Raw genomic sequence first — 57,671 nt, 5'->3', positions numbered from 1 at the left:
CTTGCCCTTTATGCCTTATTTCAAAGTATAGGCCAGGCTCGCTCTGTCCACCTGAACGTCCGACTAAAGCAATCGCTTCACCGCTTTTTACCATCTCACCAGGGCTTTTTAGTAGGGTTTGAGCGTGACCGTAAAGACTCATATAACCTTTACCGTGATCGATGACCATAACAAGACCAAAACCGCGTAACCAGTCGGCATAAATGACTTTACCACCTGAAACGGCTCGAATATTTTGCCCTTCTGGTGCAGACAACATAGTGCCTTTCCACACGACTTGACCGGAGCGTTGGCTACCAAAGCTAGCACTCACACGACCTTTTGTCGGCCATTTAAGTTTGCCACTTTGTTTACCAAAGCCTTCCATCGAGGGATTATCTTTCATGGCACGCAGCGCTTGTTCAACGACGCGCTTTAAGCTGGCCTCTTCAATTTGCAACTGCTCAAGCTCTGCACCCTTAGAATTTAAGGTGCGTTGCAGCTCTTTGATGGTCAGTTGACGCTGATCTTGCTCTTGGCTCAAACGTTTAGCTTGTACTTGTTGTTCGGCCACGAGTTTCGTTAATTGCTTTTGCTTACTCGTTTGCGACACCTTGATCTCATCTAGCTCGGTCAAGGTTTGTTTTAATTCGTTGATCGACTTCATCCGCGCTTTATTGAGGTATTGGTAATAAGCCAACATACGCTCGATAGTGGCGGGACTTTGCTGATTAAGCATCATCTTAGTGTAATCGTGATTACCGGCAAGATAGGCACTCGACAGCTGTTTCGACAGTGTTTGTTGTTGAGTCACCTTAAGCGTTTCTAACTCATCTTGACGTTGTTTTAGCTCGGCAAGTTTAGTGTCGATTTGCGCTAAGCTATTTTTGGTGCTGTTGACTTTTTTGGCAGCTGACGCAATCGCTTCTTCATCGCTACGCAGCAATGACAGCAGTTTTTCTCTTTGTTTACTGGTGGTTTTTAATGCGCTTTGTTGTTGATTTATTTGCGTTTGGATTGATTTTAACTCGGACTTACGCTTCTCCAAATCAGAAGCGTGTGCCGAGAAAGATAACATCATAAAGCCAGCAATAATGCTGGCTTTAACAAGGAGTCGAGTGCTCACTAGGTAACGGTTACTCTTTTATGTGGATTAAGGGTTTGCCCGTCATCTCAGCTGGAATGGCTTCGCCGATCAAGGTCAAGATGGTAGGTGCAACATCGCTGAGTTTACCACCTTCATCTATGGTCGCATCGCGTCCAACAAAGACGAAAGGCACGAGTTCACTGGTGTGGGCTGTGTGAGCCTGACCTGTGGTTTCGTCGGTCATTTGCTCGGCATTGCCGTGGTCGGCGGTAATAATACATTCTCCGCCCACTTTCGCCAGCGCATCAACCACACGGCCGATACAAGCGTCGACAGCTTCACAAGCTTTAACGGCGGCATCGAAATTACCTGTGTGGCCAACCATGTCACCATTGGGGTAGTTACAGATGATCACGTCGTACTTGGTTGATTCAATTGCTGCGACTAACTTGTCAGTCAGCTCAGCTGAACTCATCTCAGGCTGTAGATCGTAAGTTGCCACTTTAGGCGAGTTGATTAGGATGCGATCTTCTCCCTCGAATGGCTCTTCTTTACCGCCGTTAAAGAAGAAAGTCACATGGGCGTATTTCTCAGTTTCAGAGATACGCAGCTGAGTACGACCTTGTTTCTGCAGCACTTCACCTAAGGTATTCACTAAGTTTTCAGATGGATAAGCGATAGGTGCTGTGATGTCGCCAGCATACTCAGTCAAAGTGACGAAGTGCATTTTCGGCATAACAGCGCGTTCGAAACCATCGAAGTCTGGGTGAATAAAGCTACGGGTGATTTGACGGGCGCGGTCAGCACGGAAGTTCATAAAAATCAGGGCATCGCCGTCTTTTAAGGTCGCAACTTGACCGTTGGCATCTGTGATCGCCGATGAAGAAACGAATTCGTCGTTTTCGTTACGTTCGTAAGCCGCTTCCAATGCTGTAACGGCATTGTCGTATTGGAATTTTGGCTTGCCTTGGGTGATTAAATCGTAGGCTTGCGACACGCGATCCCAACGATTATCCCTGTCCATAGCAAAGTAACGACCAATAATCGATGCGATACGGCCATGGCCTAATGTAGTAAACAGATCATCAAAATGACTCAGGCTACCCTTAGCGCTACGCGGTGGCGTATCGCGGCCGTCGAGGAAAGCGTGCAGATAAACCTGAGTAGCACCGCGCGCAACGGCCATACGGCACATAGCTTCGATATGCTCTTCATGGCTGTGGACGCCACCGGGGGAAAGCAATCCCATAATGTGCACTGCTCCGCCAGCTTTGATGGCTGAGTCTACCGCATCACATAGCGCAGGATTTTTTTCAAACTCATGATCTGCAATGGCTTTACTGATACGAGTGAGTTCTTGATAAACCACACGGCCAGAGCCTAAGTTAATATGGCCAACTTCAGAATTTCCCATCTGGCCATCAGGTAAGCCAACATCTAAGCCAGAACCTGAAATCAAACTATGGGGATATTTAGCGTTGAGACGGTCGAGTACCGGAGTCTTGGCGTGGAAAATCGCATTATTATGCGTGTTTTCACGGTAGCCCCAGCCATCGAGGATCAACAACGCGAGCGGACGTTTAGCTGTCGTCATAGTGATACCTTTAAGTTTTATAGAAGCGATAGAAATCTGAAATTGGTCAAATATTACTACGTTAGCGGGGTATGAAAAAGCGCTTTACCCCGATTAAGGTCATCGAATCACTAATTCGCCCGATTCTGTGAGTGGCTTGTGACAAGTACAGAGTCAATTGCACTAAAAGTGCGATCTCGAACTGTGACTAAACTGCTGCATTCTGCCAAGGCAATCGGTATACTCTGTGCCCTTATCGAATTTTCGCCATTTATGCGGGCAATCATCATGCAAGAATATATCGAATTTTTTAAAGCTCACTCAATGCTCAGTCTGGCTTGGGTGGGATTATTTGTTGTGCTTGTCGCGAGTATCATCAAATCGAGCATGTCAAAAATCAAAAGTATTTCTCATCAAGAATTAACGATTATGGTGAATAGACAGGATGCTAAAGTGGTTGATGTGCGCTCGAACGACGAGTTCCGCAAGGGCCATATTGTTGATGCACTTAACGTTACGCTCGCCGATATTAAAAATAATCAGATATCAGCCCTTGAAAAGTATAAAGCCAGTCCCATTATATTGGTATGCAATGCTGGCATGACCTCGTCTCAAGCCGCTCAGCTTTTGAGTAAGCAAGGTTTTGAAAACCTGTACAACTTGAAAGGTGGTATGGGTGAATGGCAGGCAGCAAATATGCCTGTTTCAAAAAGCAAAAGATAAGTTGTCGGCGGCAGTTATGATTTAAGCTGCACTCAATCCACAGGATAGTGCAGTAATAAAGTCATCATTGTTTGGCATACTGATCCTACGGTCGCTAAGGGCTTAATGTAAGTTTTTAGACTGGTTCGATCGATACCCGAATATGGGTACAAGTTGGGATGATACTGAGATCTGATATAGGCCTTGAGTAACATAAGCCCCGAGCCAATTTACGTTCAAATAGTAATTGGCTTTCAAATAATAATTGGCTTTCAACGAAAAGCCGATACAACATTGATAGGATAGGTAGGAAATTATGGCTGAAGTAGCAAACAACGAACAACAAGCCCCACAATTCAACATCCAACGTGTTTACACTAAAGATGTGTCTTTCGAAACGCCTAACAGCCCAGCGGTATTCCAAAAAGAATGGAACCCAGAAGTTAAGTTAGATTTAGACACGCGCAGCGCTAAATTAGCTGATGATGTGTATGAAGTTGTCCTGTCTTTAACTGTGACTGCACAAAACGGTGGCGATACCGCTTTCCTATGTGAAGTACAACAAGCCGGTATCTTCTCTATCACTGGTCTGACTGAGCCACAATTGGCCCATTCATTAGGTGCATACTGCCCTAACATCCTATTCCCATATGCTCGTGAAACCGTGGGCAGCTTAGTTGGTCGTGGTACTTTCCCACAACTGAACTTAGCACCTGTTAACTTCGACGCGCTGTTTGCCCAATACGTGCAACAACGTCAAGCTGCTGCGACTGCACCAGCTGCCGAAGAAGCTAACGCTTAATTACATGAAAAACTCTGCCGATATCACGGTATTAGGGGCGGGCTCTTATGGCTCCGCCCTTGCCATTTCTTTAGCCAGCAACGGTCATAAGACCTTGTTATGGGGACACGATCCTGTCCACATGCAAACGCTCGCTCAAGACAAGTGCAACCAAGCTTTTTTGCCTGGTATTGCGTTTCCTGATTGTTTACAGATCGAAGCCGATTTAGCCAAAGCCTTAGCCGCCAGCAACAATGTGTTAGTGGTGGTGCCAAGCCATGTGTTTGGTACTGTGCTTGAGCAAGCTAAACCGTTACTCCGTAGCGATGCGCGCATCGTATGGGCAACGAAAGGGCTCGAACCTGAAACCGGACGTTTGCTGCAAGATGTGGCCCGTGATGTGTTAGGTGAGCAATATCCGCTGGCGGTGTTATCTGGGCCGACCTTCGCGAAAGAACTCGCCATGGGTTTACCTACGGCCATTTCGGTCGCGGGCACTTGTCCTAAATTCACCAACGATCTCGTCGAGCTGTTACACAGCCCTAAACGTTTGCGGGTTTACGCCAATGACGACTTTACCGGACTGCAACTGGGCGGCGCGGTAAAGAACGTGATCGCGATTGGCGCGGGCATGTCCGACGGTATCGGCTTTGGTGCTAATGCCAGAACAGCCTTGATTACCCGTGGTTTAGTCGAATTGACGCGTTTAGGCGAAGCCTTAGGTGCCAACGCGGCCACTTTTATGGGCATGGCGGGGTTAGGCGACTTAGTGTTGACCTGTACCGACAACCAATCCCGTAACCGTCGTTTCGGTTTAGCCTTAGGTAAAGGCTGTGATGTGATGACAGCACAGGCTGAAATTGGCCAAGTGGTTGAAGGTTATCGCAATACCAAAGAAGTGTTTACGCTTGCGAAACGCCTCGGGGTTGAAATGCCGATCACTGAGCAGATTTACCAAGTATTGTATCAAGGCAAAGCGCCGGTCGATGCTGCTAAAGAGCTGCTCAGCAGAGAAAAGAAATCAGAAACGCCTACGCAATAAACCGCGAGCCGTGATGATGCTGTAATGCCGAATAAAGGAAAGGGTGCTAAAATAGCGCCCTTTTTTATGCACGGAAGTATTTATCCCCGGTCGCCAGGGATGGTGAAAGAGGGGATTTGTGTCTAGCATTTGAGCTTATCTTTGCTCCGTTTAGCTGTTGCATGACTTGCTTGCTAAAGGTTCGCAAGTCATCAAATTGCCCGTTGGCAGCCAATACCAATCAATTTATCTGTGTGGAGTAAGAGCGTGAAACATCATGATGTCATTATTATCGGAGCCGGCGCCGCGGGATTGATGTGTGCAGCGACCGCAGGTTACCGAGGCCGTGATGTACTCGTACTCGACAATGCCAAGCAAGCTGGGCGTAAAATCCTCATCAGCGGCGGCGGGCGTTGTAACTTTACCAACCTTAAAGTCGAGCCCGCTAACTTCCTCTGTGGCAATCCTCACTTTGTTAAATCGGCACTCGCGCGTTATCCGTCGCAGCAGTTTATTGAAATGGTCGAGCGTCACGGCATTGAATACCACGAACGTGATCACGGCCAACTGTTTTGCAATGACTCGGCCAAAGAGATAGTCACTATGCTATTGACCGAGTGTGAATGGGCGGGCGTGACGATTAAGCTGCGCACCGATATTCTGGCCGTTAAAAAGACCGAGGCAGGGCGCTTTGAGCTCAACACCTCTAACGGCGAACTGAGCTGCGACTCACTGGTTATCGCCACGGGCGGTTTATCCATGCCTAAACTCGGCGCCACGCCTTACGGTTATCAACTGGCCGAGCAGTTTGGCCTCAAAGTATTGCCAACTCACGCGGGTCTGGTGCCTTTTACATGGCACAGTGAAGATAAAATTCGTTTCGAACCTTTGTCGGGTATAGCGGTTCCGAGCCGCATTACCGCCAAAGATGGCACTGCGTTCAGCGAAGCCTTACTCTTTACCCACCGCGGCTTATCTGGCCCTGCCATTTTGCAGATTTCCAACTATTGGAAAGCGGGCGAAACCATAGAAATCGATCTTTTGCCGAATATGGATTTGGCGCAATTGCTTGAGCAGCAGCTCGCCGCACATCCAAAACAAAGCCTGCGCAATACCATCAGCCAATGGTTACCTAAACGGCTGGTCGAAGTGCTATTCGATGAAGCCCTGTTGAATAAAGCGTTAAATCAGCTAGTGCACGCCGAGCGCGCAACACTGGTGGATGATATACACCACTGGACAGTATTGATGAACGGCACCGAAGGCTACCGCACCGCCGAAGTGACGTTAGGCGGTATTGATAGTAATGAATTGTCATCTAAAACCATGGAAGCCAGTAAAGTCGCAGGACTCTACTTTATCGGTGAAGTCATGGACGTAAGTGGTTGGTTAGGTGGGTTTAATTTTCAATGGGCCTGGGCATCTGGCGTCGCCGCAGGGCAAGCGGTTTAGCTCATAGCCTGCATAAGAGTGATGAAATTAAAACGAAGACAATCTTTTGAGATAAAACGAATAATTAGTGTAACTGCATGATAGTTAAACTAAAAGATAGTCTTCGTTGTTAATGCGAATTTGTGGTTAGTTTTTCTTAGGTTCACCTGGCAATAACGATAAATCTAATTCAGATAAAAACGCATTATGTTTTTTCAACGCAGCCTCTATTGATTTCTCTATAACAACCAGTTTTTGTTGTTCTTCCACAAGAACAATTTTTACCGCATCTTTTGCCGTACTGACGTAACGAGAAATATTGAGATTGAAATCGTTTTTCTCAATCTCTGCCATCGACACGCGGCGCGAATAACGCTCTTCTTCACTGCGGTATTGATATGTTTCAACGATTTTCTTAATGTCGTTAGGTTCATCACCTGTGCCTTCGCGTAACCTATTCTGGCGTTTACCTTTTTCATAATGTTCGCTGGCATTAATAAACAATACATCGTCGTACTTTTTGCATTTCTTCAGCACTATTATGCAAACGGGGATACCCGTAGAGAAAAACAAGTTTGCAGGCAAACCAATGACAGTATCTATGTGGCCATCGTTGAGTAATTTAGTGCGTATACGTTGCTCTGCGCCGCCTCTAAATAGTACGCCATGGGGCAAAATAATCGCCATGGTGCCTTCATCACTTAAAAAGTGAAAACCGTGCAGTAAAAAAGCAAAATCTGCGGCGGATTTTGGCGCTAACCCATGGCTTTTGAAGCGGAAATCTTCACCCTGTGCTTCACTCGGATCCCAGCGATAACTAAATGGCGGATTAGCCACTACTGCATCGCATTTAAGTTTTTTAGCAGGGTTCCTCTCACTGAGTATGTCCCAGTCGTTTAACAAGGTATCACCGTGGTGGATGTCAAACTCTGTGTCTTTTACCCCATGCAATAACATATTCATGCGGGCAAGGTTAAAGGTGGTGATGTTTTTTTCTTGGCCGTAAATTTTACCGACACTGCCGCCCGCATCGACAATATGCTTACGCACATTGAGTAATAACGAGCCAGAACCGCAGGCAAAGTCTAATACCTTGTCGAGTTTTTTCTTTTTGCCCGTTTTGGGCTCTTGGCTGTCGAGGGTGACAATTTCGGACAAAATAGTCGAAATAGGCTGTGGGGTATAAAACTCACCGGCCTTTTTTCCTGAGCCTGCGGCAAATTCACCGATGAGATATTCATAGGCATCGCCCAAAATATCGCTATTGGTAGAAAACTCGGCAATACCTTCGGAGATTTTTTGAATGATAGTGCAGAGCTTTTTATTACGATCAGTGGGGGTTTTGCCTAACTTTTCAGAGTTTAAATTAATTTCAGAGAATAAGCCTTTAAAGCTGCTATCAAAGCTTTGCTCTTCAATGTATTTAAAACCGGCCTCTAAGGTTTGCAGTAATTCGCCGCTTTGCATGCGTGCCAGTTCGGCAATGCTGGTCCACAAATGGCGCGGCTCAATCACATAATGCAGTTTGCGGCGCATCTGTTTTTCAAACTCGGCCACATCCTCGCTATTGGCTGTGTACCATAGCGCGAGTGGCGCCGTTTTATCGTCTTTAGCCAGTGCAGGGTAATCACTGCCGAGCTCTTTTTGCGCCGCCGTTTCGTAGTTGTCTGATAAATAGCGTAAAAATAAAAACGACAACATATAGTCGCGAAAGTCATCGGCGTTCATCGCACCGCGAAGGCTGTCGGCTATATCCCACAGGGTTTTGCCTAAATCTTTGAGCTGTTCTTGGGTCATGTTAATTGATCTCTTCGAGTTGTTCGGCTTGCGCTTGCTGTACAGTTGGTGCTTGGTATATTGAAGGCTTTTGTTGTATTAAAAGCTCAGGAAACAGTGCAGGGTCAAAACGGTAGTTTTTCATAAAATTGCGTAATATGCGGCGAAAATGACCTTTATTTTCATCGGTCATTTCCATTGGCTCAAATAGCGAATAATTGCCGTGACTTAAAATATTAATCATACGCGCATGTAATATGCCTTCAGGATCATCTTTTTCTTGAGCAATACAGGCTGAAAAGTTTTTGAAGCCATGAAAAGTAGCCGTTTTTTCTAGTATACTGCGCAAAATATTAAAGTGATAAGTAAATAAATCACCGGATTGGGCCGCTTTATGCAGTTGTTCTAACAGAGCTACATGGTGAAAAAATGGTGTGCTATTGGTGTAGCGCAGCTTATAGCGTTGCGCTTCCTTATCGTAACTTAAAAAATAAGGTTGAAGCTTTTTCTTCTCATTGAGCTCATTCCATATCACATTAAAAAATAAAGTATGGTGGGATGAAATTACCGCTTTAATGCTGTTATTTTTCAGCAACTGTGCAAGGTGGCTTGCCACTGCAATAGCATTATTATCATCCAGTGATGAAATGGGATCATCAATATATAAATATTTAACCCAGCTGTAAGTTACTTGCTTATCTGCCGCTAATTGAGCAATGGCGAGGAAGAAGCACCAGATAAAAATATTCTCTTCACCGCGGGATACTTTTATATGCTCAATGTTTTCAGTTTTATCATCAATTAATACTTCGCGGATAAAATTCACATGGCCTTTTTTATAATTAATTAAAAAATTGAAATCACCGTAGCGTTGAACCAATGGTCTAATTTGGTTTTCTAAATCTAAGTCTTCATCTTTTAATGCATCAAAAAAGCTGGAGGTTTTATTGAGTGTTAACACCCGTGTAGCATCGTCTTTTAGGTCGTTGTCCCAGTTAAATAAATCTTCGGTAAAAGCATTAAAATACAAGGTATCGCGCTTACCTTCCTTTTTACCTTGTTCTTTAAATGCCATGGATAAACGGGTCTTACCCGTGCCGTTATAGGCAAATAATAAGGTTTGCTTAACCGTTTTTGGATTTGTATTGGTCTGTGGTATGCCGTTTTCTAGCACATGGCGTAAATGTGCTGCCACTTCATCGAGCGTGGAAAAGGTTAATTCACTCATGCGCTCACCTCTACTTTGGCATTCTGCATCGCTCTATCTTCTGCATCTATGCTGTCGCCACCAAACGTCGGAAATAGTTGCTGCATTAAACCTTTTTTATGTGCTTTAAGGGCTTCAATTTTTTGGCTTTGCGCGGTGATAAGCTCGTCGATGCTGGATAGGCATGAGGCGATTTTTTGTTGTTCGGTAGGTAATGAAATTAGAATGCTTTGCGCATATAAATCTCTTAATGAAATAAATGGCTGGTCACTGCCAATGGATTTGCTAATTACAAATTCCTTAATAAATTGACGACAGATATGGAATGCGAAATCCACAGTAAGAGATTTGTCTATAACTTCTAATTTTCCAACTCGTTGATACAATATTGATGGCTCATCATCTTTTAGTATTCTGGCAATTTTTAGTTCGTCGTTCGTAACTGGGCGATTTAATGCGAGAACGATATCGCCATTTCGTAAGACCAATTCTGGATATTCAGTTGCGTATGTTTCAGGAAGAAATATTGTATTCTCATTCCATTTTGTCTCGCCGTATCCAACGTTTTCAATTTGCAGTAGTCGAATGCCTTTTTTTGAGTACTCAGAAGCTTTGAAGCCTTTTCCTGAATTTATCTTTATGACTTTTCCAAAAGTTACTTCCTCCCAATCCCCTGCATCCTGAAACTCAGGAAATCTAAACTTAGGAACAGTTTCACCTTCGGCAGGGAAAAGTTGCTGCATCAGGCCTTTTTTATGGGCTTTTAAAGCGTCCAGTTTTTGGTTGTGTGCGCTCAACAGCTCGTCGAGGGACGAAAGGCAATCGGCAATTTTTTGTTGTTCTTCAACGTTTGGCGGGATCGGGATTGAAAATGAGCGTATCTGAGCGAAATTAAGCCCCTCTCTATTGCCTCCTGCCTGAAAGCTATCTATTTGAAGCTGCCCATTTGGAGATAGGATAAATTGGCAGAGATAAACAGGGTGAAGTTCTTTGAGTTTTGTTCTGATAATACAGACATGCTGATTTACGTTACCACCGGTGACGCGCTGATCCGCAATGGCAGATCGGCCTATTGATGCACCTGTAATATTCAGAAGGACGTCATTTTTTTTAATTTCAGTACCTGAAAAAGATTGATGTACCTCTTCCTCAATAAAAGCAATATTTTCAAGGATCAAACTGCCCCATCCAATATTCTGACTTCGGACAAATGGTACTCCTGCTGATTTATAATTCTTATCCCCACCTTTGGGTGTGATACCACTTCCCACTTTTTTAGTTTTACTACCCAGCTCATTAAAACACCAATCACCATCATTTTTAAACTCAGGAAATCTCAAATCTGGCACTAAGCCTTTTTCCGTTGGTTTATTCATTGTCTTCTCCTTGCCTTGGCGCGGGTTCAGCCATCTGCTGACTGGCTAATTCGTCTTGCGCTGGCAGGTCTTGTAATAGCTGATGCAGCTTGGCTTGCAACAGCTGTTTGTCGGGCAGTTGGCATTGGTACTGAGCCACCAGTGTGGGGGATAAGTTACGCGATAGGGCATATTCGACCACTTCGTCGTCTTTGTCGCGGCACAGTAATACGCCAATGCTGGGGTTTTCGTGGGGCTTTTTCACGTCGCGGTCGAGGGCTTCGAGGTAAAAGTCGAGCTGGCCTAAATGCTGCGGGCTAAATTTACCGATTTTTAGCTCAAAGGCGACCAGTGCGGCGAGGCCTCGGTGAAAAAATAACAAGTCGATGTAAAAGTCTTGGTTGCCCACTTGTAGGCGGTATTCTTCGCCAATAAAAATAAAGTCTTTACCGAGCTCTAAAATAAAGGTTTTTAGGTTTTTTATAATGGCGTGTTGCAGGTCGCTTTCGCTGTGGCTGCTGGGCAGGCCTAAAAACTCTAAGGTGTAGCAGTCTTTAAAGATGCTTGGGCTAGTTGGGTGCGATTGTCTCAGCACTGCTGAGAGTTTTGGTTGAACGGTCAAGCTGCGCTCAAAATGGGCTGCGTTTATGTGGCGCTCTAGCTCGCGGCTGCTGAGCTTTTCATTTTGTACTAGGGTTAAATAATATTCGCGCTCAAGGCTGCTTTTGCAACGCGAAAAGATAATGGTGTTGTGAGTCCAAGGTAACACTCTCACCAGTGATGCGATTTTTGTATCGTTTTGATAAGTCTCGTAAAACTGCTTCATTCGCCAGAGGTTTTTATCGCTAAAACCTTTAATGTCTGAGTCTTGGCTAGCAATGTAGGCTGCGAGTTGCTTAACCACGCCTTTGCCCCAGCTTTGTGAGGCGACTTTTTCGCTAATGGTTTGACCTACCGACCAATACAGCTCAATTAACGCGGTATTTACCTGAGCAAACACTTGCTGGCGGGTTTGCTGAATATGCGCGAGCAGATGGGCAAAGGTTTGCTCGTTTGGCTGTTCAGTGAGTATTGTTGGGGTATTTAGCGGCTCTTTTGGCTTATTCATAGGCAGCAAGCCCTGATATTTCGCGCCCTTGGGCGAGTTTATGTAAATAGGGGATTAAGTCTTCCATTAGTGCAAGCTCTTTTTGGGTGCGCGCTTTCCAACCTAAGTCTAGCGGGGCAAGTAAGTCACTTAACTGCTCACCATCAAAAATCATGTGCTGCATTATGCCATCAACAAAGTCTTGCAAGCTTTGGGGCGTAAGGCCGTGGGTGAGTGCTAATTGGTTTAATTCGCTGGCGGCTTTAGCCGCTTTAAATTTTTGAAAGCCAATTTTAATTTGCTCAACATTTAATGCGACACCTGTGGGCAGGTTTTCGATGTAGGCGATGATATCGTCGCGGTCTTCCATTAAATTGGCCTGTGAGCTGATTAAATCCATTAGCTCTTGGCGAGTCATTTTATGCTTGCTGGCACCTTGGCCTGCTGCTTGAGTAGATTGGGCGATTAACCCCATGATGTAGTCGTAATCAATTAAGGCTGAGGCAAATAAGACAAACTCAAATTCGAGCTGTTCAATGCTTGCGTCTAACTCAGGATTATTTTGGTCTTGCTTGCGTTTTAAGCCTTTGGCGGTTTCGAGGTAAGCGCCTTTAAAGCCTCGCAGGTTGTCGATAGGCATGGCGGCTTCAACGGTTTGCAGCTGTTGATCGTCGAGTTCAGTATATTGCTCTATTTGCGTTTTGAGCTTTTGCACTTCTTTAAAGTGGTTAATAAACTCGGCTTTGGCGGTGTCGCCGTTTAAGTTAGCAACGTCCGACGGCGTGCAATCTAACCCTTTACTTTGCATAAAGGTTTGCAAGTCTGTAATTGCTTGCTGGTATTTTGCAACGACGACGGGGGCTGGCTCTACGAGCCAAATCTCTTTGGCGCGATCTTTATCTGCACCCGAGAATAGTTTAATTGCTTGGTTCACTTGTGTTTCTTGGCCGCGAAAGTCAAGAATGTTGCCCCAAGGTTTGCTGTCGTTGAGTACACGGTTGGTGCGCGAAAACGCTTGTATTAAACTATGATATTTAAGGTTTTTATCGACATATAAGGTATTGAGGTATTTAGAGTCAAACCCCGTGAGCAGCATATCGACCACGATAACGATGTCGATTTTGTTTTTATGTGGGTAGTCGGCATTACTGTATTTTTGGTCTTTAATGCGCTGCTGTACGTCTTGGTAGTACAAGTCAAATTCATTAATGTTGTGGTTGGTGCCAAATTGCTGGTTATAGCTTTTTATAATGGCAATCAGCGCAGCCTTTTTTTGCTCAGGCTCTTGTTGGTTGTCGAGCTGCTCTTGCGGTAAGTCTTCTTGCAGTTGTTTTATGTCTTTGACGTTTTTATCTGCGTTGTAGGCTTGAGTTTCATCGCTATTTTTTGATGGCTGCGCGGGTGGAGAAAACACACAGGCAATATTAAGCGGAATATAGCTTTCATCTTGGGCTTGCTTTTGTGCCTGTTGTATTTTGAATTGCTCAAAATAATGTATCGCGTCATTAATTTTAGCGGTAGCGAGCACGGCGTTAAAACGGCGCTGATTGGTGGCGGCATCATGTTTGGCTAAAATTTCTTTTACCACGGCTTCTGGCGGTGGCGTGACGGTGTCCACTTTACTGTCGCCGTCTGAATTTTTGTTGTTTTTACCAAAATAATCAATGTGAAAACTCAGTACGTTTTTATCTTCAATGGCGTTAGTAATAGTGTATGGATGCAGTTCTTTTTCAAATATGTCTTTGGTAGTTTTAAATGAACCTACCGTACCGTCGATTTGAGTGTAATTAGAGTTTTCATCAAAAATGGGAGTGCCGGTAAAGCCAAATAGCTGTGATTTTGGAAAGAAGTTTTTAATCGCTTTATGGTTATCGCCAAACTGAGAACGATGACATTCGTCAAAAATAAACACGACACGTTTATTGCGCAGTGGCTCTAAACGTTCTTTAAAGGTTTGTTGGCCATCTTTGATTTTGCTAAGGTTGCGCTTGCTGTTTTCATCCAGTGCTAGGCCAAGCTTTTGGATGGTGGTGACGATGACTTTGTCGGCGTAGTCTTCTGACAGCATCCGGCGCACTAAGGTTTCGGTATTGGTGTTTTCTTCTACGCAGCCGTCTTGAAATTTGTTAAATTCTTCACGGGTTTGGCGGTCGAGATCTTTACGGTCAACCACAAACAAACACTTATCAACCTCGGGGTTGTCTTTGAGTAAGGTCGAGGCTTTAAAGGAGGTTAAAGTTTTGCCTGAGCCAGTGGTATGCCAAATATAGCCGTTGCCACGATTGTCGTGAATACAATCAACAATCGCTTGCACCGCATAAATTTGGTACGGACGCATCATCAGCAGTTTTTGTTCGGATTGCACTAATACCATGTAGCGGCTGATCATTTCTCCTAACGTGCATTTAGCTAAAAAATAGTCAGAGAAGTCGTGAAGATGGGCAATTTTTCTGTTGTTTTCATTGGCTAATTGATAGATCGGCAAAAAGCGTTCATCGGCATTAAAACTGAAATGCTCGTTACGGTTATTGGCAAAGTAATAGGTTTGGTTTTCATTGCTGACAATAAAGAGCTGCATAAAGCACATTAGAGTATTGCCGTAGCCGTTACCTGCATCGTTTTTATAGGTAACGATTTGCTCCATAGCGCGGCGAGTTACAATAGTGTGATTTTTTAACTCTATTTGCACCACAGGCACACCGTTGATCAGCAAGATCACGTCGAAGCGATGGTTGCTGTCATCATGGTTAATGCGAAGCTGGTTGATCACTTCAAATTCGTTTTTACACCAGTCTTTGATATTAACTAAGGTGTAATGTAAAGGCGTACCATCTTCACGCTGAAAATAGCCGCGCTCTCGCAGGGTTTTAGCGGCGCTGAATACATCACTGGTGATAATTTCTTGCAGTAGGCGCTTGAACTCGTTGTCGGTTAAGTTTACCCGGTTTAAGGCTTCGAATTTTTCACGGAAATTTTGTTCAAGTGCGGCCTTATTGCGAATATCTGCACGGTAGCTGTATTTGAGATCTTCAAGCTTGGCGATTAACTCGTTTTCAATTTGTTGTTCTTTTTTCATTTATATCATCCAGTTTGAAATCTTAAACTCACTTCACACAATAACCCAAAATTTCAATGCCTAGACAGGTATGGTTATCTGATGTTTGATAGCGTCTATTATCCACTTTAATACAGTCTTATCGCTACCAATCAATCGCTAATTACCGTGTTTAGTTCGACTTTCCAACGTTTTACCCTTTTTAGGCAATGAGTTTTCACTAGGATAGTGATACCGCTCATCCACAGAATAGTGGCTCAAAGCGAGATTTTGAATGTATGCATTGCTCATAAAAACTATTGACAATAGGTGCTTACATTGCTTTTGGGTTACACATTGTCGATTGTTTTGATGTTTCAGTCATCACCTGTGAAGTGATATGTGACATGTTTAGTGAATTATTGATTGTGAATTTATTTTTTAAGGGATGCTCATTTATCTCAGCTTCTGTTCCTGTGATTTTTACAAAATATTTCTGTCATATCGTTAGAGCACTTAATCAACCAATCGCCAGTTTAGTTTCTGCGTAGCGCAGTTTCTTGGTCCTTGGGCTGGCGAGGAAGTAGGCGAGTACGAGTGGGCCGAGGCGACCCATGAACATTATAAAAATGATGATGGCTTGGCCTAGAGTAGTTAAGTTGCCTGTTAAACCTCGGGACAAACCGACTGTGCCCAGTGCCGATACGGCCTCAAAGACGATATCAATTAACGGTGCGTTTTCACTTAATACCAGTGCGAAGATGGCTAGCCAAGTGACGCCAATGGAGATCATGGTTAGTGCCAAGGCTTTGCTGACAGTGTCTTTGGGGATCTCGCGCTTAAATACATAAATAGCTTCATCGCGGCGTAAATAGCCATAAGTTGCCAAGATGAGCACCATAAAGGTGACGACTTTAATACCGCTGGCGGTACTTAGTGAGCCGCCGCCAATAAACATCAATACCAGCATGAGTAGCGTTGTACCATCTTCGAGTTGGTCAATTGCTAGTGTATTAAAGCCTGCGGTGCGCGGTGTAACGGCTTGAAACCATGAGGCTAACCATTTACCGAGTTCGCTTAAGGGCGCCAAGGTATTGGGGTTGTTGTACTCAATAAAGTAAATCGCAATCACTGCGACGGCGTTGATAATCATAGTGCCTGTGATCATCATGCGGCTGTAAACGCTGAGTTTTGACCAACGCTTGTTGCGCTTGAGGTCGATCCACACCGAGAATCCAAGGCCACCTATGATGAGCAGGCCGGTGATGGTGAGATTAATGACAGGATCGGCAACATAGGGCATTAGGCTGTCGGCACTGAGGGCAAAACCTGCATTGTTAAAAGCGCTGATGGTGTAGAAAAAACCGTGGAATAAGCTGGTTTGCCAACCGAGTTCCTGACTCCAGTACACGGAAAGAATGGCCATGCCTACGGCTTCAACCAGCAGAGAAAACACTAACACTGATTTTGCCGTTGACACTAGAGTCGATGTATCTGTTTGATTAAAAGCCTCTTTTGCGACTGTTTGGTGTAAAAAACCAATTCTACCGCCAATGGCGATCAAGGTGACAATGGCGAAGGTCATCAGCCCAAGTCCACCGCATTGGATTAACAGCGCTATGACGATTTGCCCAAAGGGCGTAAAAACAGTGCCAGTATCTACAACGACAAGTCCTGTCACTGTTACAGCCGAGGTGGCCGTGAACAGACTTTGTAGCCACGTAATAGACGATTCGGTTGCTATCGGCAGTTTGAGTAAGCAAGTGCCTAAGATGATCAACAATGCAAAGCTCACGCTTAGGATAAAGGGCGGTGCGCCTAACAACTTTTTACTCGATTTGGGTTTATGCTCAATCGCCATGATGGAGGGATGCCATTGAACCAAATTACACCAACCTTGGCGCTAGGTATTTGAGCTCAGTACGGCTACCGCAGAGCAGTAAGGCGTCATTCGTTTGCAGGATAAATTGACTATCAATTTTGCTGAAAACCGTCAGATCCCGCTTAACCATAATGGCAGCGACTTTGCCTTTAGGATTGCGTATCACATTGCTTTTTGCATCATCTTTAACATCATCCTGTGCAGCGCCGAGTAGTTGGCTGACAGTAGTTTGATCAAGGTGAGGCTTGATATGGATTTCGACCACATAGAGACCATCACCAATCGGCAGGAAATTGTTCACCATAGGATAGTTGAGTGACTGGGCGACACGTATGCCCATTTCTTCCTCTGGATGTATGATGCGGGCGACGCCGAGTTTAGAGACGATAGTGTGATGGGCTTTAGTGCTGGCCTTGACCCAAATGACTTCTACACCTAGATTTTTCAGTGCCAAGGTGCACAGCAAACTTGATTGCATATCTTCGCCAATTGCGACCAGTACGGCTTCACTGTTTGCGAGATCTAGCTCACGTAGTGCGGCTTCGTCGGAACAATCACAAATAACCGCTTCGGTTAGGTCTTCTACGTATTTTTCCACCATTTTAGGGTCACTATCCACGCCAGTGACCGTGTGGCCTAAGTGGATCAATTCTAGGCTAGCGGCGACACCAAATCGCCCTAAGCCAATAACGGTAAAATGTGCCATTAAAATATCCTTTGCTAATTTATAACAGATGCTTATCTATTGTTTGTTAAGCGATAACCTAGGCCCGCTTCTGTCTTAATGAGCTGCTGCTCGCTGCTGTCATTGAGTTTTTTACGTAACTGACTGACTAAGATCCGCAGATAATGACTGTCTTCTTGATGGGTTTTACCCCAAATATCCCGCAGTAATTCAGTTTGTTTAACGAGCTGACCAGGGTGAGACATTAAGGTCTCCATCAGGGCAAACTCCTTTTTGGTTAAGGCTATTTCTTGCTGATCGAGCCAAAGCTGGTGGGTACTTTTTTGCAACTTAAGTGCGCCAAACTGCAGTAAATCACTTAATGGCGGTTCATCGACTAAATCGCGGACTAAAACCTTGATGCGAGCGATTAACTCCCTGATCCCAAATGGCTTGCTGAGATAGTCATTGGCGCCAGCTTCCAAAAGACGAATTTTTTCTTCCTCTTGATCGCGGGCGGTTAAGATAAGCACAGGCACTTTGTCACTCTGACGTAGGGTTTGCAGCAAGCTGATGCCATCACCATCGGGTAGGCCAAGATCGAGCACTAACACGTGTGGCTGCTGCGCATGATATTGCGCTAGGGCTGACGCAATCGAGGCGGCGCCATGATATTCGAATCCTTCCGCTTCTAACGATATCCGCATAAAAGTGTGGATTTGCGCTTCGTCATCGACGACCAGCACCTTATAAGCCATTTATTCCTCTCCCTTTTTTATCGGCAATGCGATACGAATAAGGCTGCCATGAGCGACAGGTTCGGCGCTGATCTGGCCACCATGGGCGGTAATTATGCCCTTAGCAACAGCAAGCCCAAGGCCCGAGCCGCTATCGGTTGAGGGATGCTGGCGATAAAAGAGTTCAAAAATTGCCTGCGCCTGAGCGGGTTCTATGCCAAGACCCTCATCTTGGATATCTAACAGTAACGCATCGCCCTGCTGATACGCTTTTACTATGACTTGCTTATCAGAAGGCGAATAGCGCAGCGCATTATCCAATACATTAAAAATAGCTTGCTCAATCAATGAACTGCAGATCATCAGTGACGGTAGATCGGCGTCACTCTTGATGATAATACGCGGCTGCGTGGCTGGAAAACGGGCAATAGCTTGGTGCAATACATTCATTATGGCGTCTTCACTCAAGCTAAACTTGAGTGCGCCGTGTTGTAACTTAGTGGCTTGCAGCAGGTTTTCGATATATTGGTGCAGGCGATGGCTTTCGGCGGCCGCGCTATCAATCAGCTCATCCTTTTGGTCTGGGCTGAGCTTAGGCATGTATTCCTTTAAGGTGGTGAGCGTGCCAATGATAGTGGCGAGTGGGGTGCGTAAATCGTGGGAAACCGACAGCAAAATACTGTTGCGTAACTGAGCTTGTTCGAGAGCATCTTGCTGACGTCGATAGTGTTCGGCTAATTTGCTGGTGGTGAGGGCGACAAGCAGAAACACACTGAGATTGAGAATGTCCTCAAGATTAAACATCTGGAGTGAATAACGTGGTGTGGTAAATAGAAAATTAAAGCTGGTCGCCTCAAATACTGCCGCAAAATAGGCCAAGTTAGCGTTGCATTGTAGGGCTACGGCCACTACGGCCAATTGTAAAATCAGCAGTACGGCGATAGTCGAGTTTGAAAAGTGATCGATAAAGGCGCTGCTGAAAATGGCCGTCACTAGCACTATGAAGGTAAATAAAGTCGGGTGCGAACGCCAGTATTGTGTCATGGGAGCCGCTATGGATGAAGTCATGAATAGAAAGACGCATATAAAGAAAGTGCCTGTACTTTAGCAAAGGCATTTTAAGATAGCGCGTAAAAATGTCGTAAAATTTGTAACCTTGTGAGTGGCTTAGCTTGCACTTAGCTTAGGCAAATCGAGCTTGTTCACATCACACTTTGGGTAAATGATAAGGCTTACCGCATACACTCATGTTGTAAGCCTTAACCCTGGCACAGGCCATTACGTATGATGTCAAAGCGCCTATCCAACCCCTAACCCTGAGTCATTGACCCGCCCGTCATTGATCTAAGCATCACCAAGGTATTGGTGGGGGCACTAAGCGTTTGCCACTATAGCCAGTAACGGCGGCGAAGCGGGGATCTTCGGCTTCCCAATCTGCCTGTGCTTTGACTATTTCATCTTTGCTATGGCCAACAAAGTTCCACCAAATGCTGACAGGATCAGCCAATGGCGCGCCGCCAATCAGCAGTATGCGACAACCCGCTTCGAGTTTTATGGTGATGGTTTCGCGTAGCATGCCAAGGTAGGCGAGGTGGTTATTATCGAAACTTTCATCCTCGATTTGGAAGCGGCCTTCCAGTGGCATGAGGGCATATTCGAAACTAGGGTCGAGATTCAGAGTGAGTTCAGCGTCATGGGCGGCAAACAGATCTATGGCAACGATAGGTGAGAAGTGTAATGTGGGCGCCTGTTTATGATGCCAACTGCCAATCAGTAGGGTGAATTCGATATTCGCTTCGAGCCAAGTCGGCAGCTCTGGGTAGTGATCGAATCTCGGAGTGGTATCTTTGTGTTCTAGTGGTAAGGCAATCCATAGTTGGGCTGCGTGCATAGTGTGATGACCCGCTATCGACTCTTCGGTGTGGGCTATGCCGTGTCCGGCTGTCATCAGGTTAACTTGTTTTGGGCGGATCACTTGGGCACTGCCTAGGCTGTCCCTGTGCATGATTTCGCCTTCGAGCATCCAAGTAAAGGTTTGCAATCCAATGTGTGGATGTTGGCCGACGTTTAACTGCGGGCCGTCGGTGATTGGGCCAATATGGTCGAGAAAGCACCAAGGGCCGATAAGGCGGCGCTCTTTTTGGGGAATAGCCCGTGCGACAGGTATGCCGCCGACATCACTGATTTTTGGGGCAATCCGTTGAGCTTGAATGCGGCCATTTTCAATAGGACATTCCTTAGGGCCACCATAAAACTGTGCTTGTAGTTCACTCATGTTCGCTCCTTATTCCATTACTAGGGCATGCTCAGTTCAGTTTGGCTCGGTTCAGTGCAGCTTAGTGTGAACCTAGAATCTCGCATGAGGGTGATCTCATCTTGCATTCGAGCCGAAGGTTTTAGCTTCGGGTATTCCGGTCGATTTTGCAAATCTGTGCTGTCATATGGCTGGACAATGGAGCTGTTAAAATCGCCCTTCGATAACTCTGTTAACCCATTTCAAACGTGAATGTGTGACTGAGCCCGCGTGAATGGGACTTTTATCTGTCCTTTACTTTAGCAAGCCTGTATTTATGTGGGCATTAGCGTTTGATGTTTTACTCGAGCCTAAATACGAGTGTTTGACAAGTTTGGGGCTCGGTGATTTTTATCATCCATGTCTTACGTTGGATCTGCAAAATCGAGTCTATCTTTTATGGGAGCTTGTGTTGGCGGCAAAGCCTGTCTTCACCCTAATCCATTCAGCGTACAGGCTTAACACTCATAAATATATCATTGGTAAATATAACGTTGGGCTGTGATTCAGCGTGATAGCTCAAGGAGAAAGCGTGCTCGAAAATCAAATGATGTTACTGGCGGTATTTGAACGGGCGGCCTTGATGCTGATGACCTTGTTCTTTTTAACCCGCACTCGACCGTTTCAGCGTTTATTCCAAAAGCGTAATCATACCCCCGCAGAGTTAGTTTCTGTGGCGGCGATATTTTGCTTATTTGCGGTATTTAGTACTTATACCGGCATTGAGGTTGAAGGCGCGTTGGTCAACGTGCGGATTATCGCAATTATTTCTGGCGGGATTCTATTTGGCCCTTGGGTTGGTATTCCTGCGGGCGTGCTGTCGGGGCTGCATCGATATTTGATTGATATGGATGGCGATACCTCTATTCCGTGTTTAATCGCTAGCATTATTGCCGGCCTTATGGCGACGTGGATTTATTACAAATGTCCCAAATCTAAGTTGTGGATTTATGGCATTGTGGCGGGCATGTTGTGCGAAACGCTGACCATGTTGTTGATTTGGTTGCTGACAGAGCCACACGAGGTGGGCGTTGAGATTGTGAGTCATATTGCCTATCCCATGATTGCGGGCACTGTGTGTATCGGACTGATTATCAAGCTAGTGCAAGACCTCGACGATGAGAAAGAGTTGATTGCCGCTAAGCAGGCTAAGCTCGCGCTGGATATTGCCAATAAAACCTTACCCTTTTTCCGCAAGATTGATCGCCATGCCTTAGAGCAAGTTTGCGCTGTGATCCGCAATGAAATCCATGCCGATGCTGTGGCGATTACCGATACTCGCGATGTATTAGCCTATATGGGCGTTGGCAAAGATTACTACGAGGTCGATGGTCATCAAGCGATTAGCGAAATGACTCAAAGGGCGATAGAGCAAGATCAAAACATTATTAACAATGACTTACGCCAATATCATTTATCGGATTTTCATTCGGTCATCATAATCCCGCTGCGCGAAAACGGCACTGTGAGTGGCACGCTGAAGATTTACTATCGCAATACCTATCGTATCACTAGCTCGTTGCGGGAGATGGCTGTGGGTTTGTCGCAGCTAATTTCGACTCAGATGGAAGTGTCGCGTATCGAGCAACTGCAAGAGATGACCCGCAAGGCGGAGTTTACGGCGTTGCAGAGCAAGATTAACCCGCACTTTTTGTTTAATGCCCTCAATGCGATCTCTTCTTTGATCCGTATTCGGCCACAGCAGGCGCGACAGTTGATTGCTAATCTGGCCGATTATCTGCGCTATAACTTGGCTAAAGGCGATGAGCTGATTGATATCCAAGAAGAAGTGAAACAAGTCCGTGATTATGTGGCGATTGAGCAGGCGCGCTTTGGCGACAAGCTTGAAGTGATCTTCGATGTCGACGATGTGCATTTTTGTGTACCTTGCCTCTTGTTACAGCCGCTGGTGGAAAACGCCATTTTGCACGGCATTCAGCCGCGCAGTGCACCGGGTAGAGTGACGATAGAAGTGAAAAAACTCGATGCAGGTATTCGCGTCGCTGTGCGCGATACTGGCTATGGGATCCGCCAAGAGGTGATTGATGGCGTAGCTGCTGGCCGTGTAGAAAGTAGCAGTATTGGGCTGATGAATGTGCACCAGAGAGTGAAGTTATTGTACGGCGAAGGTTTGCAGCTTAAACGGCTCGAACCGGGGACTGAAGTCAGTTTTTACTTACCGGAAAATGAGGCGCAAGTATGTTAAAAGCCATCATAGTTGAAGATGAATATCTCGCCCGTGAGGAGCTAGAGTATTTAGTGAAGAGCCACAGTGAGATAGACATAGTGGCTAGCTTCGAGGATGGCTTAGAGGCCTTTAAATATTTGCAGGATCACGAGGTCGATGTGGTGTTTTTGGATATCCAAATACCGTCCATCGATGGCCTTTTGTTGGCGAAGAATCTGCATAAATCGACCCATCCTCCCCATGTGGTGTTTGTTACTGCCTATAAAGAATTTGCAGTAGAAGCGTTTGAGCTCGAAGCCTTCGATTATATTCTCAAGCCCTACAATGAACCGCGGATCATCAGCTTATTGCAGAAGATTGAACAGGTGGGACGACAAGCACCAAAGCCGCAACATGAGGCCGCGAGCAACACCAGTCGAACCGTGAATTTAGTTAAAGGTGAGCGGATTATCGTTACGCCCTGCGAGCAAATTTATTATGCCGAGGCCGATGAAAAACTCACCTATGTGTACACCCGCACCGACCGTTATGTGATGCAGATGACCATCAGTGAGTTTGTGAGTCGTTTGCCTGCTGAAGGCTTTTTCCGCTGTCACCGTTCCTATTGCGTCAATATCAACAAGATCCGCGAAATCGTGCCTTGGTTCAATAGTACTTACCTGATTAGGTTGCATGATTTGTCGTTCGAGGTGCCCGTTAGCCGTAGTAATATTAAGGCTTTTCGACAGCTGATGAGGCTGTAATTGTCATTCATTCCTGCAGATCTGTATTTCATGCCTTAATTGATCGGCGCGAATCGCATCTCTCTTATAGTGGACTCAATTCCTGATCCCCTAAAGCGAGATGCATCATGACTAAAGAGATGAACCGTACTCGGTACCTGACCTTAGTTGGTACTATTATCACCCAGTTTGCACTCGGCTCAGTTTACACTTGGAGCCTGTTCAATGCGCAGTTGGCCGTTAAACTCGACGAACCCGTCAGCCAAGTGGCGTTTGTATTTGGTTTGCTGAGTTTGTCTTTGGCCGTGGCATCTTCCATGGCGGGCAAATTACAGGAACGCTTTGGCGTACGTAATGTCACCTTAGGCGCAGGCCTGTTACTCGGCGTTGGATTCTTACTCACTGCCCAAGCCAGTAACTTGATGATGCTTTACCTGTGCGCAGGGATTTTAGTGGGCTTTGCCGATGGCACTGGCTACTTGATGACCTTGTCTAACTGCGTGAAGTGGTTCCCTGAACGCAAAGGGCTGATTTCGGCGTTAGCGATTGGTGCTTATGGTCTAGGTAGCCTCGGATTTAAATACATTAACGTGCTGTTACTCGAAAACACTGGCCTTGAAACCACCTTCCAACTGTGGGGGCTGATCGCCATGGCGTTGGTCTTGTGTGGCGGTATGTTGATGAAAGATGCGCCTGCACAATCAGCCGCAAGTCAGCAAGCCGAAAGTCGCGACTTCACCCTCGCTGAAGCCATGCGTAAGCCGCAATACTGGATGCTGGCGCTGATGTTCCTGTCGGCCTGTATGAGTGGTTTGTATGTGATTGGTGTGGCTAAAGATATCGGTGAGAAGATGGTCGACTTGCCTGTACTGGTCGCCGCCAATGCTGTTGCTGTGATTGCTATGGCGAACCTCAGTGGTCGTTTAGTGCTGGGTATTCTGTCGGACAAAATCCCCCGCATTCGGGTTATTTCACTGGCGCAGATCATCACTTTAGTCGGTATGGTGTTACTGTTGTTCATTCCTTTGAATGCTAACCTGTTCTTCGTTGCGGTTGCCTGCGTTGCCTTTAGTTTTGGCGGTACTATCACTGTTTATCCATCATTGGTGAGCGACTTCTTCGGCCTGAATAACCTGACTAAAAACTATGGCGTTATCTACTTAGGTTTCGGTATCGGCAGTATTATCGGTTCGATTGTCGCCTCGTTATTTGGTGGGTTTATTGCAACCTTTAACGTGATTTTAGTGCTACTGGTGGTGGCGTTAGTCATGTCATTAACCATTCGTATGCCAGAGCCCAAAACCCCTGCGTCAGCTAAGAAAGCGACTAAGAGTACGCCTCGCTTAGTGAATATGACGGCCGAATCTGCATAGGCGTAAGCTAAGCTTTTCCTCTTTAGCTAAAAGCTAACATAAAAAATCCGCAGCCAAATGGCTGCGGATTTTTTACTTTTTATCCCGTGTTTTATGGGCGAGGTTGTTACTCATTTAAGGCTCACTGACTTATCTATGTGATTGCACTTTTGATGTTAGCTCAGTGCTGCCTCTTTTTTATCACACCAACAACAGGTAACTTGATAGCCATAAAGCGTTATTCAGGATGTGTTGATGTTAACGGACCCTCTTTTTTGGTTGGTGGCGATACCCGCAGTCTTGATTACTGGGATTTCTAAATCCGGTTTTGCGGGTGGCGTGGGCGGCTTAACTGTCCCACTATTGGCGCTGGTCATTAGCCCTGCTACAGCGGCGGCAGTCATGTTACCACTGCTGATTTATATGGATTTTTTAAGTGTACGTTCCTGGTGGGGGCAACATAATCCGCGTCATTTATGGATACTATTGCCCGCGGCGGTTGTGGGAATTTTTATCGCTTATCTGTTGTTCGATCGATTAAACGAAGATTACTTACGGGTGATTCTAGGCTGTGTGTCCCTCGGTTTTGGTTTGTATGGTTTGATCCTTGGGGATAAAACTCAAGCATCACCTTCACCTCTGGTTGGGCGCTTGTGTGGCTTAACCGCCGGCTTTACGAGCTTTGTTGCCCATGCGGGCGGCCGCCACTCAACGCTTATTTGTTGCCGTTGCGCTTAGCCAAGGCAGAGTTTTTAGCCACTGCCGTGGTGTTTTTTGCTGTGGTGAATCTGGTTAAACTTGTTCCTTACAGTTTGCTTGGGCAGATTAACCAAGAGAATATTATCGTTTCTCTGTTATTGGTGCCGCTTGCATGGTTAGGGGTAAAGTTAGGTTTGTTCATTCAAGATAAAATTGACGATAGGTTATTTAAACGCATCATCTTGATTTTAATGGTGCTGGTGGGTGTGCGTTTATTGTGGACGGCGTTATAGTTTTAAGCTTTAGGTTATATTAGTCTGCTAGAGTGCGCGGGTGTTGGGGCGTTTTGATCCCCAGCCGCCCTGAATTTACCTGATAAAAACTCAAAATTACGTTACTGTGAAATCTGCCTGCAATGAGTTTGAAGCTATGAAACGATTACTGATAGTTATCTTAGCCTTAGGCCTTGGCGCTTGTGCTAGCGCGCCAGAACCTAAGCCTGTGGTAAAGCAAATTGAACCCGCCACGGTTTGGAATGATAGCAATATCTCCGAACTGCATTCTGAGTGGCGCGGTGTGCCCTATCGTTTAGGCGGTGGCACTAAGCGGGGCATAGATTGCTCGGCCTTTGTGTCGGTCGCCTATCAGAAGATGTTGGGTATGACACTGCCGCGCACGGTTGAAGAACAGCAAGCCCTAGGGAAACCTGTGCCGAGAAATCAACTGCGCAAGGGCGACTTGGTATTTTTCAAGACAGGTTGGAGCACACACCATGTCGGCATTTATGTGGGAGACGATAATTTTCTCCATGTTTCCACTAGCCAAGGGGTGAAGATTTCGAGCCTGCATAACAGTTATTGGGCGTCTAAGTATTGGAATGCACGGCGAATTTAGCACATCTTCTTTATGCACTTTCTTTTTGCACTTGGGCTGATGAGTTAGCGGAGACAATATGTCCTTAGAGCCTGCGTTATCCCAGAGTGACCCTTTACCTACTTCTGTTTTTCTCGCCATTTTCTCGGCTGTATTCTTGCCCATGTTTTTGGCGGCAGTCGATCAAACCTTACTCGCGACGGCGACGCCAGCCATAGTTGAAGATCTTGGCGGCCTGCGCCAAGCCTCGTGGATCACTATCGGTTATATGCTGGCGATGGCCGCTTCTGTGCCGATTTATGGCTGGTTAGGGGATAACTTCGGTCGCGCGAAAATCCTGATGATCGCCATAGTGATTTTTGCACTGGGTTCCATCGTTTCGGCGAGTGCGGGCACTATGGATCACATGATCGCCGGACGTATTTTGCAGGGCATGGGCGGTGGCGGCTTGATGAGTTTGTCTCAATCTTTGATTGGCGAGTTAGTCCCCATTCGGCAGCGGGCGCGTTTCCAAGGGTATTTTGCCGCTATGTTTACCCTAGCGAGTGTTGGCGGCCCTGTCATTGGCGGTATTGTGGTGCACGCCTATTCGTGGCATTGGCTATTTTGGGCGAATATTCCACTGGCCATGCTGGCGGTATGGCGACTCAATGGGCTGCATAAGCGCAGCGTTAAACCCGTACGCCAAGGCAAGTTTGATTTAGTGGGCGTGGTATTGTTTCCGACCATTATCACCGCACTCTTATATTGGTTATCTGTGGCGGGGCAAGAGTTTGCTTGGCTTTCTGCGACTAGCTTAGGCTTTGCCGTCTTTGTGGTGTTCGGCATTCTAGGTCTGCTGTTGTGGGAACGGCGATTGGCGAGCCCGTTTCTGCCGTTAGATTTACTGGCGAAGAAGGCCGTTTATATGCCACTGCTGACGGCGGCGCTGTTTGCGGCCTGTTTGTTTGCGATGATCTTCTTCCTGCCGATTTATCTGCAAGTGGGTTTACACACCAATCCCGCCAAAACCGGTTTGCTGCTCTTGCCTATGACCTTCGGTATTGTCACTGGCTCTACGATTGCGGGCCGACTGTTAAGTAAAGATGTCGCGCCTAAGTGGTTGCCGACCTTTGGTATGGGTTTAGCTTTCATCGGCTTGTTATTGATTAGCTTTGTGCCGCCTAATGCCAATGTGATTGGCGGCTTAGGTGTGTTGGTCGGGATAGGGTTAGGGACTGTGATGCCAAGCGTGCAGCTCGTAGTGCAGAGCGTGTCGGGCAAGGCGCGACTCAGCCAGATCACGGCCATGGTGTCACTGTGTCGTTCTATGGGCGCTGCTATTGGTACTGCGCTGTTTAGCGTGCTGCTTTATAGTTTGTTGCCACTCACGGGTTCTGAACTTGGCATCGCTGCGATTAAAACATTGCCGACAGAGGTGGTGCATCAAGCCTTCCAGTACGGATTTATGGCCGCTGCGGGTGTGGCATTGTGTGCCGCGATAGTCGGTTTTTTATCCCCTGCAACGGTATTAAAAGATCACGATAGCGAAACTGCGCATTAAGCCTAGATTTGCAGGTGCACGACCCATTTAAGCCGTGTACTATTTGCGCTGAGCCGTATTTTTGTGGCCTTATTCGATTCCAGGACATAAGCATGACAACAACAAAACACTGGACCCTAAAGAGCATAGCCAACGAGTTGGGTGTCTCTAATGCCACTGTTTCTAACGCGTTTAATCGCCCCGACCAATTATCGGAAAAACGTCGTAACGACATTTTAGCTGCCTGCACTAAGTTGGGATATTTCGGACCAAATAAAGCGGCTCAATCCCTACGTAAGGGCAAGTTTGATACTGTCGCCTTGGTATTGTCGGACAGCGTGGAATACATGGTGTCCGATCCCGTCGCCAGTAAATTTATGAAGGGCGTAGCCTCTGTCTTGGAGCAAGAAAAACTCAATTTGCTGCTGTTTTCGGGCAGCTCAGACAGTGTGAATGCGGTAGCCGACTTTGTGGATGGTTTTATTTGTTATGGTCGCCCGCGCAATGCCCTGTTAGCCGAGCAGTTAAAGCAGGTAAAGAAAAAGGTCGTCACGGTCGATTTTGATATCCACCGCAATGCATCAGTGAGCATAGACAATAAGTTAGCCGCCTATGAAGTGGCGAAACTGGCATTGCAATCGCCCGCAGACAATGTCGCCATTTTAGGGTTACGTTTGCTCGATACCCACTTAACTTGCCGCGTTTATGATTTGAATTTGTTAGAAATCGATACCTCTGTTGCCCATCAAAGATTACAGGGTTACTTGCAAGCGATTGAAGAAGTGGGCGTTTTACTGGGGCCGGACCGCATTTGGAATATCCCCGAGAGCAATGCCGACTATGCGGCGATAGCGGCAAAAGAAGCGCTGAACTCGACTCCGCGGCCGAATGTATTTTTATGTATGAGTGACTTAATCGCCTTGAGTGTGCTCGGTGAGGCGCAGGCCATGGGGCTGAGTGTTCCCGAAGATGTGCGAGTCGTGGGCTTTGATGGCATAGATGAAGGCACACGTTCAAATCCGCCGTTAACGACCGTCTATCAATACTCTGAGCAGAAGGGCCGAAAAGCGGCGCAAATGTTTGTCAGTGATGCCGTGCATGCGGAAGTTTTGGGCTATGAATTACGCCTCGGTAAGAGCTGCTAATCGCTACATCTTTTAACTAAAAAAGGCGCATTCAATGCGCCTTTTTGCTATCTAAAAACTATGTCGCTTAGCTTGAACTTAAACCTAAGCTCAAGCCCGAACAGGAACGCAAGCTTATGCTTGAGCCAGCAGTCTTGATAACGACACTTGTGTCTCTTTACCTTGCTTATCTAAAAGGATGATTTGGCCATCTTTATTGGCAAAGTCGAGGGTGAGGCTCGCCTGCGAATCGGCCGCTGTCCAAGACAAGGTTAATGTGCGTTCTGCCGATGCCATTGTAAAGCGGCCATCGAAGGCTGAGCTGCTATTGCGCAGTTTAATCAGCTTCGTTAGCGCCTTAACGACAGGTTTGTGCATGGCTTGCTGCACTTTTTCACGATTCAAATAAGGGCGATTAATATCGCGGCCGACGTGAGTCCGGTTAAGCAGCGCCATATCGTTCGGGATTGCCAGCAGACCCGCGTAATACACCTGCGGAATCCCTGGTGCGAAAAACTGAATCGCCCGCGCCATCAAATAATCGAGGTCATTCTGGCCGAGTGCATCGTAATAGGTGCAGTTGATTTGATACAAATCGACGTTGCTGGCGGCCGCGCCTGTGGCCTGTAGACTCTCGCCCTTGCTATTGCCATGTATGGTTTCAACCAAATTATCGATTTGATTTTCGGTCAATAATCCGCGCAAGCCATCCATAGGGCCGACGTCGATAATGCCGATACCGTCGTGGGTGTCGAGTACGGTAATGCAGTTGCGTGGCGCCATTTCCAGCCAATGGGTCAAGGCTTGGCAATCTTGGCTAAACAGCGTGTGCAAGATGAGCGGTGGCAGGGCGAAGTCGTACACCATGTCGACCCGCTTGGCGATCTCGACCTGAGTCATGTGGTGCGAATGAATTTCGGCCAGCGTTGTCATACCTAACGCATTGGCTTGCTGGGCTAACTTATCCACAAACTCGAAGGACTCTTCAATCATAAAGCAGCTAGTGCCGGGCTTTTTAATCGCATAGCCCGCCGCATCTAAGCGGATCAGATTCACTTTACTGTGGTCGAAACGCGCCAGCACTCGGTTTAAATAATCTTTACCTGCGGTGGAATGAACGTCGATATCGATTTGATTGCGGGTAAAGGTGGTCCAAAACTCTTCGGTCGAGCCATCGGCTAAGGTGTAAGTGCTAAAACAACTTCCCGGACGTGGGCGATAGATAGCGGCTTGATCTTGCTCGCTTAATCCATCAGGGAATACCTTGTCTTTGGTTAAAAATAAATCCCAGTAAGCCGATTGCTTACCGTGCTTGAGTACGTCTTTAAATTCGGGTGACTCGGCGGACATATGATTAACGATAAGGTCTGCCATGATGTCGTAATCATCACCAATGCGTTTAACGTCATCCCAATTGCCTAAGCGTGAATCGACTTGTACATGGTCTATCGGATCGAAGCCCGCATCACTGCCGTCAATGGGAAAATAGAAAGGCAAAAGATGCACGCCGCCGAATAGACCTTGCAACTCGTCATCGAGTAGTGCTTTGAGCTCCTTGAGCCCGGCATTGGTAATTCTGTCGACATAGGTGATCAGTTGCACTTGGTTTTTCATACTTTGCCCACGCTTGAGTTGTCTTTTTAGAGTAAAGGTTTATGGCAATCCTTTAATTGATTGCACAACTAAACTTAATCGATTAAGTTGTATATTTAACCAATATGAAACATTATTCAAGTGGTTTGTTGGATTTTTGAGTTAGTCTCAAGTTTTGGGGGAGGCTGGCTCACTGCTGTACACAAAAGCCGAAACCTTTTCAGCATGCTGTCACTGAGCTGCTGAGAGCGAGTAGGTATAATAACGATAAGGTGAAATGGTATGGTAAGTGATTCAAAAGGTTGCGATAACCGCAATCATACCCGTATTCGGGTACTCACATATTTAATGTTTTTCATGTTCGCTATGACCTCTGATGCCGTGGGCGTCATTATTCCTGAGTTGATATCCCAGTTTGGTTTGTCCATGTCGCAGGCCAGTGCCTTCCATTATATGCCGATGATTTTTATCGCGGTGAGTGGACTGTTTTTAGGCTTCTTGGCGGATAAGATAGGGCGTAAGTTAACCATTCTATTGGGGTTATTGTTATTCGCGCTCGCCTGCTTCATGTTCGCGCTGGGGGAATCGTTTTACTATTTCTTGTTCCTACTCGCCTTTGTCGGCACGGCGATTGGCGTCTTTAAAACCGGCGCGCTGGGGCTTATTGGCGATATCTCGACTTCCTCAAAACAGCATTCGAGCACTATGAATACGGTAGAGGGCTACTTTGGTGTCGGTGCCATGATAGGGCCGGCCATCGTTAGTTATTTACTGATCAGCGGCGTCTCTTGGAAGTATCTGTATTTTGGCGCGGGTTGCTTCTGTTTAGTACTGTGTTGGTTAGCTTATCGGGCGGATTATCCGCAAATCAAACGTTCCTCGACGGATGCCATTAACCTTGCCAGCACCTTTAAGATGATGAAAAACCCTTATGCATTAGGGTTCTCGCTTGCGATAGGTTTATACGTTGCCACCGAAGTGGCGATTTACGTGTGGATGCCGACCTTGCTGCAAAGCTATCAAGGTGATTACACCACACTGGCCGCTTATGCCTTGACGATCTTTTTTACCCTGCGTGCGGGTGGGCGCTTTTTAGGTGGCTGGGTGCTCGATCGCTTCCCATGGCAGCAAGTGATGTTCTGGTTTAGCTTCGCGATAAGTGCTTGTTATCTTGGTTCTATGATCTACGGCATTGAAGCGGCAGTCGTCTTGTTGCCCTTGTCTGGGCTGTTTATGTCCATGATGTATCCCACGCTTAATTCTAAGGGGATTAGCTGTTTCCCCGTGGATCAGCACGGCTCTGTGGCTGGGGTGATTCTGTTTTTTACTGCCGTGTCCGCCGCCGTTGGGCCCTTGTTGATGGGGTTAGTGGGCGATATTTTCGGTCATGTTAAATATGGCTTCTACCTCGCCACTGGTTTTGCCATTTTGTTGTGCCTTCTGAGCGGATTTAATCTCGTTAAAGATCCTGCCCGTCATTTGTTAACTTTCGATGCGCACTAATTTGGGCTGTGACAGAAAATATTTTTCTGTCACATTTATTCAATTAATCAATATGTTGATATGTTACACCCAGAGTGCGAACCAAAATTGTGCAAAAAACACACTTGCTTTTTGTTATTAAGTTGCTAACTTGTTAACTTAATCGATTAAGTTGATTCGAGGTTCAGTTCAATATGACCTTGAGCAATCACTAAGATGGTTCTTCGATTAATCACAATTCGGTAGATGTAGCTATGGGGAGATAGGGCTGCATCTCAAATATGGGTGGGGACATAAAAATGATAAAAAGCACATCACAGAAATTCTTGTTAAGTACATTGGCCGTGTTGGTGAGTTCTCACCTTTGGGCAGCCGACGCACCACAACAGGAAGAAGCCAAGAAAGACGCGTTAGGTTTAGAAAGAATTACCGTGACTGGTGTTGCCCGTGGCACTCGTGTTATGGATTCGAGTGTGTCAGTCAGCAGTGTGTCACTGGCTGAGCTTGAAGTGAGTACGCCGCGTTCATCGGCCGAAGCATTCCGTATTATTCCGGGGATGAAGGTCGAGTCTACTGGCGGTGAAGGTAACGCTAACATAGCTGTGCGTGGTTTACCTGTGGCGTCTGGTGGTGCTAAGTTCCTGCAAATTCAAGAAGATGGTTTGCCAATCCTACAGTTTGGCGATATCGCCTTTGGTAACGCAGACATCTTTTTACGCTTAGATTCAACAGTGCAAACCATTGAATCTATCCGTGGTGGCTCGGCATCGACTGCGGCCAGTAATGCGCCCGGCGGCATTATCAATGTGATCAGTAAAACGGGCACCTCGGATTCGGGCAGTGTTGCTACTACTTTAGGGCTGGATTACGACACTTTCCGTACCGACTTTGAATACGGCACTAGCATCAACGACAGCCTGCGTTTCCATGTGGGCGGTTTTGTGCGTACGGGTGAAGGCCCACGCGACGCTGGCTATAACGCAAACAAAGGCGGCCAGATCAAAGCTAACTTAACCAAAGAATTTGATAAAGGTTATGTTCGTCTGTATTTCAAACATTTAGACGATAAAAGCATTGGTTACTTACCTATGCCTATGTACTCGGATGGCAGTTCAATCCCAGGTTTTGATGCGAAATCCGATGCGATTCAATCCGCGTATTTCCAGTCAACTTTGAGCTTAGGTGCCGATGGCGAACGTCGCCGTGGCGATATGCGCGATGGCATGAATCCAGTGGTCGATTCTGTCGGCTTAGAGGCATCCTTCGATTTAGGTAACGATTGGCAGGTTGAAAACCGTTTCCGTTTCTCCGATGTGAGCGGTAACTTTATCGCGCCATTTCCTGCCGAAGTGGCAAACGGTAGCGATATCGCGACCAGTATTGCTGGCACTGGCGCTAAGTTGATTTACGCCAATGGACCTAATTCTGGTAATCAGATGGACGGTTTAGCCATGCGTATCAACACCTTTGATGTGCAGATGAATGATTTTGGCTCAATCGTAAATGACTTCAAATTGACTAAAACCTTCGACGATACCAGCGTGACCTTAGGTTATTACAATGCGGTGCAAAACATCAGCATGACCTGGATGTGGAACTCTTATCTGATGGAAGTAAAAGGCGATAATGCCGCGCTATTAGATGTGGTTGCCGCCGATGGTACTGCGTATTCTGACAATGGCCTCTATGGTTATGGCGTACCTTACTGGGGAAATTGTTGCCAACGTAATTACGATACCGACTACACCATTAAAGCGCCTTACCTCGCGTTAGCCTCGAGTTTTGGTGACTTATCGCTCGATGCCAGTGTGCGTTATGACAGTGGTGATGCGAGCGGTAACTACGCCGGTAGCGTGCAATCGCAAGTAGATATGAATCTCGATGGGGTGATTTCAATCCCTGAGCAGAGCGTGTCTTCCATCGACAATGCGAACCCTCAGCCAGTGAATTACGATTGGAGCTATACGTCTTACTCATTAGGTGCTAACTATCAATTTGCCAGTGACTTAGCTGCCTTCGGTCGCTTGAGCCACGGTGGCCGCGCCAATGCCGACCGTCTGTTATTTGGTAAAGTGCGTGCCGATGGTTCAGTTGCGAAGGAAGATGCGGTTGATATCGTTGACCAGTACGAGTTAGGTGTTAAGTACCGTTACGATGATTTGTCTGTGTTTGCGACGGCGTTCTACTCTGAAACCGAAGAGCAAAACTTTGAAGCCACCAGCCAACGTTTCTTCGACCGTAAGTACAAAGCCAAAGGTATCGAAATCGAGTCGGCCTATTTTATCGGTGACTTCGACTTTAGAGGCAACCTGACCTGGACCGATGCTGAGATTGCCAAAGATGCATTGACGCCAGAAGTGGTGGGTAACATCCCAAGAAGACAGGCTGATTTTATCTACTCTTTGATGGGCCGTTACAACTTTGACCAAGGTTCAGTGGGCGTTAACTTAATCGGTACCACGGATTCTTATGCTCAAGATAATAACGACTTAAGTTTCGACGGCTACAACCAAGTGAATGCCTTTGCAACTTACAATCTGACCGAAGCCATGAGTGTGTCTTTAAACGTCAACAACTTGTTTAATGTCACAGGTATTACTGAAGCGGAAGAAGGCTCAATCCCTGATAACAATATCATCCGTGCCCGTACCATAAATGGCCGCACCACGAGTGCGACGCTTAAATACGAGTTCTAAGCGGATCTTGCTACAGAAACTGTTTTTACAGAAAAAATGCTAAGCCCAAAACAGCCCATGAAAGTGGGCTTTTTGCCTGCTACAGAATGCAGAATATAGAATACAAAGTTGGAGTGGAAATGACGGTATTACTCAGTTTTGGTGAGGTGTTAGTAGACTTGCTGCCAACCGATGCCACAGGCAAACATCATCAGCCGATTGCCGGTGGCGCGCCCGCCAATGTGGCTGTGGGTTACGCGAAACTCGGCGGTCAGAGTTATTTTGCCGGTGGCATCAGCGCCGACCATTACGGTGTCATGTTAAAGCAAGCCTTAGCGGAGCAGGGTGTGGCAACCGATTATTTGGCCGAAGTGCCGGGCGCTGCTACCGCGACTGTGCTGGTCAATTTAGATGAACAGGGTGAACGCACCTTTGAGTTTAACCGCACTGGCACTGCCGATATGCGCTACAGCAATCAGCATTTCGACAGTATTCCATGGCAGGGTATTGATATCTTTCACCTTTGCTCTAATACCTTTACTGAAACTGCCATCTTTAACACTAGCCTTTATGGCGCGCGTTGTGCCAATGCGTTCGCGACCTTAGTGAGTTTCGATGTGAACCTGCGTTTATCCCTGTGGCAGGACACGTCCTTGCTAGCCGAGCGGGTTGAGCTGTGTTTTCGCTACACCCAAGTGCTGAAAATGAGCCGCGAAGAAGCGGACTACTTAGCGTTAGCGCGGGATAAGAGTTTTGAAGATTATCTGCAGTTTTGCCTCGCCCAAGGGGTTGAGGTGATTTTGGTCACCGATGGTGCCAATCCAGTGCAATGCATCACAGGGCAGCAAAGGTTTAGCGTACCCGTCCCCAAAATCTCAGCCGTCGATACTACGGCGGCAGGCGACAGTTTTATCTCAGGTTTTCTGTTCGCCTTAGGCTTAGGGCTCGAACATGATCTTGAATCCGATTTAGGAAATGTAGGCTTGAAACAAAGGCTAGAAAGCAAAGCGCATTTAGAAGCGGCGGTGGTATTTGCAACTCGCTGCGGCGCGATTACCTGCGGGCAAAAAGGCGCGTTTCCCTCTTTGCCCACACTGGCTCAGGTGAGCTCATTTTTGCTTTAGATCTGAGCCGATATTTGTCTCTTCTCCTTGGCATAAATTGCACATATATTTCAATGTAATGTACTAAATCTATTTTTTATGCTGAAAATATCGCTAAAGCAGATGAATATTAAAAATATACTGCTATAGTATAACTATTATTTTTTTTCATCATAAAAAGTCTGCGTTAGTGATAGTTGTTACTGTGTAATACCTGTGGTGAAACGTAGCACTTTGAGGTGGTACTTATGTCTGATATGAAAAACGTAGAAAGTGATACCCAAATAAATCAGATGCTTAACATGAGAAACCAGCTAGCTGTGCAGATGGCTGCGTTAGATCGTGAATTGCAAATACTGCTTCTTAAACAAAAGCGTGATGGATTTCAGCCGCTAACGCAACAGACAGTACAAGAGATGGTGGCCGAACATATGGGGCAGCTAAAAGTGAAGGAGCTAACCTTATTTGCCGATATTGCGCCAGCTACTTACTACAAAATTATGAGTAAGCTTGAGTCGGTAAAAATTGGCACCCTAAAGACACTACTCAATACCATTGGGTTAGATTTATTTATTGGTAAGAAAGCACCGGACGTTAGTGTTCAAATTAGCTCTTCGAATGAGGCTAAGTCATGAGAGCTAATCGAATTGGTTATGTCTACAGTAACAACCGATTTGCCGGTGAACTGCTAGAGTACGACACGCTAGAGGGGTATGAGTACAGCTTCACCTATGCGGCCTCGTATATTGCCTCAGGCCTGCCGCAGATTGGCTATAAGCTGCCAATCACCTATGAGCCATACCGCCGAAACTATTTGCCGCCATTTTTTGCTAACCTGATGAGTGAAGGTTGGGTGAGGCGTCATCAAGCGAGAATCGCGAGATTAGATCAAGATGACAAGTTTGGCTTATTACTGGGAAATGGTGCCGAGCTTATTGGTCCCGTCAGTGTGCTGACTGAGTATCGTGGTGATGATATCTCGCCCGCGATAGAATTGATCTCTGTTCCGATGAAAAGCCTTAAAGGTTACCAGATTGATTTTCCTCGCAGTGAGTTTAACGAAGTGGCCATGGAATCCTTAGGTGGCGTATCTATCTCTGGTGTTCAACCTAAAATGTTTCTAACCTATGTTGAAGGCAAACCCAAAACACTGACCAACGCCGTCGGCATGGGACCATACATAGTTAAACCTTCTCCCAACGACTTTCCAGAGTTGGCGGAGAACGAATTTATGGTTATGCAGTTGTGTAAGGCAGTTGGTTTCAATGTTGCTGAACATCACTTAGTTCCCTTTAGTTGCGGGCAACTGGCCTATGTGACTGCACGGTTTGATCTGGATAGAGAGACTGGTAGAAAGCGTGAATTTATCGAAGATCTGGCATCTGCGCTAAATGTTGCGCCGGGGAATAAGAGTAGCGATACATTGTCCTATGAAAGAGCGATTAAAGAAGCGTATCAATTGAGTGGTGGCCATGTGCAATTGCTCAAAGATGGCTTTCTGCAGGTCCTAATGGCCTATATCGTTGGCAACAATGATTTGCATTTGAAAAATATTTCCCTTAGCCGTGCTAGTGACAGTAACAGGGCCTCTGGGTACACCCCCATCTATGACATGGTCTCAGTTGCTCCCTACAAGCAATACGATAATTCGGGTGAGTTAAGTATTTGGTTACTTGAGTCAGAGGTGGAAAGAGGATTCAGTACATCATCATATGAGCATTATGGTTACTATACTGGCCATGATTTTAGTGCCTTTGCTGAAGCGATTGGGTTGGGTGAACGAGCAGGAAAAGTATTGATGAATGACCTTGGCAAAAAAGTGGCAAAAGCTCGGGAGAAGGTTATTGAGAATGCCCCCGGTAGTGAACAGCTTAAGCAAATAATTAGTGATAGGATAACGGCCAGATTAAGCACTCTGACTCGGCCAACGCTTTGATAATAACTTGCTGCAATTGGCTAAGTTGAAAGTGTTTGTTTTTCAATATTACCCTTTGTGCTCATTGCATCTCCTCTATACATACAAATGCTACGCATATAGCGCGAACCTCATCACGTTCTAGTCGCTCCATTGGCTAGGCATTTGTGCTATTTTAGCTGCGGCTTATAGTCGCAGGAGCATCGGTTTCTCCTCTGCTTATGGTCGATATAGTTTTATTTCAACTTGATTGGGGATTTCCTATGAGCAAAGCAAAAATCGGTATTGTGACGGTCAGTGATCGCGCCAGCGCGGGAATTTATGAAGATATCTCAGGCAAGGCGATTATAGACACGCTCAACGACTATCTCACCAGCGAGTGGGAGCCGATTTATCAAGTGATCCCCGATGAGCGGGATGTGATTGAAGCGACGCTGATCAAAATGGCTGACGAGCAAGATTGCTGTTTGATTGTCACTACGGGCGGCACTGGCCCAGCGAAACGCGATGTCACCCCAGAAGCGACAGAAGCCGTCTGCGATCGCATGATGCCAGGCTTTGGCGAGTTGATGCGCGCTGAGTCATTAAAATTTGTGCCTACCGCCATTTTGTCTCGTCAAACCGCAGGGTTACGTGGCGATTCATTGATTGTGAATTTGCCCGGCAAACCAAAATCGATTCGCGAATGTTTAGATGCCGTGTTCCCTGCCATTCCTTACTGTATCGATTTGATGGAAGGCCCGTATTTAGAGTGTAACGAAGCCGTGATCAAGCCATTTAGGCCTAAGGCTAAGTGATCTTGCTATCAAGCCTGTAAAAACAAAGCCACTGAAAATCAAGTGGCTTTGTTGTTTGAGGAGCTTAGAGTTCATAACTGATTAATCTGCTGCTTTAGCTCGTACTCTGGCTCTATCACTATTTTTTCAAGCACTTGTACTCGCTCAATTAGTGCTTAGTTTTGTAGGCTGAGTTGAGTCACTTTGTCCCCAAGTTTATCAATCGAAGCGCCCTATAAACCGAAGATCACTTTTTCACTCTTGAGCGACCTTTCCATGCCAAAGGCGAGCAATACCGCAATGGCGAGTGTGCCTAAGGTCGAAACCAGTAACTGCAACATGGGCAAGTCTTTACCTTTGATAAAGTCCATTAATGCCTGTTGCTGACCCGAGACGGGCAACCACTGCAGCATATCTGGCGCTATGTTGTAACTGGCGGCCATCGACAGGGCTAAGGGTACAAACAGCACCATAGTCAGATAGGACTGGGCTTCCTTAAAGGTTTTCGCCATAAAAGACACAAACAGTTGCAGACAAGCGGCCATTAACGCGACGGGGATGCCGACTACTAACATCAGTGCCATAAATTCTGTGGTGATGTTGACGCTAAAGCCTAACTCCTGCCAAGGCACAAAGGCGTAGGCGATTTTAGACACCAGCAAGATCAACACTAAACCGAGCAAAGCGAACAGGCTTACCGCAATAATTTTTGACAGCACTAATTGGCGAGTGGTCAGCGGATGGCTCAGTAGCAGGGCCAAGGAGTTGCGTTCGCGCTCACCGGCACTGGTGTCGATAGCTAGGTTCATGCCCGAGATAAATACCGAGTAAATCATAGTGAAAATGGCGATACCTAAGATCATCCCACCCTTAGAGTCTGTGGTGGCTTTGTCTTGCACATTCACCTTGAGTGGCTGCACCACGCGCGGGTCGATACCGCGGGCAATTAAACGTAAACTGCCCATTTCAGCGCTGTAGGCCTGCAGTTGTTTCTCGAGTCTACGAATCGAGTTCTGCAGTTTCTCCTCTGAATTATCGGCCACGATAGTGATCTCAGCGCTTTTGCCTTGGTTCATTTGCGCGGCATAGTCGGTGCTGATTATCAGCTCTATGGCTTTAAGGTCTTTGGCGTCAGAGCCATCGGCTGCGCCTTGAGTGATGCCTTTATTCGATAAAAATCTTACTAAATCCGGTGCTTTATCGGGATTTTTAATGGTGATTTTCAAATCATCGGGGCTGCTTAGCTGGCCAATTAACACCATAAATAGGCCGCACATGATCAGCGGCGTACCTATGGCGTAGTAGAGACCCGCCATCACAGAGCGCTTATCGCGGGCGGCATCGATGAGTTCTTTACGAACCATAGCGATTATTTTATTCATGCTGTCATTCCCTTAACCATGTTCTTAAATGCCACGCTTTTATATATCAAGGTCTTAAAGGTTAAAACCTGCGGGCGTAATCTTTGCTGAGTTATCATGCCGCTATCCCTTCATCCGTGCCGATAAGTTGAATAAAGGCTTCTTCGAGCGAGTCTTTGCCTGTTTGAATGCAAAGCTCTGTTGGGCTACCAATGGCGACGACTCTGCCTTGGGCCATAACGATCACTTGGTCACACAGTGCGGCGACCTCCTGCATCACATGGCTCGAGAACAGCACGCAATGTCCTTGATTTTTAAGATCGATAAGAATGTCACGCAGTAGGCGAGTGCTCATCACATCCAGCCCACGGGTCGGCTCGTCGAGGATAATATTGCTCGGGCTGTGGACGATTGCCTGTGCGAGGGCGGTTTTCATTCTTTGTCCTTGGGAAAAGCCTTTGCAGCGGCGATCGCTAATGTCTTCGAGGCGCAATTTCGCAATCACTTGGCTGGTGGCCTCTTTGGCCTCCTTGGATGATAAGCCGCTCAGCTCGGCAAAATAGCGAATGTATTCCCGTGGTGTTAAGCGTTCATACAGACCAAAAGGGTCGGGGAATAGCCCGAGTTGCTGCTTAGCGCCAATAGGGTCGATGGCGACATCTATGCCTTCGATTTCAGCCTTGCCGTTATCGGGTTTCAGCAGGCCAAAGATAGTGCGTAAACATGTCGTTTTACCTGCCCCGTTCGGGCCGAGTAATCCTGTGATTTGGCCGTTTTGTGCGACGAAACTTAAGTCATTCAGCGCCTGCACGTCACCGATGCGCTTGGAAAGATGGGATACTTTAATCATGGCTTATTCCTTAGCTCCAGTGCTGGCGTGATCATCTGTTGTCGTGGTTTTTGTGCTGGTCGCATTAAGCGGTTCTACCGAGCTGGCATTTAAATAAAAGCTGCGGCGCACATCTTTGTTCAAACATTCGCCGTCGAGATCGTTGACTGAGCCTGAGCGAACGAGATCGGCAATCAGGTTATTGGCGCAGGATTGATAGGCCACACCGTGGGTCGCATAAGGAGCGACAAAGTGCTTGGCATTGGTGAGTTTTTCCATGGCTAACTCGCCCCAGCTTGGTGGGGTGGCGGGGTCGATTTCGCCGGATAACAACAAGGTCGGAATGTTGCTGTTGATGGGCTCGCTAAAGCTGTTATCGACCGCAGGCACTTTCCATACTGAACAAGTCGCCTCTAAGCCTTCGAGCATGGTTCTGCCCATAAAGGATTTTTTGGCCTGCTCGCGCATGGTTGTGGTAATGCGGTGCATATCTTCGCCACAGACCACAGATGCGTGCATGCCCATCGCCATGCCAGCATTGTCGATAGTGAGGGCATATAGGCCGAGTATGGGTTGGAAGTTGTTTTTCGATGCTTGATGAATCGCATGGGGCAAGAGGGCGCGCACATTGGCTTGATACAGCGCCATGCGGATCGAGCCAGAGAATTTACCGCGCGTCATGGTTAACATGGTTTTTTCGCCCGTGACGGGATCGTAAACGTTTTCCATCACAGGGCCTGTGGCGAGCTTAGCGTCGACTCGCTCAAAGTCCGCTTTTAACTCGGGGAATTGACTGTTACAGGCGGCGGTTGCTTGGCAATCCTTAAACAATAAGTCGAAGCCACGATCAATCGCAGAGCCAATTTCTAATACGCTTTGCTGCATGGGCACTATGCCGTCTAAGGTCACTGTGGCTAAGTGCTCTGGATATAAACGCATGTAAAGTTGCGCCATACGAGTGCCGTAGGAGATGCCGTAAATATGCAGTTTTTTATAGCCTAAGTGCGCACGTACGGCTTCGAAGTCTTTAATCGCATTGAGGCTACCGTATTGAGTCACGTCGGCATCAATTTTGGCTAAGCATTTTTGCGTTTCGGATAAGGTATCGACATTATCGTCATCGAAGGACAGTGGAGATTGAGCACCTTCATCGCAGGCCAGCACATTCGAACGGCCTGTGCCCCTTTGATCGATCAGTAAAATATCACGCTGTTGGCGGACTTTGCTCAGCATGGCATCGAAACCTGCCGCGTTCTCTATGGCCGATTGTCCTGGGCCGCCGGCAATCGCTAGCAAGGCTTCTTCATGGTTGGCATTTTTCACCGCAGGCAAAACAACGTAATGTACTTGGATCTGTTTGCCATCGGGTTTGTTAGGGTTTTCTGGCACAGTCACAAAACCGCAGTTTAGGCGATCAGAAACGCCTTCCACATAACAAGTGTCGGTCTTATTCGCGATATCTGCCGTCGCTTGTGTCTCTTGGCTTTTCACATCACTCGCCCACGTCGCCGTACTTGCCATTGCCAGTATGAGGGCGCTCATTCTCAAAGTACGCGTGCGCCATGTGGCACTAGTCGCACCATGGCGTGGCTGAGTTGGCACAAGGCGTTGAACTGTGTTGCTTAACTTCCTGTGTGTCATGCTATCTATCATGCGCGCTTTCCTTTTTGCATTTCAGGACGAGTTGTAAATTTAGATACAAAATATCGGTATATTAATGTGTTAACAAGGTGTGAGCGGGCAGTGCTGGGCGTTTTTCATGTCAACCTAAGTTGTTGTGAACCTATTTACAAGCACTGAAACGAACAAGTTGTGTTTTTTGGGGATAAGAAAAACTCTGGCAAGGCGATGTCATTAGCAGATAAAAGCCTATTTACAGCGTGATTTGGGCGACATTTGCACAACATTAGAGCAAAAACTCTTAGTTTTTATTTGGCCTTCAGGTAGAATGCTGCAAAAGCGGTACACTTGTAAGCTAAAAAGGTGAGTCTCTTATGTCTCTCGATCAATATCATGTTATTCGACTACTACAGCAGCAGAGCGAGTCTTTAAAAGACGCAGTAGCGCTGGAAGGTTTTGAAATGGCCGCTCCTTGGTATCAGGTGAGTTGGCAAGCCTTCGACCAAATCAGCAGTAAAATTGCACAAGTGTTGATCGAACTTGGCGTACAAGTGCAAGACCGTTGCGTTATTCTGGCGCAAAACTGCCCGCAGTGGACTTGTGCCGATGTCGGCACTCTCAAAACTCGCGCCGTTGTGGTGCCAATTTATCCCACCAGTACCGTCGAACAGGCGAGCTTTATCGTAAACGACGCCACCGCTAAAGTGATTTTTGTTGACGATGCTAAGCAATACGCCATGGCGTGTGAGTTGCAAGCCTTATGCCCAAGCCTAGAGCATGTGATTGTATTCGATGCCAGCGTGACACTCGCTGCCGATAAGGCCAATCAGCATTGGCATCTAGATACCCTACTGGCGGGTGACACTCAGTTAAACATTGAGCAAGAAGCCGAGCTTAATCAGCGTTTACACGCTGCAAATTTTGATGATTTACTGACCTTAATTTATACCTCCGGCACGACGGGCGATCCTAAGGGCGTGATGCTGGATTACCGTAATATGGCGTCTACCATACGCCAGCACGATCAAAAACTGGCCTTCCATTCTGGCGATGTGTCTTTGGCATTTTTGCCCTTGAGCCATGTATTTGAGCGCAGTTGGAGTTTCTACGTCTTGTGCCGTGGCGGCCATAACGTCTATCTGCAAAATACCCAAAGAGTGAAAGAGGCGATTAGCGCCGTGCGTCCACATACCTTGTGTGTGGTGCCGCGTTTCCTCGAAAAAGTGTATAGCGCCGTACAAGATAAAGTTGCCAAATCAGCCGACGGTCGTAAGAAGTTGTTTGCTTGGGCGATGCGAGTTGGCCAACGTCAGTTCGAAGTTGGCCAAGGTCGTGCTAAGGGGGGATTGTGGTTGTCGCTGCAATGGCGTTTGGCGCACAAGCTGGTGTATAGCAAGCTGCAAGCCGTGCTCGGTGGCCGTTTGAAGTTTATGCCTTGCGGTGGCGCAGCCTTAGATGTGAATGTCGGTAGTTTCTTCCATGCGATTAATATTCCAGTACTTTGTGGGTACGGTATGACAGAAACTAACGCGACTGTGACCTGCAATACCTTAGGTAATCGAGTGCCAGGTTCCAATGGACAACCTTTGCTGGAAACCGAAATTAAGTTAGGTAAGGACGATGAGATTTTAGTCCGCGGCGCCACTGTGATGCGCGGCTATTACAATCGTCCTGAAGATACCGCCGCTGCGTTTGAAGATGGTTGGTTAAAAACCGGTGATGCAGGGCGTTTCGATGCGAACGGCAATTTATTTATTACCGATCGTATTAAAGAATTGATGAAGACCTCCAACGGTAAATATATCGCGCCGCAAAGGGTTGAGGGCGCCGTGGGCTGTTGTCCTTTTATCGAGCAAGTGGCGATTATTGCCGATGCGCGTAATTATGTGACCGCTTTGATTGTGCCTGCGTTTGAGTCACTTGAAGCGTGGGCGAAGGACAAAGGGCTGAAGTATGAGTCACCTTTAGAATTGCTGCGCCATAGTCATGTGGTTGAGCATTTTGAGCAACGCTTAAAGCAGTTACAGCATGAGTTGGCCAGTTTTGAACAGATTAAAAAGTTCACTCTGTTGCCTGAAGCGTTTTCGATGGAAGCGGGTTTAATCACCCCAACGCTCAAGCTGCGCCGCAAGATGATTTACCATAAATACGCCCATGAAATAAATGCTATGTACAACAACTAATTGTTAAGTTGTTGTTGCTAAAGGCCGTAGAAGCGGCCTTTTTTTTATCTACTACTTCCTGAAGTGCTTTTCTTCGCTTAAAATTCGCCCCGTTTACTGGTGCGCATGAGGCGCGAGGCGTCGGTATAAAAGGTGTAGTTAAATGGAACTTTCGATTCGTAGTTTATTCGCTGCAGTGAGTGCGGTGTTGTTATCTTCTTTAACTGTCATTCCTGCAGCTGGCGCTGAGGATTACGACAAAATCGTCCATGGCCCAGTGGACTTGCCTAACGGGCAATGGCTCAATTTCTATCAAAAAGATCATAAAGTGTGGGGCGAAATGCTCTATGGCGATGCGCCCGGCGTGCGTCTTGATGATTATGGTTCTGCTGAAGTGGTTGCGGTTTTTTACCTCGATTTTGATAAAGGTGGCACCAAAGAAGTGGTTGTCATGCTTAAAGATGCCGATGGTCAGCATTTACGGGGCTATGGTTTTGAAGGAGATGATCTTACAAAACTCCCCCGTCTACAGGTTGTGCTCGATGAAGTGGCACCAACCTTAACCTCGTTTACCGTGGGTAGCGTTCGTAAAGTACTAAGCCAAATTCCGCCGCAACAATACCGTATGACCTATGATGTTGACGCGATTGAAGATCCCGCTATTAAAGCGGTTGTCGATGGTTCTACTAAGCTCAAGCCGACCTTAGTGGGTTATCGTAATTCCGAAGGTTCACCCGTCGATGTGAAGACCGCCGTCGAATATAAATTACGTTATCCACTGACTCGTAAAGATAAAGATGCCCAAGGGATTGAGCGCCAATATAGCTTAGTGACCACCTTTGATCGCAGTGGTTATAGCGAAGAAGACGGCAGTTTTGTATTGGTGAGCGTGGCCTTTGAGGCCGATGACTTTGATTGGCTTAAAAGTGGTGGTGCCGTGATCCCTAAAACAGGCCCATCCTATGATTTTATGAGTATGGGCATGGGGAGCACTTGGGCAGGGCTTGCCAGTGAAAGTCATTATGCCCAAGGTGTGCTCGATGGCCCGTATGCAGCCTACGATGGTCGCAATGGTAGCGTGGTTTACTCTGGTAACTACAAACAGGGCAAAAAAGTCGGTAAGTGGATGGAGACAGAGAACCAAGCCATTTATTGGGAAGGCGAATATCTTGACGGTAAAAAGCAAGGTAAATGGATTGCACAGTCGATGTTCGATGAGGCCGATAACTTTGGTTTTGCCCATTACAATCAGGATGTGCTCGACGGCCCCTACGAAGTCTATGAGCCCGATTATGACTCCAGTGCAGAAGGCGATAAGCGATTAGTGGCAAAAGGTATTTATCTTAATGGCGTAAAAGATGGCGAGTGGCTTGAGGCTGATGGCAGCAAAGGCCAATATCAAAAGGGTGTCAAACAAGGTCCTTGGGTCGATAAAGTGACGAGCGGACATTTCCGTGATCAAGTTGGTGAAGGTGCCTATCTTGCAGGAAAACGCACTGGCCCTTGGGTATTTAAAGCCGAAGATGGGACTCGTACCGAAGTGAGCTATGTCAATGGCTTACGTCAAGGAGAGTCTAAATCATTCGACAAAAATAATCTGATGTTTAATACCCGCCATTATGAGCAGGGTCGCCTTAATGGTCAGAGTATTTGGTATTCAAGTCCGAATGTCGTGGTGGATATCGCTAACTACCGCCAAGGAGAGTTGGATGGCCAGCAAATGCGCTTTAATCCCCAGAACGGTGAGCTGACTGAACTAACGAGTTATAAATTCAATGAAGCGGTGACGATTAAGCCTTCGCACGATGAATGTATTATGCGTGAGAATCCCTACTCAGATGATTGTGAAGGGGTGATTAATGGTAAAAATGAAGCAATTTCATCGATAAAACACGGTGAGCAGCGCGAATATCATAGCAGCGGCTCCTTGTATAAATTGGCTTATTACACCAATGGCGCTGTAGATAAAGAATATCAGTTTGATTCCAATGGCCGTTTATTAAATTTAAAAACGTACAAAGCGGGTAAGGAATACGGCCCAAGTATCAGTTATTCCACTGATGGTGGTTACTCACTCTCCCGATATGGTCACCAAGTGAATAACCGTGTCTCTGGCCCCCATTACAGTTTCTATCCTAATGGCCAATTAAGAAGCCTGTGGAACTACTGCCAGCAAGAAGGCGAAACCTGGAACGGTGAACCTTATTTCTGGGATAACGCCATTGCGCGCTGCGGTATACAGCGCGAGTACTTTGATAATGGTGCCGTGAGTTGTATTGAAGACCTCGATAGCAATTATGCCGTGGATAAAGTGTGTTACGACATGAATGGCAAGATAGCGAATGAAATGCTGCGTATCGATGAACAGCATGTGATCCACAAGCGCTACATTAACGGTGTCATCTATTCCGAAGAGCCGGGTTTTGCCGATTACTCACATATCACTAAGGGCCGTAAGATTTATCACTTAGAGAACCCAAAAACTCATGGAGTGTATAAGTCTTATAAAAATGGCAAGTTAGAATACGAGAAAATGTATGATATGGGTAAGGCTGGATGCCTTAAAAAGTACGATGCTAACGGCAAGCAAACCCCAGAAACGGCGAGTTGTCAGTTTTAAAATGCTAGGTTTGGGCTAGTGGCTAGAACCTGTTTGGCTTAGGATAATGGATGAGTTTGGTGGTTGGTTTCATTGCGATAATCACCACGCTCTTCCATTCATAAAATAATAAAAAGGAAGTTTGCATGTCAGCCACAGAATACAGTCTCGAAATCAATCCAAGATTTACTGAAACTGACGGCCTAGGTCATATCAACAACACTGTTATCCCCGTATGGTGCGAAGCGGCGCGCACGCCAATCTTTGAGATTTTTAATCCTGAGCTGGATTTACATCAGTGGAACTTAATCGTAGCGGGGTTTACCGTGGCATTTATCGCGCCGACTTACTATGGCAAGAGTGTCACAGTAAAAACCTATGTCAGCCGTATCGGTAATAGCAGCTTCGAGCTGACCCAAACCTGTTGGCAAGCGGGCAATAAAACCGCCGAAGTGAAAACTACCTTAGTGCACTACGATTACAGCAGTGAAAAAAGCCGCCCGATTCCTGAAGATATCCGCGAAATGCTCGCGAATCTGAGTGGTGAAAGCGCTTAGTCTGCTTACTCTTTCGGTCAGCGTAATTGCAATTGCGCTGCTGAAGGGTTAATTTGTCGACCCGCTAACTGTGATGCAGATCACTTGTCTGTATCGCTTAATTTTTATCGGTTCGGATTAACCATGAGATTCTATTTTACCCGCATGCGATCGAAGGACATTTGTCCACCAAGACAGCCACTTAAAAAGATTGTGTGGTCATGGATTGGGGCTTTCTGTGGCATTTACTTGGTCGCGAGTCTCGCAAATTATATGAGTGAAAACCTCGTCGACACTATGTTTGTCATTGGCTCGTTTGGTGCGTCGGCTGTGCTGGTCTACGGTGCACCGCTAGCGGAGTTTTCTCAGCCGCGTAACTTGATTGGTGGCAGTGTGTTATCGGCCTTAATTGGGGTCGCAGTGTACCAAGTGTGTGGCGATTATGTGGTGCTGGCCAGCGCCTTAGCGGTATCCCTGTCTATCGCATTCATGTACCTGACTCGGACTCTTCATCCTCCGGGCGGCGCAACGGCATTGATTGCCGTGATTGGCGGTGAAAACGTGCATCAACTCGGCTTTCTTTACGCGTTAATGCCAGTGTTCCTCGGCTCAGTATTACTCTTACTGGTCGCGCTGGTGGTCAATAACCTTTCCACCGATCCCAAGCGCCATTACCCTGTTTATTGGATTTAGCGAACTCGTTCTTAAATCTGCTTATTTCAAAAACTTCTGCACATACCAGCAGCTGGCTTGGATAGTAAAGTCTTGGCCTTTAGCCCACTTTAAGCCGTGGCGCACTAAGCGTTCGGCAAGGCCTTTACCGCGCAGTTCGTTGGGGACAAAGGTGCGGCTAAAATCGATATCCTTGCCTGATAATCGGTATTCCAACACGGCTTCATAGCCGTCGACAGGTATAATAAAACGCTGTCTATCCTGTTGATGTTCAATGGCTATCTCGATATTTTCGTTATCTGACATACATGCTTCCCTCAAGGTATGGCCTAAAGTGTGATGGCAATTCGTTATCGATTTGAATAGCTTAAGCGACTTCGTGCTGTTTGAGAATCGCCAGCAGTTCTGCCGGTAACTCGGCTTTTTTGCCCGTTTTAAAGTTAAACATTACGGCGACTGAAGTGCCTAAGGTGGTTACTGCCTGCTGCTGTTTACTAAAAGCCTGATAATGCATGGTAAATCTATCGCTGTGAATATCGCTAATACTGACACTCACCAATAAAGTATCGGGGAAAGTCACTGGGCGTTTATAGCGAGCCTGATTTTCGCTGATTACGGGGCCAATACCTGATTTATACAGGGTATCTAGCGGGAAGAGACGATTGAAAAAGTCGATACGTGCCGTTTCAAAATAGCGGAAATACACCACATTATTAACATGTTGTAGGGCATCCATTTCACCCCATGCAACGGGGATTTGGGTAACGATAGGGTGCTGTGCGAGAAACTTTTCCATTGCCTGTTCTTGTACACCTTCTTGCAACTGTTGTTTAAATCCCATGATAAAAATCCCAAGTTAAAACGCTCGTTTAAGCGGCCAGACTAGCAGCATAAGATTGCTGCGACAAGTCTTGGCCTAAGCTGATACTGTGGCTGATAATGGCAAGCAATGCAGATATGAGTAATGTCTTTAAAGGGTTAGGTTGAGCTATGTATATTGGACAAGCGGCAAAGCAAACAGGGCTGTCGATAAAAGCGATTCGCTTGTATGAGGAGTGGGGGCTTATCGACACTCCCGCACGTCAGGGGCGTTATCGTATTTATAGTGCGGCGGATATTAGGCTGTTGTTGCTGATCAAAGAGGCCAAAGCCCTCGGTATTAAGCTTGTCCAACTAAAAGATTTACTCGAACAAGGCGATAAGCATGCTCAGTTAGCCACAGTGCAGGCTTTTTTGTTGGGTATTAAAGCGGATTTTTTACGCCAGATAAGTGAGTTAGAACATAAAGTCACTCAGTTAGATGCCTGTATTGATGGGCTCACCTCCTGTGAGTCGCAGCTGTTACCTTAGGTCTTGACTCTCCCCTTAGGGGCAGAGTTTATGCTATTTGCCACATTGACTGTTATGGCGTTTCATCGTGGCAAAAAAGATTTTAGTGATCTGTGGTAATCCTAAGGCGCAGAGTTTTTGTGAGCATCTGGCTGAAACCTATGTCCAAGCGGCGGCAGATAAACACTCAGTTAGAATCGTCAAACTAGCTGAGCTGAATTTTGACCCGAATCTGACCTACGGTTATCGTCAACCTCAGCCACTCGAAGCCGATTTGCTAGCGTTTCAAGCGAATATCCAGTGGGCGGAGCATGTGGTGATTATCACACCGATTTGGTGGGGCGGTATTCCTGCTAAGTTTAAAGGCTTAATCGATAGGACATTTTTATCTGGATTTGCATTTCAATATGAGAAAGGTAAATTGATACCCGCTAAGTTGCTGCGCCATAAAACTTCGCGAATTATCATGACTATGGACACGCCGCCTTGGTATTACAAGTGGTTTCAAGGCGCTCCCGCGCTGAAACAGCTTGATACCGCCACCTTAGTTTTTAGTGGTTTTAAGCGGGCTAAGTCCAATATGTTGGGGCCAGTGATGAGTGCTAAGGAGCCGCAATTGCAACAATGGCGGGCGTTGGTGCAGCGGCTGGGGAATTTAGGTTTATAGAATCTAGCGAAACAAGGAGTGGGTGTGATTAAACAAGTGGGCAATACTCTTATTCAGCCAAAACACAGAGCGTCCTGCCATTGCGGTGCCGTGGTATTGGAGTTGTCATTGCCTAATGGCATCGAAAATCCACGCCGTTGCGATTGCTCTATCTGTCGTCGTAAGGGCGCAATGGTTGGCTCTGTGCCGCTGGCGGGGATTAAGATCCTCAAGGGTGGGGATGCGCTAAAACTCTATGAATTCAATACCAAAACTGCCAAACACTACTTCTGCTCTATCTGCGGTATTTATACCCATCACCAGCGACGTTCCAATCCCCATGAGTATGGTTACAACATTGGTTGCCTCGAAGGGGTTAATCCATTCGATCTCGAAAATGTGCCCACGAATGATGGCGTTAACCATCCTGCGGATCGTTAGATTATGAATATAGGTCAGTTTGCAACACTCACAGGACTGTCGGCGCATACGCTCAGATATTACGAGAAAATTGGCCTACTGCAGTCTGTCGTTCGAAATGGCAGCGGGCATCGTGATTATGCTGCGAAAGAAGCGGAATGGATTGGGTTTATCAATCGCTTAAAAGAAACGGGCATGCCGTTAAAGCAGATATTGACCTATGCCGAGTTGCGCGTCCAAGGCGATGCAACCGCTGGCCAGCGACAGCAGTTGCTCGAGCAACATGCAACACAATTGGCTGAGTGTATTCGCCAAGAGCAGGAGCATTTGGCTGCCCTTAAGCAAAAAATTCACTATTACCAAACTCATTTTAGTGGCTAAGCTCAGTCGCTAACATTTGTGGTCAAATGCTAAAAAGCTAATATTATTTACTTTTCTATTTGCTTGCTTGTGCCTCTAGCCGGCGAGTTAAACAGAGGGTTAGTTTTACTGATCCGCATTGCCTGTGTCATCCATCAATGAACCATTGACTTAGAGTTAACTCTAAGGTTTAGGCTGCTTGCTGTGATTTAATCCAACAGGAGCTAAAAATGCGTAATCAAAGATATGTGCAGGGCCTCGCTAAACTGACTGAAATCGACGGTGAGGCGGGTGAGAAAGTCATCCGCAGTCTTGCCGATATTTGCCCTGACTTAGGCAAGTACATTATTGAATATCCTTTTGGGGATATTTATCAGCGTGAAGGGCTCGACCTTAAGACGCGGGAGCTAGTGACAGTTGCCGCACTCACGGCGCTAGGGCATTGCCAGCCACAGTTAAACGTACATATTAATGGCGCATTGAATGTGGGTTGTACGCCGCAGGAAATTGTTGAGGTGATATTGCAAATGTCGGTTTATGCTGGCTTTCCTGCTGCACTTAATGGCATGTTTGTCGCTAAAACCGTATTTTCTGAGCGGGAGTTAAGCGTCGTTTAGTTAGTCCTGAGTCAGGTTTATCGATTTGTAAAAGTGACAATAAGGCCGCTTTGATTTTCTCTCAAGTTCATTTTAGTTGGATTTAAACGGGCGATGGGGTGTTGCAGAGCTTTCATTCGACTCTAAGCAGAGCGTTCGACTTTGGCTAGAGATAGCCAAAGTGACCAATGTACCGAGATTGAGTGGCACAGTTGCCAACACTGTGCTTTGCACATTACAGTGGCAAATGTTGCCCGTCTTACTATTTCAATGGAATGTAAAATAATAATGAATTTAATCGGTTACATTGGGTCGGCTCGCCAATACTTGCGAAAGCTCAGCTTACCATCACTGAGTGAAATCCGTTTAGGTTTGGGCAAATTTTGGCGCTGTCTTATCCAAGGGGTGGCTAAGTTATCCTTTGCGCAAAAGCTGTATCTTATTGCTTTGATATTGGCTTTTAGTAGCGAGTTAATGGGGTTGGTCGCTGTGATTGCCGTAATCGCTATGGCCATCGAGTTTTGGCCTGTGTTCGAGCGGGTTTGGCACAGTTTGGCGGGCAAAGCTGTGTTGTTGCTGTTTTATGCGATGATTGCCAACTTTGCTTTGGGCTGGTCTGGCGCGATAGTCAACGAAGTGGTTGGGGTCTCAGCAAGCGATCTCAATTACACCCATAACTTAGCGATTCTACTCTATATGCCCGCTTGGTTTTTGATGGTAAGCGCGATTGTGCTGCTGGCATTACAGTTGATTATTCCTATCTATTTAATATTGATCTTTTTGCTTAAACCTTTAGGTGTCAAATCGTTACGGCTTACCTCGCATACTTCATTCCGTAAAACGACTTTTTTGATCCGTATCGTGCTAGCGACTGTGGTTTTGTATCACTTGAGCCTGTTAATTGATTTAGAGACGCGCATTGAAACCTCGTTTGGCAACTTTATTACCTCTCCCCAAGAAGCCGCTAAGCATGCGCCTCGCGAGCCTAAATCGGGACGGTTGCCGGATGCGACCGATGTGCTGACGGTACCGATTGTAGAGCTAACTCAGACTGCTCTTGACTCTGAAAGCGATAAATCGAGCAAGGCTGAGAATAGTAATGATGATAGCGAGCTGGAAGAGGAAGATCGCAAAAAGGCCTACGCCTCAGTGCGAACTCAATATCAGTACTTAGTGCGGCAATGGCTAGCTACGTTCGCATTTTCACTTGAAGCCAATGGCCGCTCGCGTTGTAAAAAGCCTGCCGAATCGAATGTGATTGAATTAAATGATTACGAGATTTTGTTGATCACACCCGATAAGAATGCGGATTATGGTTATCGTTTTGAGGTGGAAAAATGTATCTCGGCCGCGTTTCCGCTAGCGGTTAAGGGTAATTGAGCCAATTAATAAAAAAGCGACCACAAGGTCGCTTTCGTTTTATCGGCTAAATCAGCTTGAGCTGACTGAGTCGACTATCGTGTTATTCAACCATCACGTTATTCAATAATCGCATTATTCAATCAGCAGCTCATCGAAGCTGCTGATTTTGCGGAACTCGCCAGTGCGTTGCTTGCTGTCGCGAACCATTTGGCAGGTCATCATACCCGCAGCGTCGGCAGCCTTTAATTCTTCAATAACATCTGACACAAACAGCACTTGTTTGGGGCTTAAGCTGATAGTGTTGAGGATATTGCAGTAAGCCTGCTTATCTAATTTGTTGCCCGTGCGGGTGTCGAAATGGCCGTTAAACATTTCAGTTAAATCGCCGCCGTCACTGTGGCCGAACAACAGTTTTTGCGCGTCGACAGAGCCGGATGAAAAGCTGTAAATACGCAGATTTTGTGCGCTAAAACGTTTCACCGCTTCAATAAAGTCCGGGAAGATATGGCCCTTAAATTCACCATGGGCATAGCCTTGTTTCCAAATTAACCCTTGTAAGGTTTTAAGTGGTGTAGCTTTACGGTCTTCGTTGACCCACTGTTGCAGGATCTCAGTTACACGCGCTAAGTCAGCCTCGGGTTCTAGGGCGATATCTTTAGTGTCACAAATACAGTTTTCAACCAATACATTGTGTTGGTTCTGTTCTAAAAAGTCTGGCAAGGCTTTGACAGAATAGGGGAATAGTACATCTTGGATAAAGTTTAGGTCTGTCGTGGTGCCTGCTGTGTCTACGACTATGGCTCTGATACCCATAATGTTTTGATACTCCACAATATGTTGGCTAAAAAATGCAACTCCGATCCTAAGCGTTATTGGTGAAATTGGCTAGTCTATTTCACCCAAACACATGGGCAAATTGTGGGTGATATCACTAAGCGATAAGATTGAAATTTGATTAATCTAGTAATTTTAAAAGCTTATCCATTGATTATCCGAGAAAACACTAACTTAATACTGGATTTCATCTCGTTTATTGTGCACAAGTTTGTGGTAGACATAAGACTATGGTCTTAATAGCTAAGGGAAATTTAGGCTGCTATTGTAGTTAATGTCTCTTTACTCCTTTATACCTTGCATGCTGTGGTTTTCGGGAGACGAGATAGCATATTTCACCTGCAAATAGAGAGACCTTACATGAAATATTTACCCGCACTTGGCTTTGGTATCTTATTAGCTTTATTGAGTTTTATCAGTTTCTCATTAGTCGCGAGTGCGGGTTATATGTTGGACATGTTGAGTGTGGTGCCTCACATCTCGCATAACAGTGTGGAGTATCTTTTGTTGGCGGCTCATGATGCGAGTTTGCTGATATTGCTTGCAGGTTTAGTGCTTTATGCTTACCACAGGATCTTTCCTAAACTTCCCTTCGATTGGCTTACCGCTGTGCTTATCCAAATGCCCCTTGGCTTGGCGGTACTGGTATTAGATGGTTTTACTTTAAACCTGTTTTCATTCAAAGGTTTTGCACTCACGCTGACCACTTTAGCCGCTTCATTTGGGGTGTTAAGCCTCTTTTGGTTGCTTCAACGCAGAGCTAAGCGTTTCGAGGCGAGGCTTAGTAAATAAGCAGAATTTACAGAACATAGCGTAGGCGTAGCGCCGTTTGTTCAACAGGGGATAACGCGATCCACTGTTCTCGGATTTCCACGGCTTCCTGCGGATAGTCGGTAATGAGCACATCGGCTCCCAGCGCCAACATGCGCAGCATTTGCCGTGGATTATTTACTGTCCATACATGTACTTGCTTATCTCCTTTGTGTGCACGGGCGATAAATTTTTCGTTAGTAATCGATTGATTGACCGCTAAGAATTGTGTATTCGCCTTAATGGGATCGCCAATGGATTGAGTTACGATAAGGCCTGTGTGAATGGAAGGGTCGAGTCGTTGCACTTCTTCAATGGCTCTTGCTTCGAGTGATGTAATGACGACTTGTTGTGTCATTTTCTCTTGTTGCAATAAGGCGACAACGGCCTGCGCTAAGCTGGGATCGGCTTGATTATATTTAAGCTCAATGTTCAAACCGATTTTGTTGCGTGCCTCATTAAGCATCTCTAGTAGTGTTGGTACGGATTCCCCTGCAAAGGTGGCACTGTGCCAACTCCCCGCATCAAGTTGTTGCATTTCACTCGCACTGAGGTTGGCAACTCGTCTTGGATCGCCCGCTATGCGCATCAAATCAGCATCGTGCAATACCATTAAGGTGCCATCGGATGCCGTTTGCACATCGATTTCGGCATAATCCGCCTTTTCTGCAATCGCTAAACGCAAAGCCGCAAGGGTATTTTCTGGTGCCCTAGCTGCGCCAGCACGGTGGGCAGTAATCAGGATGTCATCCCTTTGTGGTTCACTATTTAGGGTATATACCCCTAATCCCAACATGATTAAAAAAGTGCCAACTAACACCCCGCTTATTGTATAAAGCGACAGTTCAGACGCTCTTTTTACTGTTTGTCGCCCAAGGCGTTCTAACCCTGCGGGTTTTTCTCCCAGCTGGCGGTATAGCAGCAATATGATAAAGGCTTCGCCAAACATTCCGAGTAAGGACCATGCCGCACTGAGCATAAAAATCAGTGCAGAGACGAGGGCCAATATTGCTAATTCTGCCGAAAGTGTCAGTGAAACTCGGTCTAGTAAGCTATCGGCCCCCCAGGAGATCAGCAGTATTAAGGGATACACCAAAGCACCTATCCTCAACCACCAACCCGCAGCGTGCCACATAATCGGGCGTTCATTGCCTGCGCTTAATTGCCAACTGCGTTTGAGTGCCGTCAAAGCATCGGTCGTTTCACTCACAATAATCGTTAGTGAAAAGGCCGCTTTGGCCCACAGATATAAGGCAACAAGGACATAGATTATCGCTAAGAAGGCCATACTCGTTAAGGCGAGATACCAGTCTATAGGCTTGAAATGCAAGTAGTAATTAATATCGTGTCCCTGTAGAAACACGCTGAAAATCAGATATCCTAACCCGATAAAAGGTACGCTGAGCAGCAATAAGCAAGCCGCATAAATGCTACCAAGGCGGATAAATACGGGTAAGCGAGCAGTCGCGAAAATCAGCGCCCGCACTGGGCCAATGGGAATATCGTATAAGCCAGATGCTGCGAGAATCGTGACTCCAGCACGTTGGGTAAAAAACACGGTAAAGCTGCTGAATAGAGTAATGACTATAAACAGCAAGCCATAGGGAGACATGGCAAAGGCGATTAAGTCGTAATTGGTGATGGTGACATTGCCCGTTTTGGCAATCAGATGGCGCAGTAGCCAGCCAAAAGACGGGACGATAATACCCGCCGACACTAAGGTGAATAACAGTTCAAATTCAATGAGTTTTCTACCGCAGCGACGAATGGCTTTAAGCGTGTCATGCCAGTAACTGTGTTCAGGATTGAGCATGCAGCTTCCTTAATCGTGCGAGTTTAGGACTGTAATTTAGCAGCGTTTCTGGTTGACGGTTAGTCATTCGTGCAATGTTTTAGATATGGGCAAGCCGTTAAAGTCTTCTTCTCAATGATTTTACAGAAGACGTATAAGTGACTAATCAAAGTATTGGTTTAGCTGCATGGGCTCAGCCATTGCCTTTGCCAATATCTCGTTGATTCATATAGTGGGCTAATTGTGTCGCATCGGCATGGGGGCTGGCACTTAAGCCGCTGAACACGCCCTGTTGATCGCTCATAGATCTATGCTGACCGAGCTTTTCCTTTGCTTGAATCTCATCAATCACAATCTTAAAGCCGACTATGGCTTGGCGCAGCTTTTGCTGATACTCATCTGGCATAATTTGTTTATCTTGTAATAGCTTGGGCTCGTACTTCGCCACTAATGTGTCCAACATATCTTGGGTTTCGGCATCACTCAGCAAGCTTGCGACACCATAACAATGCACCGCCGCATAATTCCATGTAGGCACTGCAGGTTTAGCGTCATACCAAGTTGGGGAAATGTAAGCGTGTGCACCACTGAAAACCACTAATACTCGCTGTTTTTCAAGCTCTTGCCAATGTGGGTTCGCTCGCGAAACATGGCCGTACAACACGCCTTTCTCTCCCGCTGTTGCATCGAGTACAAAGGGAATATGAGTTGCATTCAGTGAACACGAAACCAGTAAACCAAAGCTGTTTTGTGTGATAAAACCTGTAATGGCCTGCAGATCTGTCATCGCCATATTCTTAGGGGTATACATTGTCATCCTTGGGTTTCAACATGAGTGAAAGCATTATATTACAAGGAAAAAGTCGGAAGTCGATAGGGGATTTAGAGTGTTAGTTTGTGGCTTATTAAAATCAAAATCGTATGGACTTGAACTCAGACTCGGAGATTAAACACTCGCATTACTGTGACTCGCAGCAAGTACGTATATGGACACCTCGAATAGATCAACCACTTTTTGAGTAACAGAAAGTAATACTGCGTACGTATATCCGACCTGTTTGTGAGAATCTTTGCTCTCTGGCCTTAATGAGAACCGCGCCTTTGCTGCTT

General features: G+C 46.4%; 48 protein-coding genes and 1 pseudogene (1 of these 49 running past the window's edge). 28 read left to right on the top strand and 21 right to left on the bottom strand.

Annotated elements, in window-relative coordinates; all coding sequences use genetic code 11:
- On the bottom strand, window positions 1-1,105 hold the 5' portion of the coding sequence (locus tag KFE26_RS17495; RefSeq protein ID WP_113941204.1) for a murein hydrolase activator EnvC. It extends 29 nt beyond the left edge of the window; only the first 1,105 of its 1,134 coding nucleotides appear in the window; its start codon is at window positions 1,103-1,105; its stop codon lies off the left edge, out of view.
- A gap of 10 nt (window positions 1,106-1,115) precedes the next feature.
- Complete coding sequence (gene gpmM / locus KFE26_RS17490) at window positions 1,116-2,660, bottom strand: 2,3-bisphosphoglycerate-independent phosphoglycerate mutase (protein WP_212601170.1); 1,545 nt, start codon at window positions 2,658-2,660, stop codon at window positions 1,116-1,118.
- Window positions 2,661-2,927: 267 nt separating this feature from the next.
- On the opposite strand from gpmM, the gene KFE26_RS17485 reads away from it, so the two are divergent.
- The 4 genes from KFE26_RS17485 (at window position 2,928) to KFE26_RS17470 (ending at window position 6,595) form a co-directional block, all read left to right on the top strand.
- Window positions 2,928-3,362: a rhodanese-like domain-containing protein gene (locus tag KFE26_RS17485; protein WP_105253030.1), complete on the top strand. Its 435-nt coding sequence runs from the start codon at window positions 2,928-2,930 to the stop codon at window positions 3,360-3,362.
- Window positions 3,363-3,657: 295 nt separating this feature from the next.
- On the top strand, window positions 3,658-4,143 hold the full coding sequence (secB, locus tag KFE26_RS17480; RefSeq protein WP_006083777.1) for a protein-export chaperone SecB: 486 nt from the start codon (window positions 3,658-3,660) through the stop codon (window positions 4,141-4,143).
- A gap of 4 nt (window positions 4,144-4,147) precedes the next feature.
- Window positions 4,148-5,164 (top strand): NAD(P)H-dependent glycerol-3-phosphate dehydrogenase, encoded by a 1,017-nt coding sequence (gene gpsA, locus KFE26_RS17475; RefSeq protein WP_173497252.1) that lies wholly within the window; start codon window positions 4,148-4,150, stop codon window positions 5,162-5,164.
- Window positions 5,165-5,410: 246 nt separating this feature from the next.
- Window positions 5,411-6,595 (top strand): NAD(P)/FAD-dependent oxidoreductase, encoded by a 1,185-nt coding sequence (locus tag KFE26_RS17470; RefSeq protein WP_212601169.1) that lies wholly within the window; start codon window positions 5,411-5,413, stop codon window positions 6,593-6,595.
- A gap of 126 nt (window positions 6,596-6,721) precedes the next feature.
- Here the strand turns inward: KFE26_RS17470 and KFE26_RS17465 are convergent, their stop codons facing one another.
- From KFE26_RS17465 to KFE26_RS17420, 10 genes are all read right to left on the bottom strand, one after another.
- A complete protein-coding gene (locus KFE26_RS17465; RefSeq protein WP_212601168.1) occupies window positions 6,722-8,371 on the bottom strand; it encodes a type I restriction-modification system subunit M in 1,650 nt (549 codons plus the stop codon).
- A gap of 1 nt (window position 8,372) precedes the next feature.
- The gene (locus KFE26_RS17460; protein ID WP_212601167.1) at window positions 8,373-9,578 is read right to left on the bottom strand and encodes an AAA family ATPase; all 1,206 of its coding nucleotides are present in this window, start codon (window positions 9,576-9,578) and stop codon (window positions 8,373-8,375) included.
- Complete coding sequence (locus tag KFE26_RS17455) at window positions 9,575-10,933, bottom strand: restriction endonuclease subunit S (protein ID WP_212601166.1); 1,359 nt, start codon at window positions 10,931-10,933, stop codon at window positions 9,575-9,577. Before KFE26_RS17455 ends, KFE26_RS17460 begins: the two co-directional genes overlap by 4 nt.
- Window positions 10,926-12,020, bottom strand: a complete 1,095-nt coding sequence (locus KFE26_RS17450; protein ID WP_212601165.1) for a YhcG family protein — start codon at window positions 12,018-12,020, stop codon at window positions 10,926-10,928. Before KFE26_RS17450 ends, KFE26_RS17455 begins: the two co-directional genes overlap by 8 nt.
- Window positions 12,013-15,075: a type I restriction endonuclease subunit R gene (locus tag KFE26_RS17445; protein ID WP_212601164.1), complete on the bottom strand. Its 3,063-nt coding sequence runs from the start codon at window positions 15,073-15,075 to the stop codon at window positions 12,013-12,015. The genes KFE26_RS17450 and KFE26_RS17445 overlap by 8 nt, the downstream gene beginning before the upstream one ends.
- Before the next feature lie 478 nt (window positions 15,076-15,553).
- Entirely contained in the window at window positions 15,554-16,918 is a 1,365-nt protein-coding gene (locus KFE26_RS17440; protein ID WP_212601163.1) for a TrkH family potassium uptake protein, read from the bottom strand.
- A gap of 1 nt (window position 16,919) precedes the next feature.
- Window positions 16,920-17,621, bottom strand: coding sequence for a potassium channel family protein (locus tag KFE26_RS17435; RefSeq protein ID WP_105250904.1), 702 nt, complete (start codon window positions 17,619-17,621; stop codon window positions 16,920-16,922).
- 32 nt (window positions 17,622-17,653) lie between these two features.
- Entirely contained in the window at window positions 17,654-18,337 is a 684-nt protein-coding gene (locus tag KFE26_RS17430) for a response regulator transcription factor (protein WP_131524531.1), read from the bottom strand.
- Entirely contained in the window at window positions 18,338-19,384 is a 1,047-nt protein-coding gene (locus KFE26_RS17425) for an ATP-binding protein (RefSeq protein WP_113941211.1), read from the bottom strand. It lies immediately after the preceding gene.
- A gap of 283 nt (window positions 19,385-19,667) precedes the next feature.
- Complete coding sequence (locus KFE26_RS17420) at window positions 19,668-20,591, bottom strand: pirin family protein (protein WP_212601162.1); 924 nt, start codon at window positions 20,589-20,591, stop codon at window positions 19,668-19,670.
- Window positions 20,592-21,141: 550 nt separating this feature from the next.
- Here KFE26_RS17420 and KFE26_RS17415 point away from each other — a divergent pair.
- The 7 genes and pseudogenes from KFE26_RS17415 (at window position 21,142) to KFE26_RS17385 (ending at window position 29,110) form a co-directional block, all read left to right on the top strand.
- Window positions 21,142-22,815 carry a sensor histidine kinase gene (locus tag KFE26_RS17415; RefSeq protein ID WP_311981269.1) on the top strand — a complete coding sequence of 558 codons (1,674 nt, stop codon included), beginning with the start codon at window positions 21,142-21,144 and terminating at the stop codon, window positions 22,813-22,815.
- A complete protein-coding gene (locus KFE26_RS17410) occupies window positions 22,809-23,540 on the top strand; it encodes a LytR/AlgR family response regulator transcription factor (protein WP_105250908.1) in 732 nt (243 codons plus the stop codon). Before KFE26_RS17415 ends, KFE26_RS17410 begins: the two co-directional genes overlap by 7 nt.
- A 107-nt stretch (window positions 23,541-23,647) precedes the next feature.
- Complete coding sequence (locus KFE26_RS17405; protein ID WP_173497262.1) at window positions 23,648-24,892, top strand: MFS transporter; 1,245 nt, start codon at window positions 23,648-23,650, stop codon at window positions 24,890-24,892.
- Window positions 24,893-25,126: 234 nt separating this feature from the next.
- A pseudogene (locus KFE26_RS17400) lies at window positions 25,127-25,863 on the top strand (sulfite exporter TauE/SafE family protein).
- 136 nt (window positions 25,864-25,999) lie between these two features.
- Window positions 26,000-26,464 carry an NlpC/P60 family protein gene (locus KFE26_RS17395; protein ID WP_212601161.1) on the top strand — a complete coding sequence of 155 codons (465 nt, stop codon included), beginning with the start codon at window positions 26,000-26,002 and terminating at the stop codon, window positions 26,462-26,464.
- A 58-nt stretch (window positions 26,465-26,522) separates the two neighbouring features.
- Window positions 26,523-27,986: an MFS transporter gene (locus KFE26_RS17390; protein WP_212601160.1), complete on the top strand. Its 1,464-nt coding sequence runs from the start codon at window positions 26,523-26,525 to the stop codon at window positions 27,984-27,986.
- Between the two features lie 92 nt (window positions 27,987-28,078).
- Entirely contained in the window at window positions 28,079-29,110 is a 1,032-nt protein-coding gene (locus KFE26_RS17385; RefSeq protein ID WP_212601159.1) for a LacI family DNA-binding transcriptional regulator, read from the top strand.
- 114 nt (window positions 29,111-29,224) lie between these two features.
- On the opposite strand, the gene gtfA is transcribed toward KFE26_RS17385, so the two are convergent.
- On the bottom strand, window positions 29,225-30,703 hold the full coding sequence (gene gtfA, locus KFE26_RS17380; RefSeq protein ID WP_212601158.1) for a sucrose phosphorylase: 1,479 nt from the start codon (window positions 30,701-30,703) through the stop codon (window positions 29,225-29,227).
- A 261-nt stretch (window positions 30,704-30,964) separates the two neighbouring features.
- Here gtfA and KFE26_RS17375 point away from each other — a divergent pair, with 261 nt between their 5' ends.
- The 6 genes from KFE26_RS17375 to mog all read left to right on the top strand — a co-directional run bounded on the left by KFE26_RS17375 (window position 30,965) and on the right by mog (window position 38,654).
- The gene (locus tag KFE26_RS17375) at window positions 30,965-32,185 is read left to right on the top strand and encodes a sugar MFS transporter (protein ID WP_212601157.1); all 1,221 of its coding nucleotides are present in this window, start codon (window positions 30,965-30,967) and stop codon (window positions 32,183-32,185) included.
- Between the two features lie 278 nt (window positions 32,186-32,463).
- A complete protein-coding gene (locus KFE26_RS17370; RefSeq protein ID WP_212601156.1) occupies window positions 32,464-34,860 on the top strand; it encodes a TonB-dependent receptor domain-containing protein in 2,397 nt (798 codons plus the stop codon).
- Window positions 34,861-34,979: 119 nt separating this feature from the next.
- Complete coding sequence (locus KFE26_RS17365) at window positions 34,980-35,963, top strand: carbohydrate kinase (RefSeq protein WP_212601155.1); 984 nt, start codon at window positions 34,980-34,982, stop codon at window positions 35,961-35,963.
- A gap of 227 nt (window positions 35,964-36,190) precedes the next feature.
- Window positions 36,191-36,577, top strand: a complete 387-nt coding sequence (locus tag KFE26_RS17360; protein ID WP_212601154.1) for a hypothetical protein — start codon at window positions 36,191-36,193, stop codon at window positions 36,575-36,577.
- Window positions 36,574-37,878 carry a type II toxin-antitoxin system HipA family toxin gene (locus KFE26_RS17355; protein WP_212601153.1) on the top strand — a complete coding sequence of 435 codons (1,305 nt, stop codon included), beginning with the start codon at window positions 36,574-36,576 and terminating at the stop codon, window positions 37,876-37,878. The genes KFE26_RS17360 and KFE26_RS17355 overlap by 4 nt, the downstream gene beginning before the upstream one ends.
- A gap of 242 nt (window positions 37,879-38,120) precedes the next feature.
- Window positions 38,121-38,654 carry a molybdopterin adenylyltransferase gene (mog, locus tag KFE26_RS17350; RefSeq protein ID WP_212601152.1) on the top strand — a complete coding sequence of 178 codons (534 nt, stop codon included), beginning with the start codon at window positions 38,121-38,123 and terminating at the stop codon, window positions 38,652-38,654.
- Window positions 38,655-38,866: 212 nt separating this feature from the next.
- Here the strand turns inward: mog and KFE26_RS17345 are convergent, their stop codons facing one another.
- From KFE26_RS17345 to KFE26_RS17335, 3 genes are all read right to left on the bottom strand, one after another.
- Complete coding sequence (locus KFE26_RS17345; RefSeq protein ID WP_212601151.1) at window positions 38,867-40,015, bottom strand: ABC transporter permease; 1,149 nt, start codon at window positions 40,013-40,015, stop codon at window positions 38,867-38,869.
- A gap of 94 nt (window positions 40,016-40,109) precedes the next feature.
- Window positions 40,110-40,844 carry an ATP-binding cassette domain-containing protein gene (locus KFE26_RS17340; RefSeq protein ID WP_063881864.1) on the bottom strand — a complete coding sequence of 245 codons (735 nt, stop codon included), beginning with the start codon at window positions 40,842-40,844 and terminating at the stop codon, window positions 40,110-40,112.
- 3 nt (window positions 40,845-40,847) lie between these two features.
- Window positions 40,848-42,476, bottom strand: coding sequence for an alpha/beta hydrolase (locus KFE26_RS17335; protein WP_212601150.1), 1,629 nt, complete (start codon window positions 42,474-42,476; stop codon window positions 40,848-40,850).
- A 341-nt stretch (window positions 42,477-42,817) separates the two neighbouring features.
- On the opposite strand from KFE26_RS17335, the gene KFE26_RS17330 reads away from it, so the two are divergent.
- The 4 genes from KFE26_RS17330 (at window position 42,818) to KFE26_RS17315 (ending at window position 48,433) form a co-directional block, all read left to right on the top strand.
- On the top strand, window positions 42,818-44,626 hold the full coding sequence (locus KFE26_RS17330) for a long-chain fatty acid--CoA ligase (RefSeq protein ID WP_212601149.1): 1,809 nt from the start codon (window positions 42,818-42,820) through the stop codon (window positions 44,624-44,626).
- A 142-nt stretch (window positions 44,627-44,768) separates the two neighbouring features.
- Window positions 44,769-47,225 (top strand): toxin-antitoxin system YwqK family antitoxin, encoded by a 2,457-nt coding sequence (locus KFE26_RS17325; RefSeq protein ID WP_212601148.1) that lies wholly within the window; start codon window positions 44,769-44,771, stop codon window positions 47,223-47,225.
- A gap of 125 nt (window positions 47,226-47,350) precedes the next feature.
- On the top strand, window positions 47,351-47,761 hold the full coding sequence (locus KFE26_RS17320; protein ID WP_173497266.1) for a thioesterase family protein: 411 nt from the start codon (window positions 47,351-47,353) through the stop codon (window positions 47,759-47,761).
- A gap of 123 nt (window positions 47,762-47,884) precedes the next feature.
- Window positions 47,885-48,433: an HPP family protein gene (locus tag KFE26_RS17315; protein ID WP_105250927.1), complete on the top strand. Its 549-nt coding sequence runs from the start codon at window positions 47,885-47,887 to the stop codon at window positions 48,431-48,433.
- Between the two features lie 21 nt (window positions 48,434-48,454).
- Here KFE26_RS17315 and KFE26_RS17310 read toward each other — a convergent pair whose 3' ends face one another.
- Together KFE26_RS17310 and KFE26_RS17305 are read right to left on the bottom strand one after the other, a co-directional pair.
- Window positions 48,455-48,718 carry a GNAT family N-acetyltransferase gene (locus tag KFE26_RS17310; RefSeq protein WP_131524569.1) on the bottom strand — a complete coding sequence of 88 codons (264 nt, stop codon included), beginning with the start codon at window positions 48,716-48,718 and terminating at the stop codon, window positions 48,455-48,457.
- 61 nt (window positions 48,719-48,779) lie between these two features.
- Window positions 48,780-49,208, bottom strand: a complete 429-nt coding sequence (locus KFE26_RS17305) for an acyl-CoA thioesterase (RefSeq protein WP_105253036.1) — start codon at window positions 49,206-49,208, stop codon at window positions 48,780-48,782.
- 194 nt (window positions 49,209-49,402) lie between these two features.
- Between KFE26_RS17305 and KFE26_RS17300 the strand changes: the two genes are divergently transcribed.
- The 6 genes from KFE26_RS17300 (at window position 49,403) to KFE26_RS17275 (ending at window position 53,143) form a co-directional block, all read left to right on the top strand.
- The gene (locus KFE26_RS17300) at window positions 49,403-49,762 is read left to right on the top strand and encodes a MerR family transcriptional regulator (protein WP_105250930.1); all 360 of its coding nucleotides are present in this window, start codon (window positions 49,403-49,405) and stop codon (window positions 49,760-49,762) included.
- Between the two features lie 67 nt (window positions 49,763-49,829).
- The gene (locus KFE26_RS17295; protein WP_168826866.1) at window positions 49,830-50,408 is read left to right on the top strand and encodes an NAD(P)H-dependent oxidoreductase; all 579 of its coding nucleotides are present in this window, start codon (window positions 49,830-49,832) and stop codon (window positions 50,406-50,408) included.
- Between the two features lie 24 nt (window positions 50,409-50,432).
- Window positions 50,433-50,828: a GFA family protein gene (locus tag KFE26_RS17290; protein WP_212601147.1), complete on the top strand. Its 396-nt coding sequence runs from the start codon at window positions 50,433-50,435 to the stop codon at window positions 50,826-50,828.
- Window positions 50,829-50,831: 3 nt separating this feature from the next.
- Entirely contained in the window at window positions 50,832-51,188 is a 357-nt protein-coding gene (locus KFE26_RS17285; protein ID WP_212601146.1) for a MerR family transcriptional regulator, read from the top strand.
- Between the two features lie 209 nt (window positions 51,189-51,397).
- Window positions 51,398-51,784 (top strand): carboxymuconolactone decarboxylase family protein, encoded by a 387-nt coding sequence (locus KFE26_RS17280; RefSeq protein ID WP_212601145.1) that lies wholly within the window; start codon window positions 51,398-51,400, stop codon window positions 51,782-51,784.
- A 267-nt stretch (window positions 51,785-52,051) separates the two neighbouring features.
- The gene (locus KFE26_RS17275; RefSeq protein ID WP_212601144.1) at window positions 52,052-53,143 is read left to right on the top strand and encodes a hypothetical protein; all 1,092 of its coding nucleotides are present in this window, start codon (window positions 52,052-52,054) and stop codon (window positions 53,141-53,143) included.
- A gap of 114 nt (window positions 53,144-53,257) precedes the next feature.
- Here the strand turns inward: KFE26_RS17275 and mtnC are convergent, their stop codons facing one another.
- Window positions 53,258-53,938, bottom strand: a complete 681-nt coding sequence (gene mtnC, locus KFE26_RS17270) for an acireductone synthase (protein ID WP_105253037.1) — start codon at window positions 53,936-53,938, stop codon at window positions 53,258-53,260.
- A 381-nt stretch (window positions 53,939-54,319) separates the two neighbouring features.
- Here mtnC and KFE26_RS17265 point away from each other — a divergent pair, with 381 nt between their 5' ends.
- Window positions 54,320-54,751, top strand: coding sequence for a hypothetical protein (locus KFE26_RS17265; protein ID WP_212601143.1), 432 nt, complete (start codon window positions 54,320-54,322; stop codon window positions 54,749-54,751).
- Window positions 54,752-54,758: 7 nt separating this feature from the next.
- On the opposite strand, the gene KFE26_RS17260 is transcribed toward KFE26_RS17265, so the two are convergent.
- Together KFE26_RS17260 and KFE26_RS17255 are read right to left on the bottom strand one after the other, a co-directional pair.
- On the bottom strand, window positions 54,759-56,582 hold the full coding sequence (locus KFE26_RS17260) for a glycerophosphodiester phosphodiesterase (protein WP_212601142.1): 1,824 nt from the start codon (window positions 56,580-56,582) through the stop codon (window positions 54,759-54,761).
- A 172-nt stretch (window positions 56,583-56,754) separates the two neighbouring features.
- Complete coding sequence (locus tag KFE26_RS17255) at window positions 56,755-57,372, bottom strand: FMN-binding negative transcriptional regulator (RefSeq protein ID WP_212601141.1); 618 nt, start codon at window positions 57,370-57,372, stop codon at window positions 56,755-56,757.
- Between the last annotated feature and the right edge of the window lie 299 nt (window positions 57,373-57,671).

Source organism: Shewanella sp. M16 (assembly GCF_018224605.1).
Classification (GTDB): Bacteria; Pseudomonadota; Gammaproteobacteria; order Enterobacterales; family Shewanellaceae; genus Shewanella; species Shewanella oncorhynchi.
Note: the sequence above shows the minus strand (reverse complement) of the source record. Positions and strands in the feature narration are given on the sequence as shown.

What these genes read in the sequence shown, in the direction of transcription:
- KFE26_RS17340 (WP_063881864.1), bottom strand. Translation starts at nt 40,844, where the DNA reads ATGATTAAAGTATCCCATCTTTCCAAGCGCATCGGTGACGTGCAGGCG.
- KFE26_RS17365 (WP_212601155.1), top strand. Translation starts at nt 34,980, where the DNA reads ATGACGGTATTACTCAGTTTTGGTGAGGTGTTAGTAGACTTGCTGCCA.
- KFE26_RS17370 (WP_212601156.1), top strand. Translation starts at nt 32,464, where the DNA reads ATGATAAAAAGCACATCACAGAAATTCTTGTTAAGTACATTGGCCGTG.
- KFE26_RS17465 (WP_212601168.1), bottom strand. Translation starts at nt 8,371, where the DNA reads ATGACCCAAGAACAGCTCAAAGATTTAGGCAAAACCCTGTGGGATATA.
- KFE26_RS17385 (WP_212601159.1), top strand. Translation starts at nt 28,079, where the DNA reads ATGACAACAACAAAACACTGGACCCTAAAGAGCATAGCCAACGAGTTG.
- KFE26_RS17265 (WP_212601143.1), top strand. Translation starts at nt 54,320, where the DNA reads ATGAAATATTTACCCGCACTTGGCTTTGGTATCTTATTAGCTTTATTG.
- KFE26_RS17355 (WP_212601153.1), top strand. Translation starts at nt 36,574, where the DNA reads ATGAGAGCTAATCGAATTGGTTATGTCTACAGTAACAACCGATTTGCC.
- gtfA (WP_212601158.1), bottom strand. Translation starts at nt 30,703, where the DNA reads ATGAAAAACCAAGTGCAACTGATCACCTATGTCGACAGAATTACCAAT.
- KFE26_RS17435 (WP_105250904.1), bottom strand. Translation starts at nt 17,621, where the DNA reads ATGGCACATTTTACCGTTATTGGCTTAGGGCGATTTGGTGTCGCCGCT.
- KFE26_RS17280 (WP_212601145.1), top strand. Translation starts at nt 51,398, where the DNA reads ATGCGTAATCAAAGATATGTGCAGGGCCTCGCTAAACTGACTGAAATC.
- KFE26_RS17430 (WP_131524531.1), bottom strand. Translation starts at nt 18,337, where the DNA reads ATGGCTTATAAGGTGCTGGTCGTCGATGACGAAGCGCAAATCCACACT.
- KFE26_RS17395 (WP_212601161.1), top strand. Translation starts at nt 26,000, where the DNA reads ATGAAACGATTACTGATAGTTATCTTAGCCTTAGGCCTTGGCGCTTGT.
- KFE26_RS17425 (WP_113941211.1), bottom strand. Translation starts at nt 19,384, where the DNA reads ATGACTTCATCCATAGCGGCTCCCATGACACAATACTGGCGTTCGCAC.
- KFE26_RS17390 (WP_212601160.1), top strand. Translation starts at nt 26,523, where the DNA reads ATGTCCTTAGAGCCTGCGTTATCCCAGAGTGACCCTTTACCTACTTCT.
- KFE26_RS17345 (WP_212601151.1), bottom strand. Translation starts at nt 40,015, where the DNA reads ATGAATAAAATAATCGCTATGGTTCGTAAAGAACTCATCGATGCCGCC.
- KFE26_RS17300 (WP_105250930.1), top strand. Translation starts at nt 49,403, where the DNA reads ATGTATATTGGACAAGCGGCAAAGCAAACAGGGCTGTCGATAAAAGCG.
- gpmM (WP_212601170.1), bottom strand. Translation starts at nt 2,660, where the DNA reads ATGACGACAGCTAAACGTCCGCTCGCGTTGTTGATCCTCGATGGCTGG.
- KFE26_RS17410 (WP_105250908.1), top strand. Translation starts at nt 22,809, where the DNA reads ATGTTAAAAGCCATCATAGTTGAAGATGAATATCTCGCCCGTGAGGAG.
- KFE26_RS17260 (WP_212601142.1), bottom strand. Translation starts at nt 56,582, where the DNA reads ATGCTCAATCCTGAACACAGTTACTGGCATGACACGCTTAAAGCCATT.
- KFE26_RS17405 (WP_173497262.1), top strand. Translation starts at nt 23,648, where the DNA reads ATGACTAAAGAGATGAACCGTACTCGGTACCTGACCTTAGTTGGTACT.
- KFE26_RS17420 (WP_212601162.1), bottom strand. Translation starts at nt 20,591, where the DNA reads ATGAGTGAACTACAAGCACAGTTTTATGGTGGCCCTAAGGAATGTCCT.
- KFE26_RS17320 (WP_173497266.1), top strand. Translation starts at nt 47,351, where the DNA reads ATGTCAGCCACAGAATACAGTCTCGAAATCAATCCAAGATTTACTGAA.
- KFE26_RS17460 (WP_212601167.1), bottom strand. Translation starts at nt 9,578, where the DNA reads ATGAGTGAATTAACCTTTTCCACGCTCGATGAAGTGGCAGCACATTTA.
- KFE26_RS17335 (WP_212601150.1), bottom strand. Translation starts at nt 42,476, where the DNA reads ATGATAGATAGCATGACACACAGGAAGTTAAGCAACACAGTTCAACGC.
- KFE26_RS17375 (WP_212601157.1), top strand. Translation starts at nt 30,965, where the DNA reads ATGGTAAGTGATTCAAAAGGTTGCGATAACCGCAATCATACCCGTATT.
- KFE26_RS17445 (WP_212601164.1), bottom strand. Translation starts at nt 15,075, where the DNA reads ATGAAAAAAGAACAACAAATTGAAAACGAGTTAATCGCCAAGCTTGAA.
- KFE26_RS17275 (WP_212601144.1), top strand. Translation starts at nt 52,052, where the DNA reads ATGAATTTAATCGGTTACATTGGGTCGGCTCGCCAATACTTGCGAAAG.
- KFE26_RS17305 (WP_105253036.1), bottom strand. Translation starts at nt 49,208, where the DNA reads ATGGAAAAGTTTCTCGCACAGCACCCTATCGTTACCCAAATCCCCGTT.
- KFE26_RS17255 (WP_212601141.1), bottom strand. Translation starts at nt 57,372, where the DNA reads ATGTATACCCCTAAGAATATGGCGATGACAGATCTGCAGGCCATTACA.
- gpsA (WP_173497252.1), top strand. Translation starts at nt 4,148, where the DNA reads ATGAAAAACTCTGCCGATATCACGGTATTAGGGGCGGGCTCTTATGGC.
- secB (WP_006083777.1), top strand. Translation starts at nt 3,658, where the DNA reads ATGGCTGAAGTAGCAAACAACGAACAACAAGCCCCACAATTCAACATC.
- KFE26_RS17310 (WP_131524569.1), bottom strand. Translation starts at nt 48,718, where the DNA reads ATGTCAGATAACGAAAATATCGAGATAGCCATTGAACATCAACAGGAT.
- KFE26_RS17455 (WP_212601166.1), bottom strand. Translation starts at nt 10,933, where the DNA reads ATGAATAAACCAACGGAAAAAGGCTTAGTGCCAGATTTGAGATTTCCT.
- mtnC (WP_105253037.1), bottom strand. Translation starts at nt 53,938, where the DNA reads ATGGGTATCAGAGCCATAGTCGTAGACACAGCAGGCACCACGACAGAC.
- KFE26_RS17450 (WP_212601165.1), bottom strand. Translation starts at nt 12,020, where the DNA reads ATGAATAAGCCAAAAGAGCCGCTAAATACCCCAACAATACTCACTGAA.
- KFE26_RS17285 (WP_212601146.1), top strand. Translation starts at nt 50,832, where the DNA reads ATGAATATAGGTCAGTTTGCAACACTCACAGGACTGTCGGCGCATACG.
- KFE26_RS17325 (WP_212601148.1), top strand. Translation starts at nt 44,769, where the DNA reads ATGGAACTTTCGATTCGTAGTTTATTCGCTGCAGTGAGTGCGGTGTTG.
- KFE26_RS17360 (WP_212601154.1), top strand. Translation starts at nt 36,191, where the DNA reads ATGTCTGATATGAAAAACGTAGAAAGTGATACCCAAATAAATCAGATG.
- KFE26_RS17485 (WP_105253030.1), top strand. Translation starts at nt 2,928, where the DNA reads ATGCAAGAATATATCGAATTTTTTAAAGCTCACTCAATGCTCAGTCTG.
- KFE26_RS17330 (WP_212601149.1), top strand. Translation starts at nt 42,818, where the DNA reads ATGTCTCTCGATCAATATCATGTTATTCGACTACTACAGCAGCAGAGC.
- KFE26_RS17315 (WP_105250927.1), top strand. Translation starts at nt 47,885, where the DNA reads ATGAGATTCTATTTTACCCGCATGCGATCGAAGGACATTTGTCCACCA.
- mog (WP_212601152.1), top strand. Translation starts at nt 38,121, where the DNA reads ATGAGCAAAGCAAAAATCGGTATTGTGACGGTCAGTGATCGCGCCAGC.